We start from the raw sequence: 57671 nt of genomic DNA on the forward strand, positions 1-57671 counted from the left end.
ACGCTTGCAATGCGGGAGCCACCCACAGAGGTCATCCGACGGACGGGTCATCGCTGCGGTGCGGTCCGTCAGACCGGACTTTCGCTGCAACCGCGTCACTGATACGATATTGAGTGTCGGCAGTGCGGGACGAAGTTGCCGTTCAATTTGGCCAATCGAATGTCCGTTTTCCAAGGGTTTGGGACCAAATTCACTTTGAGAAACTATGGTAGAATGTCGAGAGCTGTTCGACGCCCCCTTCTGTATCCATCGCGCCGATGCCTAAGAATGTAGGAGCCTCACGCACGAACTTGACTTGAACGCCAATGCTCTCCGACTCGCTGATTATCCGAGCCTGATCGTTCGATATCTTTGCGAAGACATGTACGTCTGTGCCAATTGTGAAACGTTCACATTCATCCGATATGTCGAACTTGATGTCTTCCCCGTTGAGAGTAATTTCCACGACGCCAAAGCCAGTCAATTCTTCGAAGCGGTTCTGGGCTTCAATGACTGCCGAAAAGAAAAATCCAGCATCTTTGATGAAACCCAACATAACCTTATGGCGTCCGTAGATAGAATCCCGTTCTCCTCTAACGTACATTATACCGCCGCGAGCTTGTACGGTCCAAATTGCATCGGTTTGACCGCCTGTGACTACGCGAAGTTCTTTTAGCCGTAGTTCGCTTACTAGGTCGATCTCTTTCGCATCGGTGGCGGATGACAGTTCCAAGAACTCGGGTGAAACCCTCATGTCACTGACAAAGGACGCGATCTTCGCGGAAAGCTCTTGAGATTTCCCAATGTGTTCTGGCAGTGGGTCCTTGAAGGAAAAGCGATGTACTCCAAATCTGCTGCCCTCCGAAAGAAATCTCAAACGCCCTCCCAAGTAGACCATAGTGGCCGCGCTCATACACCTACCGCTGACACGTTTTCTTAGAACCAAGGGCCTTGACGGGTCGGGCGGCTCCAACAGATATCTGCCCACATCTGTCCAGAGGCCGTACTGCCGAATTTTCCTACCTATTCCAATCCCCGCCTCCAAATTACCGCCTGCGGAATCGATGTAAACGACCATGTGAGGGGGCGGTTCGTGATCATCAAGGAACTTGCTGAACTTGACGTCATCGCCGTGCTCAATAGTTCCAACTGCGTTAATGCAGAAGAAGCCACCGAGCATTTTCTCTAGTTCGTTCTGCGGTTCTGTATAGTGAAAATCCATATCGCCCGCCAAAGTCTGATCAGAATTGAAGAAGGGTAGGTTCAGTAGAGCCATTTGGCTGCTACTTTACATTGAAAACGCGTCGAAGCTGACGTTCGTGCAACACGCAGCATTATGCAAGGTGGGCTCAAACCGGACTTGCGTCGGCGCGGCACGCGAATCTTAGCCTTTCAGGCCTCGGCGCGACCAACCGGATGACCTCTTCCAGCCCGAAGCGGACCCGCTATCCACCGTCTTGGCGCGAAGGTTGCTCACGCAGGTCGGGCGGATAGCCGACATGCGGCACCGCAGCGCGACAACCGCGGCATTCCACACAAGCTGACATTCCGAGATGCGACGATATCACCTAGGCACGCTCCACCGGGGAGGAAGGGAGGTTGGAAGTTTGTGGGGCCCCCAAAGTTAACATCTCACGAAAGCCCTGGTACTTTTCCAGCCCGCAGATCCTCCCAGCTAACCACCAGAATAATTTCAGATCCGCTGCTGTTGCTGGACAGCAGGACTTTCTCGGTCACGTCGTCAACCACCGGGATCCAGGGCATTGGCGGTAGGATGCTCACGGCAATTTCTCCGCCCGCGCCAATGGAGATGCAGGGGTGCTTCTCTCCACGCTTACGGGCAGCCGCAATCTGCTGTTCGAGCCAGTCCCAATCATGGCCAATCGATGCTACGGGTGCCAATGTATGGGCGAGTTGGGGATGCCAACTATCGACGATCCTAGGGATTTCGGTTAGTAGCTTGTCGATCAGGATTACCGGACTCAGTTCATCGACCGCAGCCAAAGCAGCGTCTTTCCCCTCGCTCAAAGGCACCTGCTCGCCAAAGCTTTCTGCGATAGCCTTGGTTGCCGCGCCAGCATCCCGACCATCTCCAGTGGCCTCTACGACAGACCATTTGAGCCAGTCTCGCGCTTTAGCTACTGCCAATTCGCGAAGGGACGCGACCTGCGGATTGTTCTGCCCTGCATCGAATTGAGGATCAAAAATGGGATAAACGTGCCAACCAACGGAAAACGCCGCCTGCATCAACTCTTCCTCTTCGTCGACAAAAGTTCGCGAGATCCAGTCGACAAAGGCAGAGACGGACGCAAAAGCCTCATCTCCGGTTTCGCATCGACGCACGGAGATGGTGGGCGGGGCCTCATCCATGTCTTCGGCTGACATATAGCGCAGTGCTACCTCCTGAAGCATGCCAGCCATATCGACCTCGGCCCAAAATGAACTGGCTTTCAGCAGGCGCTGCTGCTCTGGTTCGGCATCCGCGATCTGAGCGGAAAGCGAACCAAATCGGCCAAGCAGCAATCCCAATCTGAACATGGCGGAAAAGGTCCACTGGCCGTCGATCAGCGGGGGTGCCGACGCAATTTCGTCGAGCAGAAGCACGCCGAGGATCGGATGGCGCCAGTCCATGCCAGGTCTGGCGCAGCTCGTCATGAAATTCCGCATGCGGTCGACATTGCGAACGGCGTCTCGCGCATAATCACCCAACACGCCCCAGAAATCGACCGAGACCGGCATGATGTGGCGATCCAGCGTCAATCCCGGATAACGCCACCGTTCGATGTTTCGGATGTCTTCCCACCCTTGAGACAGCGCCCATTCCGGCGAACCATATCCCTTCAAATACTGGACGGCGGCGCCTCCGTCATTCGAAAGCCACGACCAACATGCCGACAGGTCCCCAGTTCGACCGTTCTCCAGAATGTAATCGGATATGGGGGAGCGGCTATTCTCTAGGAATCCTTCGCTTTGTGCCCTCTTCATGAAACTGAAGGGATTCACGACACCCGCGAGGATCAGATAGGGGGAGACGGCCATTCCGGGATAAAGATGGTTGTAGGCGACCATTGCAAAGCCAGAGCCCCCGGAACGCTCTGCCTCTCGAACCATCAGACCGGCAGCAGTCGAGCACACGGCATGTATATCGTCTTCGTCGAGGTCCGGTGAGGGTGTGAAGGACAGCGTTGCCGTCACGATTCCATCGACCGCCAGTCCCTTCTGACCTATCGCGCTCCAGGCGGTTGGAATATGGACGACCAGTCGAGGGTCTGCTTCGCTTTCCTCGAAGCGCAGGCACAGAACACGGCGACGAGACCAGCTGTTGAGGCCGGTAATGGCGTGATCGAGAAGCGTCGAGAAATTGCGCGATACGATCACCATCATGACATCGTTCGCGCTGGAGAAGGGCGTATGGTTCAGTGTTTCATGCTCATAGGCCATGATCTCTGTCACCGCCTCGCGGGCACTGCCATCCTGATTCTTTATCTCAAACAGAACGAAGCGGGAGGTTTCTCGCGCGCAATAGAGCAGGTCGACAAAGAGGCGTTCCCCTTTCTCGCGGGATATGCTGCGACTGTTCTTGCTGACCAGCTCAAGAGTGTGAAGCTCTCCCAATACGTGCTGCGCGGCCCTCAAATTTCCGAGTCGAGTAATATAGTCGATTGGAAAAGAAGGCTTGAATTCTGGCGACTCATGCCCTTCCAGAGATTCACTGACCTGATCGGCTCCGATGATGAAGTCCGACAATGCGTCCTGTTCAATGACTGCTTCGAGCCAGTCCTGAACCTTCTGTTCCGTGTCGAATTTTGGTGTGTTCACGTCCGCCATCTCTCTCTTAGCATATACAAGTCATCATGTCGGATTGCTTCAGAAAGTGCGACATATCTCTTGGATGGGCAGCGGGGGACATTGAGCGAACTTGGACGTCCATCTTGTCCCGATCCCTCGCGCGGTGGCGGGGTTCAGCTGGTCGAGTGACGGCTTCGGGGAAAGAGGCAATGCAGCAACTGGTGCGGTCGACCGGCAGCAATGGGCTGCCCCTACCATCCAGCGAGACCCTGCGGACTGAACTTTGCAAAGGTCGAAATCTGCGCATTTCTGACCTTGGTGGAAGACGCAGCACGGGTGGATGGGTCTTTCGGTCTCTGAATGGCCGCTTTCGCATTTCCGAGGCGCAGGCCGAGCACCCGCAGCGAAAGTCCGCAATCCGCCCATTCTGTTGAAAAACTAACGTTTGCGAATGCAGAAATGGCACTTACAAATTCGGCGCAAGCGCCTTTCTTGTCAGGCTTTGCGCGTTTGCTGCGATGCAGGAAAGATCTTAGCCAGTTTTCGGAGATTTTGGGCGGTTGCGGCGAGGAGGAATTCGTCATTTGCGCCGCATGGGCCACGTAATCGAAGCCGGCTCAGGCCGAGTATCCGCTTGAGATGGGCGAAGAGCATTTCGACCTTCTTTCTGAGCTTCATCGCGGTCTGGTATTCTTCGGTCTTAGCCAGATCCCTGGCGACCTGACGCGCATCTTCGTGCTCTTCGCGGGTGATCTTGCGCGCATCAGCGTTGGGGCAGCATTTTTGCTTGGACGGGCAGACCTGGCAGACTTCTTTCAAGGCGCGATAGCGGGCTGTGCCCTTGCCCGTCGGTCCCCGGTTCGGATCAGAGTAATTCCGGCGGAACTGCTTGAGCGCGTGACCCTCGGGGCAGATGTATTGATTATTCTCTGCATCCCAGTCGAAATCTGTGCGTGTCCAGGTGCCATCGGGGCGTCCGGCCTTGTCGATCACCGGGATGTAAGGATCGATCTTGCGCTCCACGAGCCAGCCGAGCATTGGGCCTGAACCATAGGCTGTGTCGGCGATCATCCAGTCAGGGACCAAGCCGAACTTTTCTTTCACCCGCGTCAGCATGGTTTTTGTCGATCCAACCTCGGCTTGCCGGATGGAGCGCGTGGGTTCCACATCCAAGATGACACCGTGATCCGTGTCGATGAGATAATTGTCGGAATAGCTAAAGAATGCGTTCGCCAATGTCTCTCGGACCATTGGCGTTCCATTGGCTCACCCTTGCGGGCTGCTGTCCACTGACTGGCGGGATCGGAATGCGAGGTGAACTTGGGTTGGACATCGCTCGCCGCGCCGAAGGCTGCCTCGTCGAGCGTGTCGAGATACTCTCGGACTGCGCGGGGTGCATCTACGGCATCGATGGACGACGCATCCCATTCTTCCTTCGGTGTTGAGTTTTGCTTGTTCGCATCGGCTTCGATCAGACTGGCATCGACTGCCATGCGCTGGCCGCTGACCAGACCTTCTTCGATGCAGCGGGCGACAGTTGTCTCGAACAGGTGTCGCAGGAGTTCGCTCTCACGGAAACGACCATGCCGGTTCTTGGAAAACGTTGAATGATCCGGGACCCGGTCGCTCAGATCGAGGCGGCAGAACCAGCGATAGGCGAGGTTGAGATGCACCTCTTCGCAGAGCCGCCGCTCTGACCGGATGCCGAAACAGTATCCGACCAGCAACATGCGGATCAGTAGTTCAGGATCAACTGACGGGCGGCCCGTGTGACTGTAGAAACCGGCAAGATGGGCGCGGATGCTGCTCAGATCGACGAACCGATCAATCGACCGTAGCAGGTGATCCTGGGGAACATGATCCTCCAGCGAGAACTCATAAAACAGCGCTGCCTGCGCTTCCTGCGCTTCCTGCCTCGGTCCCATCATCGTTCAATCCCTCCCGATGAAAAGAATTGAATCAGCGACTTACCCACCGATCAAGGAATAGTTTTTCAACAAAATAAGCCCAAACCTCCCAAATGCTGCACCAGGCTTTGATGTCCGCATTCGCGCGGTTTCACTATACCAGATTGACCCTATGCGCTTCCCACAATTGCGGCGGCTCTAACTTTTTGGACAAATGCGTGATCACAGCTTCGGGCACGGCATCTGGTCGTTCCCTGTTCTGATGGCGCAATTGATCTGGGTTCTCTTCGAGATAGACAATCTCAACGCATGCACCGTAGTCACGCAGTAGCCGTAGAACCCGTGATCGGTTCTGTCGGGTCACATTGGTAGCGTTCCAAACAAAATCACGCCCGGCCCGCAGGTGCTCTCGCGCCCGTTCGTGCGCAGCCTGAATGACCTGGCCTTGATTGTCACTTGCAGAGACGCCTAGTTCGTCTCGGATCGTATCAAGGCTGACGACAGGATGTTCTGGGCAGTTTTTCCCGATCCAGGTATCCTTCCCCACACCAGGCAAACCTGACATGACGATAACCGTACAAGGGAACGCCTCGTGAGCCTCATAGTGCGGGTCTCGGTCTTCCAACTCAAAAAAGGCAACCCGGCTTTCATCATTGGCGAAGGCAAATTGGTGATCCCAACAGTTGGCCTCTTGGAAGGTCAATGCGGCGAGGCTCACATTCTCCAAGATGGATTGCTGGTCCTCACATTTGCGACCCATGGCGTCGGCCTTGGCATGAAGGCAAAGGTGATCCGGCCTGCACCGCCACGATGTCTCAATAGCCATACGTTGCGGATCAGGCCGTTCGATCAGCCAGAACGGCAGTTGGTGGTGGGCGATGATCCCGCACAGCGCTTCACGCCACGCAAACGGAGACCCCGCATACCACAGCAGTTCCCTTGCAATGGATGCACCAACACGGGAGTGACCACGGGAGGAAATGCGTCCGTCATCCTCATGCTTTGTGACGGCGGGCTTGCCGATATCATGCAAGACGGCGGCCCAGAATAAGTTAGTCCGGTCCACTTCGGGAAGACCTTGCCAGTCTGGGTCCGCCACCAGAGCCTCGACCACCATTCGCGTGTGCGTCCCGACATCGCCCTCAGCATGATGGATTAGGTCCTGCGGGCAGGCGTCGAGAGTGGCAAGTTCCGACCACAGTGGCCAAATCTCACCCCAATCCACCTGCCAAGCTGGGCCGGTTGGAACCAAGGCCAGCAGGTGGTCATGTGTGACGGCATGTTTGATAGGCTTACGCATCGTAGGCCCCCTCCGCACCCAGAGTGGGTGCAAAGATATCGACACCATCGGCCAAGCCGTTCGGCAGGATTGGACGGTCGTGCCAATGCCCGTCAGCGGCTTCAATCGCCTGCAAAAAGTCAGCGCGGACGAACTTGAAGCGGTCCTCCACATGGTCCGCACTTTCTTGCTTTAGATACAGCCCTTCGGCTAGGTCGCTGTCCTCTGTCTGCTGGTCAACCATGTCAGGACGGCTGCCGGACCGCTCTGCTGCAATCAACAGTGCATCACGCCAGTCCGTGGATTTGTAAGGCGAAGGCCGGGTGAGGCTGATCAGTTGATCGACGGACCTGATTTCGCCTGTATGGATGACCGGCACTGGCATGATCGGCAGTCCGGTCAGCAAAGCCCGACGAGCCGCCGTGCTCAGGAACAGGCCGGTGTCTCGGTCCAGCACATCGAACTCCATGAAGTAATGCGGCAGCCGGTCATAGAACACAGTGTGTTTGGCATACATCCATTCGCCATACATAACGAAACGATGGCCCAGCACCGGGTGCAGGGCATGTGCATGGGCCGCAGCCCAGGTCTTGAGCAAAGAGAAGTGACGTTCGCGGCCACCGCCGGTCAGATAGTGCCCACGGCTTTGCAGCAGCAGGTTGCCATCCACGTCAAAAGATACGGCGGAATTGGCTCCGTCGAGCTTTTCTTCAACAATCAGAGGCTGGCCTGAAAGCTCTTTGATTGGTTTGTCATCCGCCACATCGCCCAACTGAAGGCGCGAGCCTTCAATGTGCCGCGTACGCGGGTACTTCTGGATATTCATAACAGTCTCACAATGTATCGATTGGTCGCACAAAAACACCCGGCAGGGTTTGCCAAGGTGTTGGTTTGATTATATGCGCTGCGATTACATCGGACTTCCATGGGGCTCGGGGTTGAGACAGGCAACCCGGTTAACGTTGACAAGAGCAAAAATCAACAGCGGACATTCAAAGCCGCTTTTGAATTGTCCGCTTCGTCCCGCATCAGCGACATTCATACCCGGATTTTGCTGCGCTAGGCTGTGAACGGCCGCTTCGGGGAAGCTGCAAGGCAGCGCTTGGACCTTTGACCAACGGCAGGTCACCTCTGAGAATGTCCAGCGCCTGGACGACATCATCAACTTGATAGTGCGGCCGACCATCCACTATGGGCATGTTCGGGCGCACGCAATACGCCTCAATGATTTCGACAAGCCTCACAGGGAGTTGCTTTGCATCGACTGGCCGTCCAGCTTCAAGCGCGGAACGGATTGTCAACAAGGTGACCAACGTATCCGCATAGGCTTCGTCGGCCTCAGTCAGAGACCGTTGCATCTTCGGTCCCTGTTGTGGCTCAGGTGGGCCAATAAAGCTCTCTTCCTCTCGTCGGATGCCATCAAAGGTCGGGCGATCGCTCATGCTCCCTCCGTCGCCTTCCCTCGGTTGGTGTGCCTGGTCGTCAATATCATTATGTCGATGATCTTGATTTTGACGATCAGGTCAATTCGGGTTCGTATCTGACACAGTGTTCAGTGTGTCAGGCAGGTTTGTGCGTTTTTCAAATTCCTGTAATTCTACCTGTTAGCGGCTCTCGAAATAGTTGAGCGGCATTTTCAGATAGGCGCGCCCATTGCCTTCGGCCTCGGGCAACCGGCCGCCACGGATGTTGACCTGAAGTGCGGCGAGCATCAGCTTCGGCAGCGGCAAAGTGGCATCGCGGGTATCCCGCACGGCGCGGTAGTCTTCTCGCGCGGGGGCGCTTTTCCAATGAATGTTTGCCGCGCGGTGTTCGGCCACGGTAGCTTCGCATTCTACGTTGCGTCCCGGGGCATAGTCATGACCGACAAAGATGCGGGTGCCCTCTGGCAAGGCGAGAATGGCGGAGATGCTGTCATAGAGGGCATCAGAGCTTCCGCCGGGGAAATCGGCGCGTGACGACCCACTGTCTGGCATCATCAGCGTGTCATGGACAAAGGCCGCATCGCCCGCAACATAGGTGATGGAGGCGAGCGTGTGACCAGGCGAGAACATCACCCTGACGGGCACAGTGCCGACCATGAAGGTGTCGCCATCGGCAAAAAGGTGGTCCCATTGGCTCCCGTCGTTCGGGAAATCATCAGGCAGGTTGTAGATTTCCTGCCAGAGCTTCTGGACGCCCACCACTTTTTTACCGATCGCGGTTGGCGCACCTGTCTGCGCTTTGAGCCATTGCGCCGCAGAAAAGTGGTCGGCATGGGGATGTGTGTCGAGAATCCAGACGAGCTCAATCCCGGCGTCGCGCACATAATCCAGCAGCCGTTGGGCATTCGTTGTTGCTGTTGCGCCTGCCATCGGGTCGAAATCGAGGACAGGATCGACGATGGCGCCTTTCATCGTGCCAGGGTCATGAAACACATATTGCCAACTTCCGGTGGCTTGGTCCCAAAAGGGTTTTACAACGGGATTTGTCATGTCAGGTCTCCATAATCAGTTGAGATAGAAGGGAGGACAACACTGCCCTTCAGGAGTTAGCGTGTGCTGGCCTTCATCATCCAGAGTTCTTTTTCGTGCCATTCCAGACGGTCGGTGAGCAGTCCGACAGAGACCTCGTCACCAGCAACACCTGCGGCCTTGATGGCGTCGCGAAGCGTGCCTGCGATGGTGTCGTGTTCTGCGATCAAGGTCGTAATCATGGCTTCGGCTGAGTGCGTAGGCGCGGCTTCGGCTGGGGCGAGCTTCATCAGGTCGACCACGGTTCCTGGCGCATAGGCCCCTTGGATGCGGATGCGTTCGGCGATGTCATCCAGTGCAGCCCAGAGGTTTTGGTATTGTGCCTCGAAAAGCGAGTGCAACAGGCGGAAATTCGGCCCTTCGACATTCCAGTGATAGCCATGCGTCTGCACATAGAGGCGGAAGGTCTGACCCAAAACTGTGTTGAGTGCGTCGATATTGGTTTGGGTAGAAGTGGTCATGTCGAGATTTCCTGTTGCTTTGTGTCTGGGAGACGTCGGGCCAGTGTAGCCCGCCGCAAGTGCTGTGGCGCATTCCCGCTTTAGAGCGCGCGGGTCGAAAAATACCAATCGACTGTGTTGTAGCCTTCGGCTGCACGGGCCTGAGCTGCTTCGGGCGTGGCCGGTGTCGGGACGATCACCTCGTCTCCGGGTTTCCAGTTTTCCGGCATGGCGCATTTGTTTTCGTCAGCGGTCTGCAGTGCGACCAGCAGACGATGGATCTCATCGACGGAGCGGCCCGCGTTCATCGGATAGTAGACCATCGCGCGCAGAACGCCTTGGGGATCGATGATAAAGGTTGCCCGCACGGCGGCGGTGTCGGACGCGCCGGGCTGGATCATCCCGTAGGCTTGGGCAACGGCCATATTCAGATCCGCGATGATCGGGAAACGCACATCAACGCCAAATTTTTCCTTGATGTTCAAGACCCATGCGATGTGGCTGTAGTGGCTGTCGATCGACAGTCCGAGAAGCTCGGTGTTGCGAGCGGCAAAGTCGTCGTGACGATTAGCGAAAGCGATGAATTCCGTGGTGCAGACCGGCGTAAAGTCAGCGGGGTGGGAAAACAAGATCAGCCATTTGCCGCGGTACTCTTCGAGCGTCTTGCGGCCATAGGTAGTAGGCGCGTCGAATGCCGGTGCGGCTTCGTTCAGGCGGGGTCCAGCGGGGCGCTGGGGGGCGGAGATGTCTTGTGTCATTGCTGCTATCCTTCTGGTGATGGTGTTGATGTAGACAGGGATAGCGTCTGGACAATTATAGGTGAAACTGAAAAAAATTATAACAATAATAGAAGGAATCTATAAATGATCACACTGCGCCATATGCGGTTCCTCACAGCCGTGGCCGAGACATTGAATTTCTCGCGTGCGGCGGAGATGTGCTTTGTTACCCAGCCGACCCTGAGCGCAGGGATAAAGGAATTGGAGGAGCGACTCGGCGTCCAGTTGATTGAGCGAACACGGCGCAGCGTTATCATGACACCCGTAGGAGAAGACGTGGTTGTGCGCGGTCGGCAATTGCTGCGTGATGCGGAAGAGATTGAAACTCTTGCCCGCGCCTATCGCAATCCGTTCGAAGGTGATTTGAAACTGGGGTCTATTCCGACCATCGGCCCGTATCTCTTGCCCCGCGCCCTGCCGGAGATTCGTGAGGCGTTTCCCGGGTTGCGACTCTATTTGCGTGAGGAAATGACCGAGAGCCTGATCGAAGGGTTGCAGGCGGGACGGCTCGATCTCGTGTTGATCGCATTGCCGTTCGAGACCGGATCGTTGGAAGTCATGCCCCTGTTCGAGGACGGGTATCAACTGGCGTCGCCTGCCGCTTGGCCTGCACCGCAGGGGGCGGAGGTGCTGATCGAAAGCGGTCAATTGATGTTGTTGGAGAAAGGGCATTGCCTGCAACGCCACGCACTTGAGGCCTATCCCGGTCGCATCCACACGGCGGAGGACAGCTTTGCGGCCACCAGCCTCACGACCTTGATCGCCATGGTGGCGGAAGGGCTCGGGATCACACTTCTGCCAAACCTTGCGGTTCGTGCCGGTGTAGCGGGAGCAGCCGATGTGCAATTGACCCCATTGCCTGACGCCTGTCCGCGACAGGTGGTGCTCGCATGGCGGCCAGGATCGGCACGAAACGCTCTCTTTGAAAAGCTGGGAAAGCTCCTCATTGAGATCTCTCGGGCTTTCTGACGCCGCGCGCACAGGTTATCCGCGAACTGGAAGATCACGAACTCCAGGACTATGCTGCTGTCTTCTTGAAGGCGGCCGGCCAGAAGGATGGTTGTCACGGAGCGTTCACCGGCATGGAGGCAACACTTTGCACCGATTAGAGACCCCAGACATAGTCAACTTGGGGGCTAACCGCCAAAACCTTGACACCAGGCCACGTGACCGTTGAAACGGCGCTCTCGAAAGATCAGAGGTAGGAACCGTCGCGTGCGGCGGGGCAGCGTTCCTTGCGATACAGGTTCGGAACTGTCGGAATAAAATACCCCTGCTTCGATGGGGATTTCGGTAGGTGGAATGCCCCCCGAAACACACAAGGAATCCCGAAGACCCCCCCTGTGGCGGTCGGCGTATAGCCTGACCCAGAGGCAGTGCCATATGTGATATTAACCACATTATGCTGTTTCTGGTAAGATTTCTTGACGCCTACAGTTAATCGGCGATGCGCGAATTGGATTCAATCAACAGAGAGTTGTCCTCTTGTATGGAGAACACGACCGTCATCCGATTGTTCTTCGTGCCATCATACGACCATGTGGTGCGTGCTGCATTCTTCAGCGTCTCTATCGCGCCATCCGGCGCTTTGTAGCCGAGTTGCTCATCAAGATCGGCGTGCAAGTTCTCGATCCCGTCGGCGTTAAGCACGTCTGCGGGGATGGTCACGCGACAATAGACCTCTTCGTCGCTGGCAGATAGTTCAAGTGTGGTGCCGTTCGGGTGGTCATGAAAATCCATGCCGTCCCGGTCTTCCCGTTCGGTCATGCCGGCCCCATACTCGGCCTGCATCCCCGCCATCATCTTGATGCGCAGCCCCAGATCATCGAGGATGCAGGAAGAAAGCAGAAAGCTGGTATAACGATCCCAGCTTGAAAGCGTATCCTGCGCCTTGGCTTCGATGGCGGAAAGTGCAGCAGTGGCCAGAACACTGGCCAGAGCGATCTGTTTCATTGGTCTGACACCTCAATCCGAAACGTGTTGAACATCGAAGGTCATGTAGACCTTGCAGTTTGAAAGGCCGAGCGGGGCAAGCTCCTCACCTCCCATCAGCGCCCCGATGAATAGATCGACGTGGGAGTTGATCTGTGTCGGAGATGTGATCCCCATGCCGACATCGGCAGCAACCTTACCCGGGCCCGAGGTCACCTCGAACAACTCACCTTCGAAGCTGTTCGGCCCTTTCCGTTCCCAAGTGATCTGCTGGCCATCCCCGTTCATGAAATTCAACACAGACGGGTCAAACCGACCGCCCCATGCAAGGCGATGGGTTTCCGACTGCGCATTGATCATGCCCGAGCCACGCAGCATGGCTTCCATCTCAGCCGGACAGTTTGTGAAACTCTGGTCGCGCGAGGTGACCCGCCACAGGCCATCACGTGGCACGATTTCGCCATCCACCGCGTCGGGAAACAGGTTGATGACCCTTTCCTGTGCCTTGTCCTGCGGCGCAAAGACCTCGATGGGTGCCACACCCTCCTGATCAAAGCTCAAGACCAGTTCGTCCGGCGAGTCCCCCGGGAGCAAATGCAGAGGCTCCATTGATCCTGTGCCGCCATAGGCCTGATGCACGGCATCGGGTGCCATGGCGACAAGGGATCCACCGGGGTTGCCTTCGATATAGACGACAGCGACCTGCCCAGGCGTGACCGTTTGACCATAGAGCACGCCCGTATCGGTTTCACTGATTTTGCCAAATCCCTGAGTGCAGCCCTCTCCCGGGGCGCAAAGAAGCACGGGTATCGGACCGTCTGCCAGGGCAGCGACCGGGGCAAGCGCAAGCGTCGTTACTGTGAAAGCTGCCATGCGGCGCATAGAGGTGAGCGACATGATAAAATCCCTTATGCTCAATTCAACGGTTGAATGGTTTGCAAAAGCAAGGTGGCACCCAGCAGGGCCGCAGGCTCATCCGGTGTCAGGTTGCAGACCGGCCCCATTGTCGAAGGCAGGCAGAGCGTCCCTTCCGTCACCTCCGGTGGTGCATTCAAGGAAAGCCGCGCTTCGCTGGCGGTGTCGAAGAAATTGATCCTTACCGGCGCTTCGGGGCCATCGCGATACGGGAAATCCGTACCCCAGCCGGGACGCAGGAAGAAGCTGACGCCTGTCTTGCGGTCCTCAATCAAGCAACCAAGCTGTTCTTCGCAGAGATAGCCCAGATCATCGCCAATCGCGACGTCATCGAAACCGGACGTGGCAGCATCCCCCTCTGGCGAGGCGGGCAGGGCGACTTCGTCGGCCACTGGCATGGCCGTTGCCGCGACGGTTTCTCTGATATCCGGCGACCAGTCGAGCGCATCGGCAGCAACCGTCAGGCCCTGACGGAAAAGCAGCGCGCGCTCGGATGTGTCATCGCGTCCGCTTGGGGGAAATTCCGCAATGTAACGCAGCTCGTAAGTGCCGGGCACATCGGGTGCGGTCAGAGTGATGGCGCGATCTTCGGTGCTATTGCGCAGATACGTGTAGCTGTATTCGGAGTAACCATCGCCGCTATAAAGCCCATCGGTGCCCGGATCGACAAGGTCGATCCAGTCGCGTGGACCGCCCGGACCGGACCAGATCAGCGTAAAATCGACACCGGGGCGCACCCTGTCAGGGGCAAGGAAGCTGATCTGTGCAGCGGTAACTGTGATATTTTCGACGGCCAACTCGGCTGAACTGTAACCCGAACCCTCGACGATGTAGCGCAACGTATAGTCGCCCTCATCCAGCGGCATCTGCATCTCGACCGGCGAGCTTTCCACAAGCGACATGCCGGCCAGCCAAGCATCAAGGTTCGTCTGACTTGCGTGATATAGCCCGAGGAAACCCTTGGGGCCTGCCCAGTCCACTGAAACCATCGCACCTTGCCCAGCCACATCGGGAGCCCTGAGGAAATTGTCGATATCGACAACCGAGATGTTGCGCAGGGCGAGCGTACGCTCGCGCGTGCCATCCGCGATCATCGCCTGTTCCTCTTCGCTCAGCGGCTGAACATAGCGCAAGACGTAGTCACCAAGGTTGGCAGGCATGGTCAGCATCACAGTGTCGCTGTCAGCCACAACAGGTGTCGCGTCAAAGGCATGGGTGCCTGCCCCGTCAAAGGGAACAATGTCGATGTAATCGCCTTCACGCGCAGGGCCGCTCCAACGCACTTCGATCTGCATAGCGCGGCCAGCAATCTCTGGCGCGTCCAGCGTTGCAGGCTGGGCCGGCGGTAGGGCGGCCTCGGCTTGTTGCACTTCCCTGGGGGTAAGGGTCTGGTTCAGCGCGTCGCGCAGGCCGCGCGCGTCGCCTGCATCGAAATACCGCCCCCCCGTTTCCAAAGCGAGGCATTCCAGAGCCGCGGTCTCGGCACCTTGCAAGCCAAATCCGACCACATGGGCGGTGAAATCCACCCCACTTTGTTCCAGCTCACGGCCCAAAGCGCAGGGATCACCCGCACAGGTTTCCAACCCGTCGGTGATCAGGATGACAGTCGCGGCGTCTTCTGTCGAACGCAGGTCCAAGGCAGCACGGCGCACTGCTTCAGTCAGCGGTGTCTTGCCCAGGAAGCGCATGGTATTGGCACGTGACAGCAACTCCGACGCTGTCCCAGGCGTCGGGGCCACCAGCAACTCGATATCCGAACAATCCCCCTTGCGGCGATGCCCGTAGGCGAGCAGGCCAAGACCCCGCTCCGGGGGGAAGTCGACCAGCACTTCGGCGAGTGTCTGGCGGGCAATCTCCAGCTTCGGGCGCCCGTCGATCTGGCCCCACATGGACCCTGATCCGTCCATCACGATAATCGTATTGGCTTGTTCCGCCTGCGCGACCTGTCCCCCCAATACAAGGCCGACGGCCCTGACCCAAAACATTCTCATAGCACTGTTGTCCTCATGTCATTTCATCTTGGCGTGGTCCAGAAGCGCAGCAGGGCCTTGGGCACGATGTCTTTCCACATTGAATACTGAGTGACAGGCGAGAGGTCATACACCACTTGGTGTATGTCTCGGGATTGACGCAAACTTATCGCATTGTAACAGTAAACCACCCCGGCCAGCGACGGAGCGGGACGTCAACACATGTCAAGAAGGTCGGAGAACCACAGGTGGCAGACCTACAAAACAGTAAACCGGATATGCCATCTGATGACCAGGTGCACACGACCGAGCTTGACCTGGACATCGTGTCCGACACGTTCAGGGCATTTGTCGATCAGGCCGCCTTTGACAGCCTCATCGAACGCTGGAACCAGAAACTGAATGCACTGGAGCCGGATGCTACCGTACTGGAACGACATTTTTCCAACGCGTTTTTTAAGCAGATGGACCTTGCCGCGGACTCGCTGGACCGGTTGGACGCGCAGGTTTTCGAAGACCCGCTCGAACGGGTTGTAGCCGAAATCGCCGGACCGGCAGTCGTGATCAGCCCCGATTTGCGCGTGGCCTCCGTGAATGCCGAAGGGGAGCAGTCGTTTGGTGCGTCACAAGGCACATTTTTGTCACTGGATTGCCTATCACCCGAGTCGCGCGTGGATTTCGACACCGTACTGCGGGCGGCCAAGGGACAAGGCAACCTTGGACAGGCAATTGTTCAAATCCTTGACCGTTTCACTGGTGAGCCGGCCTTTCGGGCCGAGGCCTTTCTATTGAAGGCATCCAATCAAGAGAGCCACTACATCGTGATCCGCTCTCTGGAGCTGGACTGGTCACCCGAGGTGTCAGCGACACTGTCTCAAGCTTTCGACCTGACCGACGCCGAAATCGCGGTCGCCCGCCAGTTCTTCGAGAACTGCGACCTTGCAGCGGTCGCTGCGCTGCGTGGGGTTTCTGTGCATACGGTGCGCACCCAGATGAAAACCATCCTGAGCAAGACCGGCGCGACATCCCAAGCTGAACTAGTCCGGCTGTTTTCGATGGTGGCCAGCCGCCAGATGCTTCGGAATCGGGGGCTCTTGACTGAATGGCAAGACCCGCTTGGGCGCGAAAAGATCCTCGTGACCGATTCAGGGCGCAAGATTGCTTGGACATGGATGGGGGCCCTTGATGGGCGCCCCGCCATTTTCCTTCGGGGAATGGCCATGGGGTACCTCCTTCCTGAAAGCGCAGAGAAGTTGCTGAAACACGCGGGGATCACACTGTTCATCCCATCGCGGCCCGGTTACGGCAATTCATCACTGCACGAAGACCTCCCAGTCCTTGAAGACAATCAGGTCATGCTGGAGGAGTTTCTGGTCGGCATGGGTCTGAAAGGCTGCGTCGGCATCGGCCTGTCCGACGGGATCATCCCGCTGTTGGCGCAGCAGGACAAAGACCCGGCTACATTCAACGCATTGATATCCGTCGGGTTCAACGGATGCCTCAACCGGGCTGCGTTCCGCAAACTTCCGGTACCGCAGGCAACGCTGCTGCGCCTTGCCAAAACCGCGCCGCGGTTATTGGACCTTATTGCCAGGATTGGCCAGCGCATGATCGCGCGTTACGGCGTGGATTGGTATCTCGACCGCGCCCACGCATCCACGCCTCTTGACCTGCAGATCTGCCGTGATCCCAGCACGGCGACACTTGTGCGTGACGCGTGTTCGCATCTGGTCGTTCAGGGCACCCGCACTTTTGTTCGGGACATGCAAATGTTTCACGCCCCGGTTGATGGCGCGATCGATCGGTTGGCCATTCCGATGCTGAGCATGGTGCCGACCGAAGATGGGCTATTCGATATCGACGAATACAGGCAACTGGAAGCACGCAATTCCCATGTGTCGGTTCTGCCCGTGCCTGAGAGTGCGGATCTGCTGATCTACCAGCAAACGGATTTCATCATGGATCGGATTATCGAGATTGTGACCACCCATCATCAACCGACTTAGCGCAATGCATTATCCTCTTGCGTCATAATTGCCTCTCACTCACGCAAATTCCTTCGCTAAAACTTCCGCCTGCTGCAGAACCTTTTTCACGGATTCCGCCTGCAGATCCGGCGGGAAACCGTGTTTCTTCAAAATCCTGCGGATACTGACGGGATCGTCCAATCCGGACGAGGTCTGTGGACGAAGCCGAAAATGTCTGCTGCGCAACTCGAAGCGCGCCGGAAAGCGGGGCTCTCCACTGCCAATCTGACACATGCATGCAGCGGGCCCTTCGAACGCCAAACCAGACTGCGAAGATGAGCGTGGCCCGGAGAAGTGATCTCAGACATACAAAAGAAGGAAAATGAGCTTGACCCAGACACCCAATTCGCGAAGCTGACCTTCGCTGCGGGAGCATCATCCCTCGCTTCGATGCCGCGGCATCCGGGGAAAGGTCGGCTTCCCGACTTTCGCCGGGAGAGCTCAAATCATGCTTTAGCGAGATGAGCGCTGCGCAATCTCAATCGCTTTTCGAGATAGCCGGATTGACCTGCCACTGAACTGTCACCCAGTCACGATTTGAGACCGATTGATGTTTACGCCATCTGGCGCGGTTTGAGCAATCGCCCGACGCGCGGAGCTTTCATCTCGCGCAGCGGGGTGGGCGATTGCGGTGATCAGGGTTCGTGCGTGGTCAGTCGGGGTCTGGTAGTCCAAGGCTGAATGCGGGCGTTCTGTGTTGAACTCTGTCGCCCAGGGCGATGTGACGCGGCACGACAGGCTTGCCAAGGCCGCCTTGAACCGGGACTGACCGACGGGACAGGTGGTCCAGTTCGAGGCATCGAATTTCCCGATCCCCGTCGCCCCGGTTGCTCCGGCAAAACAGAGCGCTAGCCCCGGCAGGACCTGCGCCGAGATCGAACCGAAAATGACGATGGCGCCCTTGTTTTTCGCAAGCTCCGCGCGCGCCGTGCCGCCCTTGGCGTCAATATCGGTGATAATCACCTTCACCCCATGCTCACAAAAAGCATTTCGCCACCGCAGCGCCAATTTTTGTGGCACCGCCAGGCACAATCGCGACTTTGTCCTTTAATTCGCGCATCGTGTGTGACGTCAGCACCCATGGGACAGTTTCAAACTGTACCGCGCCGCTGCTCTCGCAGAGTGGCGCGGTCTTTGTGACGAATAAGCGGCAGTCTCACTGTACAAGCTGAGACAGGCTCGAATTGATCAGACTTCCCCCTCAGGGGCGCTCTTTCAGGCGAAACCTTTGGATTTTTCCGCTTTCCGTTTTGGGCAGTTGCTCCACAAAAATCACGGAACGCGGGTATTTGTAGGGCGCAACCGTTGCCTTCACGAAATCCTGCAATTCCTTGATCTTGCTGTCTGTGGCGGGGACGCCCTCCTTGAGAACCACATGCGCCTGAACGATCTGACCGCGCGCCTCATCGGGCACCCCGATCACACCGCATTCCAGAATATCCGGATGCGCCAACAGAGCTGCCTCGACCTCCGGACCTGCGATATTATACCCCGCCGAGACGATCATATCGTCGGACCGTGACGCGAAATGGAAATAGCCGTCTTCGTCCTCGACGAATATGTCACCGGGCAGATTCCAGCCATCACGCACGAATTTTGTCTGACGATCATCGGCGAGGTAACGACAGCCCACCGGGCCGCGCACCGCCAGATGGCCGGGCGTGCCGCGCGGCACGTCGTTCATGTCGTCATCGACAATCTTCGCGATATAGCCGCTGAGCGGGCGTCCGGTGCAGCCTGCACGGGCGTCTTCGAAGCGGTTGGACATATAGATATGTAGCAATTCCGTGCCGCCGATCCCGTCGAGCATCGGTTTGCCGGTCTTCTCCCGCCAGGCCTCGAACACCGGTGCGGGCAGGGTTTCCCCGGCAGAGACCGCGCAGCGCAGGCTCGACAAATCCGCGCCTTCCTCCATCGCCATCAACATCGCGCGATAGGCCGTGGGGGCGGTGAAACAGATCGTGGCGCGGTGCGTTTCGATGATCTCGATCAGCTCATTCGGTCCGGCCTTTTCCAAAAGAACGGCCGAAGCGCCATAGCGCAGCGGAAAGATCGCCAGGCCTCCGAGACCAAAGGTAAAGGCCAGAGGCGGTGAGCCGACAAACACATCGTCGGGCCGCACATCGAGCACCTCCTTGGCATAAGCATCGGCGATGATCAAAAGATCGCGGTGAAAGTGCATCGTGGCTTTGGGCACGCCGGTGGAGCCGGAGGTGAACCCCAACAGCGCGACATCGTCACGCCCAGTCTCGACCCAGTAAAGATCGGTGGGTTTCTTGAGTGCCGCCAGATCGAGGGCCCCGTCCTGACCCGCCGTGCCATCGAAAGACACTACATGTTCGAGCGTCGGACATTCGCCCAGACAGGGTTCGATCTCGTCGAGCATCCGCATGTCGCAGAGCACGAGTTTGACCTCGACCTTCTCGATATATTGTTTCAGTTCCTTTTTGCGCATCATCGGCATGGTGTTGATCACCACGGCCCCGGCCTTGGTCGCGCCGAGCCAACAGGCTACGAGAGCGGGCGTGTTGGAGGACCGGATCAGGATGCGGTTGCCCGGAACGATGCCGTATTCCTCGACCAGAGCGCGGGCGATCTGGTTGGTCCAGTCGGAAAGTTCTCGATAGGTGCGGCTTCGGCCGGTGCCCGAAACGGCGATCCGGTCGCCAAAGCCGCGTTCCACCATGCGGTCGGTCAGTTCGACGGCGGCGTTCAGATGGTCAGGGTAGGGGAATTTCTCCAGAAGATAGACGGGCTGCGCCTCTTCGGGCGGCAGGTTGTCGCGACAAAACGTGTCGACATGTGCGCTTGGTCCAAGCATGGCATTCGTCCTGTGATGGGAAGGGAAAAGCCCGCGGCAGCGCCAAGAGGGAATGCGCCCTCCGCGGGCGGTCGACGGCAAAGCCCGCGGGCTCTGCCGGACCATTCGGATCAGAAGAGTTTCATCAGACGGAGTTCGGCGACCACGTCGTTTTTGAACCCGTCCTCGACGTAGAGATCTGTCGCCAACATGCCCTGCACCTGAACGGTTTGGGACAGGAAGGTGTTGGCATAGAGCCGCACCTGATCGCGGCGCGTTTTCAGCCCGCTGTAGATCCCATCGTAATCCACCTCGCCGCCGAACTGGCCGGAATAGCCGATGGACATCGAGGCAGTCGGCCCGAATTGCTTGCGAAAGGCGACCTGAACCTGAGAGGCCGGATTGCGGGAGACCTCGACACCGGATTCGGTATGATCAAAGCTGAACGCCACATCGGCAATCGCATCGAGATAGAGGCCGTTGCCCAGCCCCTGAATCAACGCCACCTGCGGCGTGAACGTCCAGGCCCCGCTGCCAAAACTCACATCGCCCATCTCATAGGCGCCGGTCGGTGCCGTGAGAAAGGCCGTGACGCCGACCGTGGTGCCCGTCTCCGGATTGGCGGGTTTCACCGGCCAATAGCTGACGCCCAGCGTCAGATCGCCAATCCCGTCAGAGGTGGGCATGTCCGCGCCACCGATCTCGGCGGTGCTGAAGCTGCCGAAGGGCAGCACGGCCTGAAACATGACGGGTTCGCCGCCGATGTCCGTGTAATGCAGCCCGCGCAGCACGGCGACATTGGCGGTGACCTCGGAAGACGGCACATCGGTACCGCCGAAATTCAGCTCGGTGGCCGAGGAATGTTGCAGATACAGCAGGCCGATATCGGTGCCCGGCGGCAGCATGGCATAGTCGCCCGGCGCGACGTCGATGGCGTGGGCCGGCAGGCCGCCGAGGGCAAGGCCGGCGCCCAGTGCGAATTGGGTCAAGTGACGTTTCATGGTGATTTTCCTGTTGTTTGGCGTGTTTTGTCGGTGTTGCGCACGGGGTTCGTGCGGTTAGAAACGCCCCTCTTCGGGGGGCTCTGTGGGGCCCTTCGGGCCGAGACCACGCCAGCTCCGGTCGAGATAGACCAAGGTGTCGGAGGTGGCGGGATGCGAATGTCTGTCGTTGCAGGTGGGGCAGATGCCCTCGCGCAGCTCTGCGGCCACGACGGTGGCGCCGTCGAGCGGCATGGTTTTGTGAATCTCCGCGCGAAACCATGTGCCGATCCGGCGATAGCGTGGCTCCCCGGTCGGCAAGCTTTCCCAGTCGATATCCGGCCCAAACCGATCCGCCCCCGGCGTCGCGCAGAGAGTCGCGAGGTCGATGTCCTCGTAGCGCGGGAAGTGGATGACCATGGTGCCAGCGGCGAGCAGGGCCTCCGCGACGCGGGAATGGCGCGACAGAGACATGCCGACGAGCGGCGGCTCTGCGCTGATCGAAAACAGCGAACTGACGGTCAGGGCGACAGGGCCGTCGGGCGTGTTGGCGGTCAGGATGGCGACCCCGGCGGGATGATGGCGAAAGGCGCTGCGAAACGCGTCGGAAAGCGGGTCTGTCATAAGGTGGTCTTTCATGTCTTGTCCTCACCATCGGGGGCGGCCGTGAACTCCTGTCGGGAGGCTTGCGGCGCGCCCTGTACGAAGGCGGCTAGATCGCGACGCATCGCTTGGCTCAGGCCCTCAAAGGCGCTGTCCGACCAACCGTTCAACATCGGCGCATCCTGCCAATCGGCGCGGTTGCCGAATTGGAACGGCAGATCGAAACAATGGGTGGCGCCGAGATTGTCGCAGCCGCAAAACGCGCCGAAGGTGCGGCGGATGACGGTTTGGCTGCGGGCCTCGGCGGCCTGCGCGATGGCCTCCGAAAATCCTCCGAATTGTGCCCATGTGGCGCGCGAGACGGTTTCCGCCCATGCCGCCGACCAGCTTGCCGGGCAGCGATGGCCCTGCGCGGGCTGTGCCGTCAGATCGCGGCGCAAGAGGTTCAGCCGTTCGGCCTCTGCCTCGGGGTCAAGCGGCGGCAGAAACACCGACATCTCGTCCCATGTGCTGCGAATATAGAGCGCGCCGACGTGCAGCCGCCCACTGGCGTCCGTTTGCGGCCAGACCGGAAGATACATTGGCGCCATGCGGCCCGGTTCAAACCGCGTCTCGCCCAAGGTTTTCGCCCCGGCGCGCAGCTGTGTCTGCCGGTCCGGACCTGCCGCATCCACCTCCTGTGTGAACCCATGCCGGTGCTCTGCGGACCAAGGCGCAATCTCCGGGATGCTCATCAATGCGACTCGCGAAAACAGCCCCTCGGCCCGATCCCATCCCGCCAAGGCCCAAGCATACCACGCCCCGGCGGATTGCCCCGCGAGCGTCACCCGCGCCGGGTCGCCGCCAAAGCCACGGATGTTGTCCCGGACCCAGCGCAGCGCGGTCAGGATGTCCTCCATCGGGCGGTGCATGTGCGGCGTGCTTTTGTCTTGCGATCCGGCATCTTCGCAATGTCCAGCGGGGCCGATGCGATAATTGAGGGTGACGACGATCATCCCTTCTTTCGCCAGCGCCTCGCCACGGTACCACCGCGCCGAGCCGCCGCCGCTGACCCAGGCGCCGCCATGCAGAAACACCAGAACGGGACAGTCTTTTGCCCCGTCCGGGTGCCATATGTTGAGGTAAAACGCCTCATCGCTTTGCGGATTGTCGGCAACCCCCGGCCCCATGATGCGTTCGAGGCGGCTCGGGAGTTGCGGGAAAACCGGCACGTCGGTGAGCTCTGTCACTGCCTGTCGATCTTCTGCGGGCCGAACTGCGGAGCGCGGGTTCCGCGGATCGCTGAGCCTTCCGTAGCGAAGCCCGAGATGCGCGCGCACCACAGATTTGGGGATAGCTTCCCCGATCAGGGCGGCAGAACCGCCCTGTGGGACTGTATTCACCTGTCTGGACATGATCAGACCAGAGGCGTTGGAGGCGTGATGCCCAAGAGGCTCGCCCCGCCAATCTCATAGCACAGCGGGCTGGCGGCGATGGCGTGGCGTGCGCCGGTGTTCACATCGCGCCAGAGACGACCAAGCGGGCTGCGTTCGGCAAAGGTCGCGGTGCCGTGGATCGTTGCCAGATCGTTCATCACCTCGCCGAGATTGGCGGTCGCATGGGCGCCGTAGTTGCGCACGCGGGCGCGATCTTCGGGCGACAATGGCGTGGTGCCCATGGCCGCCGCATCGATCAGATCCGCCGCCGCCTGAAGGCTCATTTCGGCCGCGTCGATCTTGGCCTTGGCCATGCCGATGGCCTGCACGAAAGCGCCGGAGGTGTTTTGCGGATGATAGGTCGAATAGGTGATCGGGCGCTTACCTGCCGCATCGATCACATAGTCGAGCGCCGCTTTTGCCCCCCCGAGCGGACCGGAGATGATTACCGTCGGGAACATCGACACAGGCGTGAGGCGTTGCAGAAAGCTCGCCTCCGGCGACATCTCGTAGCCCGGCCCAAGGACGGAACCGCCATCGGCGATCTGATCGGCGGGGACCACCACGTTTTGGGCAACGAAATTGTTGCTCCCCGTGCCGCGCATCCCGATGGTGTACCATGTGTCCTTGATAGTGAAATCGCTCTTGTGCAACAGGACAAAGCCCGGCGCGGGGTCTGCGCCTTCGGCCTCGATCACCGCGATGGCGCCAATCGCCCATTCGGAGTTGAGGATGTTGGAGCCCCAAGCCCATTCGCCATTCACCCGGTAGCCATCGCTTTCGCGCACCGCCGTGGCGCCGAGATTTGTGATGACGGAGGCCATGCGTTCGTATTTACCCTTGCTAAAGGCCCGTTTCCAGGCGCTTTCGGGAAAGCGCAGCGCCAATTGCGAGGACACCGAAGAGATCACAGAAATCCATGCCGAATTGGGGCAATAGGTGCCGATCACGGTGGTCACATCCAACAGCATCCGCGCGCCGCCCTCAAAACCGCCATAGGCTTTGAGCGCGTTGATGCCAAAGATTCCAATGCTGTCGAGCGCCTGGATCGAGGCGTCGGTCACACGGCGACCGGCATCGGTTTCGGCGGCATTGTCGCGCAGGATCGGGCCGATTCCATGCACCTTGGCGATCAGTTCCTGTGTCAGGCTTTTCGAAGCGGCGGTCATGCGGAAGCCTCCCCAAAGCCGAAGGCGGCGTTCACGGCGGCCATATCCATGATCTCGCGCACGGCGGTGATTTTGCCGTTTTTCACGGTGAAGACGTCGACAAGTTCGACATCGAGGAGATTGCCATTGTGCAATTCGGCACTCTCAGAGAGGTGCAAAAAGCCCATGCCAGCCGCTTCGTCGGCATAAAGCCCCTTAACCGTCATCTTCAGCGTGCCGGGTTTGAACGCCTCGCCCAAACCGCTGAGAAGCTCGCCGAAAAAGCCGTCCCAGCCTTCATAAGTCTTGGCAATTGGGCAGGTCTTGCCGACTACGGTCCAGGTCATGTCTTCCGCCATGACGGTTTTCAAAAGGGCGATGTCTTGAGTGCTATGGCCTTGCCAAAAGGCCTCGATTGTGGATTTTACAGTCATTGTTTTCCCTGTGGTTGGTAAGGATCACAGCTCTCCTGTCCCCCGGCAAGTGCCGGGGGAGGCTGTGTTTTTCGTGTTTGAAAGATCAGGCGATCAGATGAAGCGCACTTCGTGCTCGGCGCCCAGACGCATGACTTCGGCGGGATCGACCAGCCCGTCGATGGCAACCATGTAGTCGTACATCGTTGCGGTCGGGGACACGACGACGAGCGCACGCGCCAAGGCGCCAGAGCGGTTGAAGATCGCGTGCGGAATGCCCCGCGGCAGGGTCACTGTGTCGCCGGTGCTGGCGGTGATCACCTTGCCTTCGGTTTCGAATTCCAATCTGCCTTCGAGCAGGTAGAGGATTTCGTCCTGTAAATCATGCACATGGGTCGGAACGAAACTTTCTGGGCCGAATTCGGCATGCATGAGCATCGAAGTTTCCGAGACGTGCAGCGGCAGGTAGGGCTCGCCGAGAATGGTCCATTTTTGCCCCTTGAAGCTTTCTCCTGCGAAGGTGGCGCCTTTACTGAATTCCATGTGTATTCTCCACTGTTGGTGCATTTGTTTTTGTTGTCACCTGTCGTCCGAGTGGTCAGATGTTATGCGTTTGACCCAGAATGATCCGGTTTTCCCGATCTTTGACCTTCACGTCCCCCAACTCTCTTGACGGCATGTGCGTTTGAATGCGTAGATGCTTTAAGAATGAAGTTTATTCGGGCGGACCGGATATCCGATTTCTGCAGGGAATGTTCAAATCATGCGGGAAAGTGCAAATTTGGAAAATTCAGCGCCAGCGATCCCGATCGCGCGCCACATGTTGTTGCAGACCTCGGACATCGACGAAGCGCGCGAGCGTGTCGGCAAGGTGTTCTGCCCGCATCGTATCGAATTCGTGGGCAATGCGCGCAAGCTCGACTTTCATCAAAGCTTTGCCTCCATCGGTCGGCTGGCGCTCAGCTACGTCAGTTACGGTGCGGAGGTCGAAATTGATGCGGGCGTGCCGGAAGACTGGTTTATGGTGCATACGACGGATCGTGGCCAATGCGGGATGCAGATTGGCGGGCAGGATGTGCTAGCCGATTCCAGAACCGATGCGGTCAGTTCTGCAACTACCGGGCTAAAGATGCGTTGGATGAACAATTGTGGTCAACTCGTGCTCAAAATCGAGCGCCGCGCTTTGGAAGATCATTTATGCCAGTTGTTGAACGATGAACTGCGGACGCCGATCGAGTTTCTGGAAGGAGCTCCGTCCGAAAGTGCTCAGGCTTACCGTCGGATGTTGAATTTCGTGGTGAGTGAAACCGAACACGAAGAGAATTTTTATAATTCCCCGATGGGGCTGAAAAATCTCGAAGGCACCCTGATGACACTCGTTCTCACAGGGTTTCGCAATAACTATTCCGAGGCTTTATTACACTCCGCCCAAGGCGTTGCTCCACGTCACGTGCGTTTGGCAGAAGATTATATCCGTGCCCATGTTGATGAACCGATTTCAATTTCTGATGTGGCCGCTGCGGCTGGCGTGAGCCAGCGAACACTCTTTGATGGATTTCAACGCTTTCGCGATAAAACGCCTATGGCTTTTCTGAAGGCCATACGCATGGAGGCGGTTCGCAAGGAACTTCTGCGCGCGGATGCGATGGCTTCGGGCGTCTCCGTGACCTCGATTGCCGTGAATTGGGGGTTCACCAATCTCGGGCGCTTCGCCGAAAGTTATCGCAGGCGCTATGGTGAATTACCCTCTGTCACATTGCGCCGCTGAGGGAGAGTGAACGGATTTCCTATGCTTGGCTCAGGAACCTGAGGAGCCCTAGTTTCCTAGACACCTGCCTTGTTCAGTTTGCGCCGTCCTGCTTCGAAGTCAACGGGCGACAGCATGCCGTTGTTTGTGTGCTTGCGTTTCGGGTTGCAGAACAGCTCGATGTATTCGAAGATATCGCGCCGAGCTTTTTCGTGGGTTCGGTCGGTTCATCGCTTGGTTTTCTCCCGCTTCAACAGCTGAAAAAAGCTCTCTGCCACCGCGTTATCGTGGCAATTTCCCTGACGACTCATCGAGTGTTCCAATCCGTGCTCTCGTAGAAATGCGGCCCATTCACGGCTGGTAAATTGCGCGCCTTGATCTGAGTGGACCAGTAAACCCGGCTCTGGTTTGCGCTGCCAGATCGCCATAAGCAGGCCTGCACATCCAGCTCAGACGTTTGGCGGGAATGAACTGCCCACCACACGCCGAGAGAACAGATCGATGAATGAACCCTGTCACGCCATTGGTCCTAGTGACAATGGCGAATGCGGAGATGCCAAACGCCTTCCGTCAATTGCAGGATCATATGCTGCGCAAGGACGGCGGCGACCGGGAAATGGTCGACATCCTGTCATTGGTTCTTCAGCACAATGAAGAGGATGTCTTAGGAGCTGTAGAGCTAGCCCTTGAAGCAGGCATGCCCACCAAAACGCACATCCTGAATCTGCTGCACCGATTGATCGACCGCAAGCCGACAGATCACCCCGAGGTCGATCCGCCGGACGCACTGGCATTGCAAACAACGCCCGAGGCCAACGTCGATCGTTATGACGGGCTGAGACGGATTGGGGAGAAACGCCATGCGTCATGACCCGGCCGGAGCCTCTATCGTCATCATCTCAAGCTCTACGGCATGGCAAATGCGATTGAAGACTTGGTCGCCCAGGGCGCGCCCGCATTCGAGGCTGCCACACCAATGTTGTCACAGCTCCTCAAGGCCGAGCTTGCGGAACGCGAAGTGCGGTCCATTGCCTACCACACGAAGGTCGCCCGCTTCCCCGCATACAAGGACCTGACGGGCTTCGACTTTGCATCGAGTGAGATCAACGAAGCGACAGTGCGGCAGCTGCACCGATGCGAGTTTATCGAAGCGGCCGAGAATGTCGTTTTGATCGGCGGTCCCGGAACGGGAAAGAGCCACACAGCCACAGCAATCGGCGTCCAAGCGATTGAGCACCACAGGCGCAAGGTCCGCTTCTTCTCGACCGTAGAATTGGTCAATACGTTGGAACAAGAAAAAGCGCTCGGCAAAGCAGGGAAGATGGCTGAGATGCTGATCAAGGTCGACTTGGTCATCTTGGACGAACTTGGGTATCTGCCGTTCAGTTCGTCCGGAGGCGCGCTTCTCTTCCACCTGCTCAGCAAGCTCTATGAGCGCACCAGTGTGATCATCACCACCAACCTGAGCTTCTCAGAATGGGCGCGTCTTCGCGGATGCAAAGATGACCACCGCTCTCTTGGATCGGCTCACACACCGCTGCCACATCTTGGAGACCGGCAACGACAGCTACCGCTTCAAAGCCAGCGCCAAAGAAGCAAAGAAAACAGGAAAGGAGACCAAAACATTGACCGCGTCATGAACAACGACGCATAACTGAGGGTGGGTTAAATCTCGGTGAAAATACCGGGTCAGTTTCCAGTGACAATCAACACGCTAGAGTTTCAAAGTGCCCGAGCCCGGCGCCGTTTTTTTGAGCAAGCTGAAGATTCTTACGGTTTCGTCGGACATGAGGCTTTCGCCGCGCTTGACCAAATTATAAATACAAGCCAACCTGTTTTTAAAAGAGGGACAGATGACTGTAACGACACGCCGCACCCAAGACCAGCGCAGTACCGAAACCCGCAGACTTCTGCTTGCGGCGACGGTGCATATGTTGATGGATGTCGGCTATGCCAACACCAGCACCTCGGGCATCGCCAAGCGTGCGGGCGTGTCTCGCGGGGCGCAGACGCATCATTATCCCAGCAAGATGGCGCTGATCGTCGCCGCCACCGAAGAGATGTTCGCGAATTTCGCCGCCGGGCTGGAGGCGCTCGCTGCTGAAATGCGGAGCGGTGCGCTGGATTACGACCGGTTTTTCGAGGCGGTCTGGGACGAGGTGCGGCATGGCGACTGGTTCTATTCCTCGCTTGAGATCATCGTTGCGGCGCGTGGCGACGCAGACCTGCGCCAACAGCTCGCACCGCTGATCCTCGATCTGCACGAGCGGCTGGAGGTAATCTGGTCGCAGACCTTCGTGGCGGTGAACCCCGATGTGGTGACCTCGCGGGTGGCGCTGAACTTGGCGATGAATGTGTTTCGCGGCATGGCCGTGCAGGCGGTACTGCGCAGGGATGAGGCCTATTTCCGAGAAATGGTGATGACGCTCAAAACCATGTTGGCGGTGCATATTCGTCCCGCAAGCGGTCCTTTGTGATTTTCTTCCTTACCAGTTTTCGCGCGTGGTGCGCGCATAAAACAAACAATACGGTCGGTTTTTAAGTTGAGGTCGACACATAACAAAGCGGTAAAAAGCCGCAGTCCACACAGAAACGTCCAACAGGAGTAACAGATGAATAAGCTAACGACTTTTCTCACCGCAGCGACCCTTGTCGCGGCTCCCGCCCTTGCTCAAGACGACGCCTGGGAAACCCAGGGGCTTTCGGATGGCGCCATCACCATCGGTGTGATGGGGCCGTTCTCCGGCAATGCGTCGTCCTACAGCAAAGCCCTGATCGGTATGATGGCCTATTACGACAAGGTCAACGAAGAGGGCGGCGTGCATGGCCGCAAACTGGTCGCGGTCCAGGAAGACACCGCCTGCGACAGCGCCAAAGGCCTCGCAGCCGCCAAGAAACTGATCTCCCAGGACGAAGTGTTCATGCTTCAGGGCAACTCCTGCTCCGGCGTGGCGCTCGCGCTGCGTCCTACGATTGAGGAGGCTGGTCTGCCGTGGATCGTCGCCCATGCGGTAAGCGATTCGATCTCCGATCCGCTGGCAGGGAACATCTTTCACGGTGTGCCGACCGGCAGCGCCAACGGGCACGCCATGGCGGCCTTCGTGCTCTCCAAGCCGGACACAAAGAACGTTGCGATCATCGAGCATTCCAACGACTGGGCGCACAGCTATTCCAACCCGGCGCGCGATTATCTGAGAGAGCAAGGCGTCGAGCCGACCGCCGAGCTGACCATGGAGCGCGGCCAGACCGATGCCACCGCGCAGGTGCTGAAGCTGCGCCAGAACAAGCCCGATTTCATCATCGCAGCGCTTTATGAGGCGGAAACCGCGATCTTCCTGCGCGACCTGAAGAAATACGGCATGGGTGACATCCCGGTCATGGGCACCGCTGGTACGGACCTTGAGAACACGCTCAAGCGCACAGGCGATTTCGAGACCGTGCAGAACTATTACGTGATCCACTCCTATGTGGACAATCTCGACGGCGAGAAAATGAAGCCCTGGGCCGATATGATCCACGGATACTACCCGGACGAAGAGCTTTCGACCTTCTCCTTTGTCTCCATCGGGTCTGCCGAGGCGCTCGTCTCCGCACTCGAAGCCGTGGGGCCGGATCTCACCCGCTCGAAACTGATCGCGGCGCTCGAAGAGGTGCGGGACTTTGACACCGGTATCCTGTCCGATCCGATCACCTGGACCCCCGAGGATCACCAAGGTGTGAAAGGCTCTGCCGTGGCCGGTTTCGTGGACGGTGAACCGACCGTTCTCAAAGCCTGGGGCCAGCCCTACTAAAGCGTTTCAGCTCAAACCTGAATCCGGGTTTGAGCTGAAACGCAGTGCAACGTCCAAGCGAAGAAGGCGTTTCGGCTTTACGAGATAGATCAAGTTAAAATCGAAACGCTTTAATTTCCTCCCCGACTGACAGGCTCCGGCGCACTGACGCGCCGGACCTTTTCAAGGAGCAATACCGATGCTGATGCAGCTGACATTGGGCGGATTCGCCCAAGGGGCGATCTATGCCCTCATCGCCCTTTCTCTCACGGTGGTTTACCGCTCGACCACGGTTGTGAACTTTGGCCATGGCGACTTCGTGATGGCAGGGGCCTTTCTTTCCTACGTTCTGGTCGTGCTTGCGGGCATTGCCTTTCTCCCCGCGGCCGTTCTCGCGATGATCGCCATGTTCGTGCTGGGGGTGTTCTTCAGCAAAGGTCTGATCCGACCCATCCGGGGCGGTCCGCACATCGGACTGGCGCTCATGTGTATCTCCGCGGGCTACATCCTGCGTGGGATCGCGCGGATGGTCTGGGGCCGCGAAGTCCTCCCCATGCCGCCTGTTTTCGATATCGAGCCGATCTTTCTCGGCAATCTCGTCGTTACGGGCGATGCGGTCTTTATCATCGGGACGGTCTTTGTCCTCTTGGTGGTCTTCTTTGGCCTTCTCGGCCTGACAGACCTCGGCAAGATGGTGCAGGCGGTTTACCAAAGCCCGCGCGGCGCCCGCCTCATTGGCCTGAACGTCGAACGGTTCAATGATTTTAGCTGGGGTGTCGGGGCCGCGCTTGGGGCACTGGGTGGCATTCTTGTCGCGCCAATCTCGCTCCTGCACCCGGACCTTGGCGCCTCCTTCCTGATCAAAGGCTTTGCCGCGATGACACTCGGGGGCTTCGGTTCTCTGGGCGGCGCGGTTCTGGGCGGTATCCTACTGGGGCTCGCGGAACAATATGCCGGGGCCTACATCGACAGCGCCCTGATCGAGATCACCGCCTATGTCTTCATTGTGCTGGTGCTGTTCATTCGTCCGCATGGCCTCTTTGGCCGCAAAGCTGTGGTGAAGGTGTAAGAACATGAGTACGACCATGCCAACCTCCCGCCAACGCAGCCTCCGCACCTGGGCCTTCTGGGCCGTTCCCGTGCTCTTGCTCCTCACGCCATTGGCGACCAACGCCTATACGCAATTCATCGTCAACGGGATGCTCATCTCGATCCTCGTGACCCTCGGATTCACGCTCGTGATCGGCAACCTCGGCCAGCTCGCCTTTGCCAACACCGCGTTTTTCGGAATCGGCGCCTATGCCTCTGCGATCCTCTCGGCCAAGCTCGGCCTGCCCTGGATCATGACGATCCCTCTGGCGGGTGCGCTCGGGGCGCTCGGCGGCTTTCTCGCCTCTTCCGCAGCCCTTCGCGGCATCCGTTCCTATTATCTCGCGATCATCACGCTCGCGTTCGGCGAGTTGATGCGGTGGGCCTATCTGCACACCAAGCCGCTGACCGGCGGCACCGATGGTCTGCCCCTGCCGCGTGAGACCATGTTTGGCATCTCGCTGAGCGATGACACGCTAAAGTTCTACATCTTCCTCGCGGTGACCGCCGTTCTGGTCAAAGCCACGCTGAACCTCCTGCGCTCTCGTTTTGGCCGCGCCGTCATGGCGGTGCGCGAAAACGAAGTGGCCACGGCCTCTCTCGCCATTCCAACCGCGCGGGTGATCCTCACGACCTTCATCTGGTCCGGCTTCCTCGTGGGCTGTGCAGGCGCGCTGTTCGCCCGCCATGTCGGCCATGTCTTTCCCGAAAGCTTCGGCATGCTGCACCTCATTGCGTCCTTCGCGATGGTGCTGGTCGGGGGCCTCGGGTCTGTCCTCGGCGCGGTGCTCGGAGCAGTGGTCCTGACCGCTTTACCGGAATATCTGCGGGCGTTTCCCGGGATGGAGGAACTGTTCTTCGGTCTCATCGTCGCCGCCGTGCTGGTCGCCATGCCGATGGGGTTGGCAAGCCTCCTGCGCCGCCTCTCGCCCATCTTCGTGGAACGCTATTACAGGGAGGAGTCGTGATGAGCGAACTTCTGCAAGTGAACGGATTGAGCGTCCGATTCTCCGGCCTCACGGCCTTGGACGATGTCACTTTCACCCTTGAGGAAGGCGCGGTACGCGCCGTGATCGGGCCGAACGGAGCGGGCAAGTCCACGCTGTTCAATGCGATCTCTGGCTATGTCACGCCGACCTCCGGTACGGTCCATCTCAAGGGCCAGGAGCTGACCAAGCTCACGCCGCATGAGATCGCCGAACAGGGGGTCCGCCGGACCTTTCAAAACGGTGGGCTGTTCCCGGCGTTGACGGTTCTCGAAAACGTCCTGACCGGGCTCCATGCCCAGATCGAAGGCTCGTTCCTCGACATCCTCTTGGGTCGCTCTAAGGCGCTCAAATCCGAGGCCGAGAACATCCACCGGGCGCGTGAGCTGTTGAAACTCATGTCGATGGATCACATGGCCGACACGCGGGCAGGCGACTTGTCCGGCGGTCAGCAACGGATCGTCGAAATCGTGCGCACCGTGGCCTCCGATCCGCCTGTTCTGTTGCTCGATGAACCTGCCGTGGGTCTGTCTCCCGTCGCCCGTGCGCAGATGATGGAGATCATCCATCGCCTCGCTGGTGAAAAAGGGGTGGGCATCCTGCTCATCGAACACGCGGTGGAACTCGTGATGGCCGCCGCCGACCGCATCCTAGTGATGGCGGCGGGCGCGCGCATCGCCGAAGGAACACCCGATGAAATCCGCGAAGATCGCGCAGTCTTGGAGGCTTACCTTGGACACTCCTGAACCGCTTCTCAAAATCCGTGACCTGCATGTGGGCTACGGCAAAAAACCGATCCTGCGCGGCGCGACCTATGACGTGCTGCCTGGGGAATGCCTCACGCTTTTGGGCGCGAATGGCTCCGGCAAATCGACCTCGCTCAACGCCGTTTGCGGCTTTGTCAAACCGACCTCCGGCTCGGTGTTGTTCGACGGGATCGAGACGGCGGGTCTCTCGCCGCACAAGATCTTTGCTCATGGCATCGCGCAAGTCAGCCAGGCCCGCGATCTCTTCCCCGATCTCACGGTCGAGGACAATCTGCGCTTGGGCGCCATGCGGCGCGGGGGCAAGGAGATCAGCCAGACCCTCCAACTGGTCTATGAGCGCTTTCCGCGTTTGGCCGAGCGCCGCAAACAGCCGACCCGCACCCTTTCGGGCGGCGAACAACAGATGGTCGCCATCGGGCGCGCTCTGATGTCTCGGCCCCGGCTGTTGTTGCTTGATGAACCCTCGGGCGGCCTGTCTCCGCAATTCTGCGAAGAGATCGCCAAGATCATCGACACGCTGAAAGAGGATGGGGTGACCATGTTGATGGTCGAACAAAACCTCAACCTCGCTTTCCGCGCTGCCGACCGCTTTATCGTCCTCAGGGACGGCGAGGTGGTGGACGGCGGCGATGTCCGCGCCATGGCGGGCGACCACGACGCGATTGTGCGCGAAATCTATCTCTGACAAAGGACTTTAAAATGACCACGCTGCATGACGATCTCATCGTCTTCGACGGGCTGATCATCTCGGACTGGGGCCGCCCCGTGTTCGAGGCGATGGCCCAGGGCGGGCTGACCGCAGCCAATTGCACCTGCTCGGTTTGGGAAAACTTCCGTGACACGATGCTGGCCATCGGTGCCTGGAACACCCAGTTCCGCGACAACGCCGACCTGATTGTTAAGGCCAAGACCGTGGCGGACATCCGCCGCGCCAAGGTCGAAGGCAAGGCCGGCATCGTCCTTGGCTTTCAGAACACCACCGCTTTTGAGGACCGTTTGGAAACCATCGAGCTCTTCAAAGAACAGGGCGTCGGCATCGTTCAGATGACCTACAACACCCAGAACCTCGTGGGCTCTGGATGCTATGAGAGCACAGATAGCGGTCTGTCGGATTTCGGCCATGAGGTAGTGGCCGAGATGAACCGCGTCGGCATCCTCTGCGATCTCAGCCATGTGGGGCCGAAGACCTCCGAAGATGTAATTCGCGCATCGAAAAAGCCGGTCGCCTATTCACATTGCCTGCCCGCCGGGCTCAAGGCGCACCCGCGCAACAAATCCGACGACCAGCTCCGTTTTATCGCGGATCACGACGGCTTTGTCGGTGTAACGATGTTCCCGCCCTTTCTGGCGGCTGGCAACGGCGCGACGGTGGACGACTACGTGGCCGCGATCGACTATATCGTGAACCTCGTGGGCGAAGAACGTGTCGGCTTTGGCACCGATTTCACCATGGGATACGGCTCGAAGTTCTTTGAGTACCTGAACCGCGACAAAGGCTATGCCCGCCAGCTCACGGAAATCTGGGAGGTCGAATTCCCCGACGGTCTCGAATCCATTGCCGATTTCCCGAACCTGACCGCCGCTATGGAGCGGGCCGGGTGGTCCGAGATCAAGATTCGCCGCGTGATGGGCGAGAACTGGCTGTCGCTGCTCGACCGCGTTTGGTGATCTCCGGCGCCGGGGCATTGCCCCCGGCGTCTATGGTGTTTGCGGGTCAGGATGTTCCGAAACGCCTCAGCTCAAGATCTGTATCTTACGGGTGGCGTCCGGCGACAGCATGGTCGTCATGATGCGGTTGCGGAACACCTCTACATGGCGGGCGGCGACGCGTTCGGCGCCCTCCGTACCCTGCTCGCGGATGCCGGAGAGTGCAGAATCCTACGCTACGGCGGTTTGATCACTTTTTTGACCACCTGTATTCACCGGTGAGAAAGGTGTGGGCCCAGGATTGCCGAGTTCTCCTGACTGAAAGCGCCTTGGCATCAGACCAAAGTGCGCAGCCACTGGGGGAGAGCGAAATCGGCTATAAAGGTCATTCTTTATGAAATTTTGTATCAATAGACTGTGCCGGCGGGATTCAGCCCCATTGAAAAGAAAAGATTTTTAAGATGTTGATAGGTAATGTCAGATGGAACGCCACAGTTGTGGGACCCGGCATAAAATGACCATTCCGGCACAGATCAAATGACCATCGGCAACCCAAGTTGCCGATGGTTTCTTTTTACTTCAATGACTTAATCCTGTTTTTCTCGTTTGCGCTACTGTCTTTGACGCATGTTCGATGCCGTGCTCCGTGCCCTTGCCGATCTCCGCCCTGTTGCGGACAAAAGGCGGCTGACTGACTACCCGACGGTTGCGGGCGATGCTGGAAGAGGGGTTCAGGGCTGAGGGGCCGATGATCATCGAAGCGCTTGTCAGCAGCGCGGAATATGACGAGCTGGTTCTGTTTAAGGATAAGTAGGCGCTCCTCGCGGGAAGGCGCACAAGAGCTTGGGCCGGCCGCAACAAACGTAGCGCTTTAGGGTGCTTCCTGTGTCCAGGACCGATGACCATAATAGCAAAGATCGGCCTTTGACGGACCTATCGGGCGGCGTTGACGACATGAACTGCGAGCGTGTGAGCGGCAACGTTACATCCGCATTCGGCAACCGCGTATGCCAGACATCCTCGGGCTGGATGTCCACGACGCGCTCCGCCCTCTCGAATTCTGCGGCGCGGGCGCGGGACCAGTCGATTCTGGCCCTGCCCGTCAGCAAGAGTGCCTCGCCTGTGGCAAAATCAGGAATGAACAATCCTGCGCGGCCGCAAACCTCGATGTTGCCAAGTGTGTTGTAGTATCGATTGCCCGCATAATCCGGAAAGGAAAGTGAGCCGTCCGCATTCAGACGCAAGACACCAGGCATGCCCCCGCGATGGGAAACATCCGCACCGTCTTCTGCGTAGGTCGCGATGAAGAAGGTGTCCGCCGAAGAGATAATCCGCTGTGCAGTCACATCGTCGATTGCAACGCGTTTACCTGCGTCAGGCGGAAATGACGTCGCAGGCGGTCGGATATCGCGCGTCCGGATGTATTTCGGGCAGTTGCCATAGCTCTGTTCGACATCAATCGACAGAACGTTCTTTGTTGCGGCAGTGATGACCCCATTCACACGGTTGCGCCGACGGGTCGCAAAGTCCAACCCAAGCACCGCCGCCTTGCTGCCTGGTCGTAGGTCCAGACCCAGCGGGTCGGTAAGCACTGGGTAGGTGTGGGCGATCAGCCGTGTGGGTGTTGCTTGCGCCCCGGTTGGCAGCGGGCAAACAGTCGCCCAAGGCCGGCCCTGCATATCCCGCAGGCCGACAAACAGCGCCGGCAGGCTTTCAAAGAAAGCCTGATGTTGCGGGGGCATCTCCGCCCGGATGGCGCGGGCAGCGCGTTCGCGATACTCTGCCGGAACACCGGTGCGGTCCTGCACTGCGCGTTCGCCCGCGTGGAAAACGTAATCAGGCCGGGTCATGGAGCTGTCCTGCACAGGTCAAAGGCCAAGATCGGACAGGCCCGGATGATCGTCAGGGCGCCGACCGAGTGGCCAGTGAAACTTGCGCTCATCTTCGCGGATCGGATGCTCGTTGATGCTGGCATGACGGTGCGCCATCAAACCGTCTTCGGCGAAGTCCCAGTTCTCGTTGCCATAGGCCCGGAACCATTGCCCGCTGTCATCTCGGTATTCATAGGCATAGCGCACGGCGATGCGGTTGCCGGCAAAGGCCCAAAGCTCCTTGATCAGGCGATAGTCCAGTTCGCGTGCCCATTTGCGGGTCAGAAAGGCCTCGATCTCGGCGCGGCCCACCGGAAATTCGGCGCGGTTGCGCCAGCGGCTGTCCTGCGTATAGGCCAGCGTCACCTTCGCTGGATCACGGGAATTCCAGCCGTCCTCGGCCAGGCGGACCTTTTCCTTGGCACTATCTTCGGTGAATGGGGGGAGCGGGGGGCGGCACATTGGCATGTCCTTTTTCAGTTGAAGGGGGGGAGAGGCAGGCGGCCGGATAGGGCCCGGCCGCACTACCAGAGTCAGGCTGCGATCTCGGTTGAATCGACCACCGGGAAATCGATCTCGGTCTGGGCCAATTCGTTCAGGTAGTTGGTCCAGACGTTCAAAGCGACATGCTGCACAATTTCGATGATCTGGCCGTCGTCATACCCGGCCTCACGGACATCGCGCAGATCCTCTGCGGCGACGCGTCCTCGCGCGCCCACCACCTTGACGGCAAACCGCACGGCGGCATCCGCCTTGGCGTCGTTGGAGCGCCCGGCACGGTTGGCCGCGATCTCGGCCTCGTCGAGTTTGGCGAGGTTCTTGCCAAGGTAAGTATGGGCAGAAAGGCAGTAGTTGCAGCCGTTCGCTTGCGCCACTGCCAAGGCCACCCGTTCGCGGGTTGCGGCGGGCAGACGGCCTTTGCCAAGGGCACCGGACAGGCTGAGGTACCCTTCCAGCGCGGCCGGGCTGACACTGGCAAGACGGAACAGGTTGGGGACCGAGCCAAGCTGTTTTTCGACGGCTTGCAACAGCGGTTGCGATGCGTCAGGCGCGGCTGCGATGTTGATGGGATAGGGAATGCGGGACATGAAAAAGCTCCTTTGCTTGTGGTGTGAGGTAGATTTAGGAGCTTCCATATTTTGGCGATAGATCATAAAAATGAGATAAAGATTCTCAAATTTTGGAAAGCATATGACCGACCGCCTTGAGACCATGTCCATATTTGTGTGCGTCGTGGACGAAGGCAGCCTGACAGCCGGCGCCCGTGCCTTGGCGATGCCAATCGCGACGGTTAGCCGCCGGATTTCCGAACTGGAGGACAAACTTGGGGCCGAGTTGTTGCTGCGGTCCCCACGGGGGTTGACACTTACGGATACCGGCCAAACCTATATCGCGGCCTGCCGCAGGATACTTGAAGAGGTTGCAGAAGCAGAGCGCAACGCCAGCGGTGAATTCACTGCTCCTCGGGGGACGCTGACGATGACCGCCCCCATCGTTTTTGGACGGTTGCACGTACTGCCCGTGGTGACCGCCTTTCTAAAGGGCTTCCCGGATATCGACATACGGTTGGAACTGACGGACCGTCCAGTCAACCTGCACGAGGAACACCTTGATCTGGCGGTCCGCATCGGACCGCTTTCGGACAGTATGTTCATTGCGCGCAAAGTGGGCGAGGTGCGCCGCATTATCTGCGCCAGCCCCGCCTATCTGGCGAAACACGACCCCCCAAAAAATCCCGGCGATCTTGCGAAGCTGGATGCCATTACATTCCAAAGCCTCCTGCCGCCGCAGAACTGGCAATTTGACTCCGAGCAACCGCAGAAAGTCATGCCGATGCGCGCGCGCCTGATTGTGAACACAGCCGAAGCGGCGATTGATGCTGCTATTGACGGGTTGGGTTTCACGCGCGTTCTGTCCTATCAGGCCGCCGAGGCGATCAAGGCCGGGAAGCTGGTGCCGCTTTTGCAGGAATTCGAACCCGCAGCCTGGCCCGTCCATCTTCTCTACGAACCGCGCGCCCTGATCCCTCAAAAACTCCGCGCTTTCCTCGATTTTGCCGGACCGAGGATTGCAACCCACATGGCCTGATCCTCTCCACTCCTGCAGTCACCGCCTTGGCCAATCGGGAAACTTATCTCAACAATGTTTGCAGACACCGTTTAAGGTGACCAAGGCCTGTTGTTGGTAATGGTATAAAAGTCCCGGTTTGGATCAGAGATGCTTGACGATTGGCGCAAAGTTTCCTGACGCAGCCCGCTGTACGCATTCAGAAAATCCGCCGCATGGAGGAAAACATGTAAGATGTTCGGTATTCAGCGTGGGAGGTCAGACAAATTTGCCTTTTACGTCACATCGAGTACGTTCTCAGGCAGCCCTATTCCTCCAGAAAATTTTGCTCAGTGCCCTGTCCAAACCGCACCGCAAGATCGCGCGTCGCCTCTTTTGCCGCGATTACCGAACGGTCATGTCGCGCGTCCTTGAATTCCTGATACTCGATGGCAATTGTTTCGATCTCGGCCGCATCAACACCAAGATAATGTGCGCAGGCGGCGATTGCGGGGTCCAGCGCATTCATGTGCGCACGCGGCTCGCCGGCGTCAAATCCGAACTCGCCGCGCGATGACAGGACGACCAGTTTTTTGCCCTTCAGGATCGGCTGGATTGGGACATCGCCCCGCGCCAGGTCAAAGGAAAACGTCCGCCCGATCCGGGCGATGTGATCAATCCAGCCCTTCAAGGCGGCAGGCATCCCGTAATTGTACATCGGCGCGCCCAGCACTATGATGTCTGCGGCCTCGACCTCGTCAATCAGCCTGTCCGACAAGGCCAGTCGTTCGGCCATCCAATCGTCGCGGGCGTCAAGCGGGGTAAAGGCCGCGTGGATAAATCGGTGGTCAATCGCCGGAACGGGGGCGCGCCCGATGTCGCGGGTGATCACATTGGCATCCGGGTTGGCGGCTAGAAATTCGGAGATGAACAGCGTTGTCAGCATACGGGTCAGCGAGCGGTCTTCCAGCTGTGCGCTGGCGTCGATACGAAGCAAGGTCGTCATAGGTTTCTCCTGTGTAGGGGCCGGCATGGCCCCGTCGCAGCAGGAGGTAGCAGTGGCCAAAACCTTTGGCCAAAGCGAATATTTCAGGCATAAGATGAATGAGATTCACCCTGCGAGACAACGATGCGGAAATTGCCACCTTTACACGCCCTGCGCGCTTTTGAGGCCGCCGCCCGGCATCTGCATTTTGCCGATGCGGCAGAGGAACTGGGCCTGACGCCGACCGCGATCAGCCATCAGGTGCGGCAGTTGGAGGACATTCTGGGAGTGACATTGTTCCACCGCTTTCCCCGGCCTGTGCGTTTGACGGCAGCGGGGGAAAAGCTGTTTCCGGTGCTGCGCCGGGCGCTGGACCAGATTGCAGGCACAATCGACCAACTGGCCATTACCACCGCCGAAACACCACTGCGCCTGTCAGTGACCATGGCTTTTGCCAGCCGCTGGCTGATGGCGCGCTTGCCGCGTCTGGGTGCAGAAACGGGGCTGAAAATCACGGTAGAGGCCGCCGACCTGCCCGCCGATCTGCATGCGTCGGATATCGACATGGCAATTCGCTATGCGGGCCAGCCCGATGACCGGGCGGAATGGCACCGGCTTTTTGACGATGCGATCATTCCGGTCTGTGCGCCGGATCTGGTGAACCTGCCGCTGACACCGGATGGCATCATGGCGCTGCCTTTGCTGGACTACCGTTGGAAATCCGCGTCGCAGAACGCGCCCAGCTGGCAGCGCTGGCACGCCCGTGCCGACGTCAAGGCATCACTGCCCGCTGTGGCCCAGACCTTTTCCGAAGAGATTCACGCGATTGACGCGGCGGTGTCGGGGCAGGGCGCGGTTCTGGCCTCACAACAGCTGGTGGCGGATCTGCTCAACGCCGGTCAGCTCGTGCAGCTCTCCGACATTGCGTTGCCGGGCCTGACCTATTGGGCGGTGTTCCTGTCCACTCATTCGGATCAGGACCGGCTGGCGCAACTGTTGGACTGGATGCGCCAGCAAAGCTGAATCAGGCGGCCGAGACGGTCACCGACAGGCCGCGCGGCACGGCGTCTGCGCCATTGATCGGCAACAGATCCATCGGACAGGCGGAGACCACGGCGATCAGGTCCATCTCGGCGCGAAACATAACCGCGTCACCGGCCCGCGAGACCGGCGGCAGCCAGACCATCTCGCCCCCTGCGCGGGCGGGCGTGTTCATCCACAGGTTGAACGGGCAGGGCACCTGCGGCAAGGCCACGCCAATCGCCGCCAGAGCCATTCGTAGGTTGTCGGTGCAATTGTCATGATACCCCTGATGGCCCAGCTCGTGATACCGGTGAATGTCGCAAGAGGCGACAAGCGTGTCATGCACCCCCTCGGAACTGTCAGAGATCAGCGTCAGGATCGCCCGCCTGCGGTTGGTCACCAGCGCATCACCGGCAGAGGGGCAGAGTTTGCGCAGGTTCGGGCGCATATGCTCCATCGACAGATGCTCGCCGGGGTCGGCGGCGCTGAACGCCCAGAAATCGGCCACCTGACTGCCGTGGCAGTTGGTGACGGTCAGCATCTGCCCTTGTTCCACACGGATGGCGCGGCCCTGACGTGCGGGCACGTCATAGACAATGTCCAGGTGCGGCTGGCCTAGATCGCCCACGGTCTCAAATGCTGAAGGGTTGCTGCCATCAGAGCGGGCGGAGTCGAAGGGAAGGGGGAAATCGCTCATCTTGATACTCCTTGAAAGACGGCAGTGGGATAAGGGGTTGCGGGTTCCACATGCGGAGTCCAAGCTCCGCTGTCGCGCAACTGCCGGACATGTGCGGCGATGTCTTCCAGCGGGGCGAACCAGACATCGGGGCGGGACAGAACGGTCTCCAGCCAGCGATCAACCACGCGCCAGCGCGCCAGCCGCCCGGTCAGAAACGGGTGCCAGATTCCGACCCACAATCCGCCCGCTTCATATTGCGCCTCGAACTCGGCAAAGGAGGCTTCCAGCCCCTGCGCGGGGCTCATCACTGGCATCATATAGCCGATCTCGGCATAATGGGCGAAGGGCGGCCAGTCGTCGCTGCCCCAGTGGACGGGCACTTCGATCAGATCCCCTTTGGCGGCGGACAGGACATAGGGCAGGTCGTCGGCCATCATGGATGAATCATATGTCAGCCCATGGGCGATCGCCAGGTCGATGACCCGTGGCGTGACGTTGTAGGCTGGTGCGCGGTAACCGCGCGGGGTCTGGCCAGTGGCGCGTTTGTGAGCGTCCAGCGTCCGCTCGAACCAATAGGTCTGCTCGGCATCGGACATCTCGGTGGGGTCTTCGTGCAGATAGCCATGCAGCCCGATTTCATGGCCGTCTTTCAGAATCGCCTCAACGGTTTCGGGATAGGTTTCCATCACCCATCCGGGCATGAAAAACGACTGTTTCAATCCCAGCCGGCGATAGGTTTCCAGAATGCGCGGCACCCCGGCGTTGGGGCCATAGCGGCCCATGCTGATGGGGTACAACCGCCGATGGCTGTCGTTCGGACGCGCGATGTGGATCAGGCTGTCGGCATCGACGTCAAAGGTGATGGCACAGGCGCAGCGCGCGCCGTTGGGCCAGGGGATCGGGTTGCGGATCATGGGCAATGTCCTTTCAGGTCAAGGGAGTGTTCCAGCTTGCGGGCGGCCATCAACAGGGCACGGTCACAATCGGGCGCGCCGACCAGTTGCAGGCCGATCCATTGCCCCGCAGCGGTCTGCCCGACAGGTAGCGTGACAGCGGGCAGGTCCAGCAAGCTGGCGGGCATGATCAGGCTCAACGCCTGCTGATTTGTCCGCGCATAGGCTTCGGGATCGGACAGCAAGGGTTCAGCCAGTGGTGCGCCAAAGGGCAGGGTTGGCAAGGCGATGATGACATCAGGGGCCGGCCAGAGTCTGCGCAGATGCGCCGCACTGCTGCGGACCTTTGCCATGGCGTCCGGTGACAGTCTCGCCGCCCTCTGCAACCGCGCGGCCACCAGCGGGTCGACCAGCGCAAAGGCCTCCGACTGTATCAGGTCGTGGTACAATTCGGCGGCATCGGCACCACCGGGCCAGCCCTGCGCGGCAATCAGCTCCATCGCATCCGCCAACAGGCTGCGTGGCCTGTGTACCCCTGGCCGCACGCGGCTTCCACTGCGTTGCGAACCGTATCGGAAACCTCGAAGGTGGCCCGCGCCGTCGCATACTGGTCCAGCCAGATCTGCGGCCTGCTTTCCGGCTCCTCCGCTTCACCGCTCAAGATCGTGTCCAGATCACAAAGATCGCGGGCGGTTCCCGTGATCAGCCCAACGGTGTCATAATCAGGCGCAAGCGGCAGTACGCCGGTCATCGGATAGCGCCCGCGCGTTGGGCGAAAGCCGAACAGCCCGTGAAATGCTGCCGGAACGCGACACGACCCGGCGGTATTGGTCCCCACTGCCAGCCGTACCATGCCATGTGCCACCGATGCCGCCGCCAGGGTCCGGTCCAGCGGCATGGCCATCACGCCGCCGCCTTCAACGCAGTGACCCCCAGCAGCACGCCGTCCTCGGGGTGCCAGGAGGCATAGACCTGTTGCCCCGCCCTTGCCGACAGCCGCTCAAGATCTCGTTGCTGAAGCTGCGCGACAATCCCGGTGCCCGCGGCCGTTTCCAGATGCAGGTTGACGACCGCGCCTGCAAACTCTTCGGACATCAAAGTGCAGGGCACCTCGTTTGTGCCCCAACCGGGTTGGGTGGTCACATTGATCCGGTCTGCACGCACCGCTAGGTCGCATTTGGTTCCCGTTTGAACGCTGGCAGGATCTGCGATTTGCAGCAACCCGTCTGCGCTGTCGATCCCGACCTTGCCCTCTCTGGTGGTCTTCAACATCCCGCTGAACAGGCTGATACCGCCGACAAACTGTGCGACAAAGCGCGACTTGGGGCGCAGGAAGATATCCTGCGGGGTGCCCAGTTGTTCGATCCGGCCCGCATTCATGATGACCACGCGGTCGGCTAAAGAAAAGGCCTCCGAATGGCTGTGCGTCACATAGACAAAGGTGATCCCCAGCTCGCGCTGCAACCGCTTCAGCTCGCCCTGCATGCGGATAGACATATGCGCGTCCAGCGCCGACAGCGGTTCGTCCAGCAGCAGCACCTTGGGCTGCAACACCAGTGACCGCGCCAGCGCCACGCGCTGCCGCTGCCCACCGGACAGCTTGGCCACATTGCGGTCGGCGAACCCTGCAATGCCAAGCCGTTCCAGCCATTCGGCACAGCGCTGTTGCCGTTCGGGGCCAGGCACCTTTTTCATGCGCAGGCCGAATTCGACGTTTTCCCGCACGGTCATATAGGGAAACAGTGCCAGGTTCTGCCAGACAAGCGGCGTCTCACGCTGCCAGACCGGTAGGTCGTTGATCTGCTGACCCTCCAGCCGGATGTCGCCGCGCGTCGGTTCCTCTAGACCGGCCATCATGCGCAATGTCGTCGTTTTGCCGCAGCCCGAGGGGCCCATGATGGCAAGAAACTCGCCGGTATCCACGGTCAAGTCGATGTCCTTGACGGCCTCGAAGGTGCCGTAGGATTTGTTCAGGTTGTGCAATTCCAGAAGCGGTTGGGTCATGGCGACACCTCTTTGTTTTTGTGGGATTTTGTGCTGCGCAACAGCAACATCTGCGCGGCAAAGACCATGCTGAGGGTGGCGGCAAAGGCCAGCGTGCCGATCACGTGGATGGTCGGGTCGACCTGTCCTTGCAGGGTGTTCAGCACGGTGACGGGAACGGTCTGTTCCAACCCGCCGACAAACCAGGCGATGGCATATTCATCAAGCGACACGGCAAAGGCGATCAGCGCCGCCGCCCCGATGGCAGGTGCCGCATGCGGCAGCACGATCAGGCGCAGCGCTTGCCCCGGCGTGGCCCCCAGATTTTGCGCGGCGGTTTCGAATTCCCGCGGCAACTGTTCCAGCCGCAGACGGCAGATCGCCATTGCAAAGGGCGTGGCGACAACCACATGGGCCACGATGATCGAACCCACCGTGCCTGACAGCCCGATCCGCGAGAAGAACGCCAGCATGGCAAGGCTGAGCACCGCAATCGGCACCGTCGGCGTCAGCAGGGCTAAAGCCAGCACCATGCGCTGTCCGAAAAACCGGAACCGGAAGTCGGCATAGGCGGCAGCAAAGCCCAGCGTGGTGGCAACCAGCGCCGTGCTCAGCGCGATGGCCAGGCTGTTTTTCAGCGCCTCCAGCATGCGGGCATCTGCAAAGACCTGTGCGTACCATTTCGTGCTGAACCGCGTGATATCGAGGCTCGGAAACCTGTCGACGCTGAAGGAAAAAACCAGAGCAGACAGGATCGGCGCATAGAGGATCACAAAGACCAGCGTCAGCCCCGCGAACCAGGTCCATGCGGGCAATGCGTGTTTCAGATGGGTGTTCATCTCAGTTTCCTTTCTGGCGATAGGCCCAGGCGACGGTGACCAGAGACGTCAGCATCAAGGCCGCCATCATCAGCAGTGACACCACCGCCGCGCGGGGCCATTGTTGGCCGCCCCTGATCAGGTCGGTCAGTAGGATCGGCAGGGTCTGAAAGACGCCGCCACCCAGATAGGTGGCGCTGACGAATTCGGCATAGCTCAGCAAAAAGGCGAACAGCACGCCAAGGCTCAGACCCGGACGGGCAGCGGGAAGGATGATGTGGCGCAAGACGTGCTGCGGGCGCGCGCCCAGATTGACGGCTGCCGACATCTCGGTGCGGTCGACATTGCCCAGCGCAAGCGTTTGCAGCACCAACACCACCGGCAGCGTCAGGGTGGCGTGGCCCAGAAAAAGCGCCGTGTAGCTGTTCAGCAGACTGGCACCGGACAGACCGACGCTGTGAAACAGTTGCGGCAGCACGCCGCCTTCGCCCAGAAACACCTGCAGGGAATAAATTCTGACCAGATAGCTGGTGAAAAACGGTGCTAGGGCGAGGCCCAAAAAAGTCAGCCGTCTGGCCGGGGTGATCAGAAACGCCATCGCGTAAGAGGCCGGAAAGGCCAGCAGTGACACCAAGGCGGCGCTGATCAGGGACAGCCCGTAGCTGCGCCAGAACGTGGACCACAGAAAATCGAGCGACAGCACATAAGACCAGGCCGACAGCGAAAAGTCGGGGGTCAGACGGTAGTTTTGGACCGACCAGAACGACATGGCGATCAGCAGCAGCATCGGGCCCATAAAGAACAGCGCAAACCAGATCGGTAGCGGGGCGGCCCAAAGGGCAAACCAGGCACGCCGGCGCAGTCGCACCTTTGCGGATAAGACGGACATCGGATTTCCTTTGAATGAAGCGCGGCCCGCCCCGCGCCCGTCAGTGGCGGCGTGAAGACAGACTCTTGAGGGTGTCGCTCAGGCGTTTTTGTAGCGCACCCAGGCGTCGTTCCAGCTTTCCAATGATTGCTGGACGGGCAGGCGGCGCAACTGAATGCGCCCGGCGCGGATTTCATCCAGCGCGTTCGCCCCGCTCAGGCTCATGTTCTGGCGTGCTGCCTCATTCGGGTTGATTTCGTTCAGCATCGCCCAGCCCGCCCGGGTCGGCACCATCGCGGGGTACGCCTTGAGCGTGGCCGTCGCCACCTGCCCGCGCGGGCTGATCATGTAGCGGATGAATTCCCGGGCCAGATCCTGATTGCGGGACCCCTTGCCGATCGACAGCGACTCGGTCCATTGCAGCCCGCCCTGTTCGGGAATGGTGGTGGCAACATTGGCTCCGTCGCGTTGCAAGACACCGGTGATCCAGTCGCCAATCCCCGGCATCGCAGCCACTTCACCCGAGCGCAGGGCAGACAGCGTGCCGCCGTAATCATAAAATCCCCGCACCTGTGGCCGAAGCGTCAGTGCCGTATCCTGCACCTGCTGCCACGCCGCGGCATTCAGATCAAAGGGGGCCGGATTGCCTTCGATCAGACTCATTGTGCCAAAGTTGGGCAGATGCCAGTCGAATTGCCCGACCTTGCTGCGCAGATTTTCCTGCCACATCGCCCTGTAGTTGCGCGCCTCCGAACGGCTGAGCGCGTCCAGATTATGCGACAGACCTAGAAAGCCAAAGTGCAGGAACACCGCGTAAAGCCCGTCATCGTACCAATGGCCCTCGAACTTCTGGAACTCGGGGAAAAAGTCGTCAAACGGATAATCTGCCAGGTCGAGCTGTTCGATGTAATCGGCCTGATACAGCTGCGAGACATATTCAGCGTCGGCCAGGATAACGTCGTAGGTGCCGACCGGAGACTGCGCAAACTGCGCCAGCATCTGGTCCCCGCCGACGTATTCCTTGGCGCGGATGCGGACATTGTGCGCGCGTTCAAACGGGCCAACGACCTCCGGGTCGGCGTGGCCTGCCCATGTCAGCATGGTCAGCTCGCGCACCTCCTGCGCCCTTACAATCGCAGGTGTGGCCAGCACAGCACCCGCAGCCAGACCGCTTTTCAGCAGCGCGCGGCGTGAATATTGAAAATTTGACATATCGTTTTTCTCCCTGTTTTGTGTCTGCCACCTTCTGCGAAACGTCCTGTTTGCTACAAATTCGTTTATCTCAGGGGGTCTTGAGCAAAACTCACGAAGGACAGAGGATGCGACGGCTTCCGCCCCTGAATTCGATCCGTGCCTTTGAAGCGGTTGCGCGCTGCCTCAGCTTTTCGGCTGCAGCCGACGAGCTGGGCGTGACCACGACAGCGGTCAGCCATCAGATCCGGCATCTGGAAAGCTATCTGGGCTTTAAGTTGATCGTGCGAAACCCCCGCGACATCGCGCTGACCCCTGCGGGTGAAGAGATGTTTCCGAAATTGCGCGACGGGTTCGACCTGCTGGCCGAGGCCTTTTCGGTTCTGGATGTGGACATCGAAAAGAACGTCCTGCGCGTCACGACAACCCGCGCCTTTGCCGACAACTGGCTGCTGCCACGGCTGTCGGGTTTTCTGGCCGAGAACCCTAAGATCGAGGTCGAGCTTGTTACCGACGATGCGGTGCGCGATCTGTCTTCGGACCGGCTGGATGTGGCGATCCGTTATGGCCATTGCCCGCGGGACGCGACATCCGGCATTTTGTTTGCAGACACCTACACACCAGTCGGGCGCAACGATGTTATACAGAACAAGTCAGGCGCTTATCCGGTCATCGGGTTTCATTGGAATAACAAAGAGCTGGGCGGTCCGGTCTGGGCGCGTTGGGCGGATGACGCCGCGCAGAGTTTCAAGGTGGCGAGCGTCTTGAAATGCAGCGACGAATCTGCGGCCTTCGAGGCGCTGGATCAAGGGTTAGGGTTGCTGTTGTGCAGTAACATCCTTGTCGCAGACCGGCTTGCCGCAGGGACGCACCAAAGGCTGGGAGAGACGTGTATTGATGGTTTCGAATACTATCTCACGGTCAATCATGTCTCTCGCGCCAAGCTTGCAACAAAGGTTTTTGTGAACTGGCTGCAAAACATTGCACGTGAAACTGACCGGAATGTCGACAGTATTCGCAACCATACTCTTAAAGGTTTTGAATGAATTGGATGGCTTTACTGCGCGACATCAGTGTGTGTCTTGACGTTCCATTTTTAGACGGGCGCCGTGTCGGCCCGGATGCGGCTGACATTTCACCCGTTGATGGATGATCCGTTGTCGCTGTCGGTGCTCCGCAAGGGCCGCTGTCCGAAGTCCGGGTCTAAGACATGGCGGAGCTGATCGACATGCCGCTCATCACGAAGGAGTTGGCACCAGCCTCCGGGAGCTGCTCAACGGCGCGTACCAACGTCTCGAAAGAGTCATATCGTCTCGGTTCGGGATGGCCCACGTCGCGACTGCGGGATCCTTGGTCGTGGTCAATCTCGGCATCACGCTTCAGCCTTGCTTGCCCACGTAAGACGGAATGTTTTGGCGGTAGGATAGAAGAGCAGAGACAAAGAGCATTCTGCGTCACGTTTCAGTTGTTAAAGTTCACACTCTCGCACTTATTTCCGCCTATCTGGTGGTTGCAGCCAGACCTGAAGCACCCCACGCTCGCGGCACGATATTGGTTGCGAAATAGTTGAAGCGGAGGCTTTCGACCTCAGAGGTACGAACCGTCGCGTGCAGCGGGACGGCGTGCCTTTTCCTAGAAGACGCGATCACCAGGTTCAAGGCAGAGGAAAAGATGAACTGTCTCATACGTGTTGCTCAGGGTGCGTTATGAAACATGCATCAGCGATGCGCCTGTTTACCTGCTGGCAAACACGAGTGGCCTCCGCAGTCATTTCATTCATCGAATACGAGGCGAGGAATGGCTGAATAATCTCCACGCTGTCGCCGTTGAAGGCAGCCACGACAGGCTTACTGCGTTCAGCGATGCCGCATGAAGTAAGCGCGAGAGACCCAAGACGTGAAAAAACGGCTTTTTCATGATGTAATTCCTTGATCGTTCAAGGGCGTCGCGTCGCCGAAAATGCCATTCAGCTTGTTGATGATTTCCGGAATGTAGACAGGAAGAGCTCCGGAGCAGCAGCCCCACCGGCACCGACCGGCTTCAAGATGCCGTCATCTTTGGCGGTCTTGCCGCTATCCTTTCCACCTTCGTCAGTTTCGCGGGTTTTGATGTCATATCCGGTCAGGGGAATGCCCGGAGGTCGACATTCTCGGGCGGAACTCCGTTCAGTCGGTTTTCAAGGAGCTTGGCAAATGCTGCGAAGTTTTCGAGGTCTGGGGAACAGATATTCCCTACATCAAGACCCGGGAAGGGATCTCGTGTCTGGCGGTCGTGATCGACTTGTTCTCGCGACGTATTGTCGGATGGGCGATGCAGAGCCGACAACCAACAGACCTCATATTGCAGGCGTTGCTCATGGCTGTTTGGCGGCTCAAGCCAACGCGCAAAGTCTTAGTGCCTTCTGATCGGGGTTCACGGTTCACCAGCATAGATTGGGCATCATTTCTCAGGCAGCACAATCTTGAACACAGTATGAGGAGGCGCGGAAACTGCCATGACAACGCGGTTGCTGAACGCTTCTTCACCCTGTTGAAACGCGAACGCATTCGCCTCAGGACATACGAAACCAGAGAAGACACAAGATCAGGCGGGTTTGACTGCATCGAGATGTTCTACAATCCAAAGCGCAAACCCGCCAGGAATGGGATGTTGTCGTTTGCAGCCTTTGAAAGGCAACAGCAACGGAAGCTGTAACGCGTCGAATAAACTCGGGGCTATTCAGGATCGGTGAGAACTGCGGATCATCCACTCACTCCGCAGGAGGGCGTATTGCATGGTATTTTCGTAGATTGGATTACCTGCGGGGTCATTGATGAATGAGATATATTCGACAAAGAGACCCTCCTGCCGCATTCCCAGCCGTTCGCAAAGGCGCTGCGAGGAGAGATTGTGATCTTCAACATAGGCGTAGACGCGGCGTGCTTCCGCTGTGTCGAACACATGCGCAAAGAGTGCGCGCGCGGCCTCCGTCGCATAGCCTTTCCCTGAGAACGCCGGGTTGAAGTTCCACCCGACCGAGATCGTATCCTCTTCGGCATGCGCGAAAAGATCGCCAATAAGCGTATCGGTCTCCTTGAGGCAGACGGCGATCTGTTCATTATCTTGGCTGCGCTTTCTCACCTCGGCCAAAGCGGCATCCATATCCGACAGTTTGAGAGACAGAAAACAGTTGGAAACGGGCGAGCGCAGATAAGCGTAGAGGGCCTCCGCGTCGCTCTCTCTGAAATTCCTGAGAATAAGGCGTTCTGTTTTGATGGGTTGCATATCTCGTTGCCTTTCCAAGATTTTATGGGGTTTTCTGACGATCAATGATGCGATGTCACAGGCAATCTACGGTCCGGTGCAATGATGATGAAGACCACGACCGCCAGCGTCGCGATCACAATGGCCGAGGTGGTCAGCAGCACCGAATGGGTCTGGCTGAAGGCGGTCTTGCCGGCCTCGATCAGTGCCGCGGCTTGTTCGGGGCCCAGTTGGTTTGCCACGATGTAAGTATCACCGATTGTCTGGGCGGCCTGTGCAGCCAAGGCAGATGGCAGGGTGTCGGGCAGCTCTATCGCGCGGCTGAACACGCCCGACATGAACATCCCGAAGAAGGCAATCCCCAGACCGGTTCCCAGTTCATATCCGGTTGCCTCCAACGCCCCGGCGGCGCCGCCTTTGCTGGCCTCGATTGCACCCATGATCGCGATGGACGAGGCGGTTAGCCCAATGCTGAGCGTCAGCCCAAGGACGGCAAGTGCCAACGGCACCAGAGCGCCTGGCTGGTGGAAATCGCTTTGCGCCAGAAACAGCAGCGCCGCCCCCGAGATCAACAGTGACAGGCTGGCAACGCGGCGCAAGCCGAAACGATTGGACAGGTAACCTGCGACCGGCCCGCCTAGGGCAGCCGCGGCCATGATCGGGATCATGAACAGGCCAGCCTGCAGTGGGGTCTTTGTCAGCACATATTGCAGTTCTTGTGCCAGGGTCAGTTCGACCCCGGCTAATGCGCCCGAGGCAACAATCGCCATCATCAGACCAGCGACAATGGTGGGATGGGACAGTAGAGAAAGGTCCAACATGGGCGCAGTCGCGCGCAATTGCTTGCGCGCAAATAGCGTCAGAATTGCAATGCCGAAAGTGAGTACAAGGACGACGACCGGCAGGGGCTGCTTGGCGCCGAAACCGGCCTTGATCGCGTAGACGACCGATATCATGCCGACAATCAGCAACAGCGCCTGACCGATGGGCCATTTGCCCGGCGTGGTCTGTTCGATGCGGGGCAACAACAGCCAGCACGTCGGGGCCACGATCAGCATGACCGGCACGTTGATCAAGAAGACAGACCCCCACCAGAACTGTTCCAGCAGGGCCCCGCCGATCAGCGGCCCGACAGCGGCTCCTGCCGCGCCGACCGTGCCCCAGAGTCCAAGCGCCATAGCGCGCTCGCCTTCCTCTTCGAAGGTCTTGCGGATCAGGCCCAGAACGCAAGGCATGATCATTGATCCCCCCAGCGCAAGGAAGACCCGCGCGGCAATCAGGGCGGTTGCACTTTGGGCGAAGGCTGCCCAGGTCGAGGCGGCGGCGAAGAGGGTCAGCCCGGTCAGTAGGATCCGGCGATTGCCGACCCGGTCGGACAGCGTACCCATCGGCACCAGTAATCCGGCCATCAGCAGGGGGTAGATGTCGATGATCCACAAGACCTCGGTCCCCGAGGCGTTCAGTGTCAGAGTCAGGCTGGGCACCGCGACATGCAGGATCGTCATGTCCAGCACCACGGGCAGAAAGGCCAGCATGACCGCCAGCAACACAAGCCAGCGTTTCGGATCGGGGGCATGGGCAGGCATGTTTCACCTCAGGATTCGGTTGCATCCGTCGATATAAATACATACGTATGGATTTCAATGGGGATGTGAACGGATCAGGGGACAGATGGGTAGGACACCGACAATCAGTCGCGACAGGTTGCTAGATCTGGCAGACGAGATCGTGCGCAGTGGGGGCGGCGCGGCGTTGACCATTGGCGCATTGGCGCAGGCGGCCGGTATCTCGAAAGGCGGCGTGCAATATTCTTTCGCCAGCAAGGACGCGCTTGTACGCGGCCTGATCGACCGCTGGACCATACAGTTCGAATCCCTGCTGGGTGATGTGGAGGCGACTGATCCGATCAGTTTCGTCCAGCGCTATATCGCGGCGACCCGCGCGTCGCAGCAGGCGATGAATGCGAAGATGGCGGCGCTTTTGGTCAGCTATCTGGAGGACCCGGCCAATTTGCAGGAAACACGTGACTGGTATCGGAGCATCTTCGCGCGCCTTGCCGAGGCGACCCCTGACGCGCAGGCTGCGCGTGTGGCCTTTCTGGCCGTCGAGGGCCTTTTCCTAATGCGGATCAATGGGATTGACGAAGATGGAGTCTGGACGGGCCTGCTGGACGATGTCGAGGCAATCCTGCTGCGCCTGACGAAATGACAGCCACAGAGTTCGGCAAATCAGCCGCGACAGACCCCGTCGCTGTCTGCAAGGCCGCGCCAACCGGCCAGTGGGGCAGGCGGCCTTGAAGGTAGAACTCCGAATCCATGAGCGCAAGATATTATGGCTGGTTCACCCGGACGATCCAAGATGGTGATAAGAGCGGCAGTTGTTGGCTCGGATAAGGCAATTGTTTTGAACGTGGCACCTGCACATCGGCGTGATGCATGTGTTGAGGCTTGCAGTACGCGTCATACCCTGACGTTTTCCATGGCTGTTGGGAAGGGGATGGCACAGATCACATGTCGGAAGAGGTCGCCCACAACGCTTCAAACAATTGCCGCTGCATTGCCGCGAACTCTACGCTTTCAATGATCATGCCATAGTTTTCGCGCATGGATGAGATGAGGCAGACTTTGTCGTCATAGATAAATGTGGTCATCGACAAGAGAACGTTCCCGGGCGCGAAGCGGAGGTGGCGTAGGTCGTTTGGGTCGGAAGGCCAAATGGAGGCCACGTCTTTCGTGCGGGATCTGATCACCCGTAGCCAAATCCCCTTCTCTATCCGAGAGGCGATAAATTGCTCCATTTCCTCAAGTCCCGGAACGTCGCGCAGCTCATCCATGGACAAAATCCCCATCAACGTCGGCTGTGCCCCTTTGATGGTCAATGTGTCTTTCAGCGCGATTAAAATACCGTCCCGCCCCTCGTAATACCGGATGCGCGGTTTGCCTTTCGCGCGATTGTAGAGCGATCGCAATTCCGGCATGACGTCGCTGAGCATCTGTTTGCGGGCTTCTATCCGCTCCAGCAACACAGATGGATCTTCGGCGACGACAATGCGCTTGTTGCCACTTTTTACGATGGCAACGAGGCCCTCCTCCTCCAAACGGGAAAGCGCGTCATATGCCGTGGTGCGCACCAATCCCGCCCGTGTCGCGACATCAGAAATTGGCGCCTCGCCCAACTCGATCGCTGCCACATATAACCGATAGAGCGTGCCACTAATGCCGAGCTTCGACAGTTTGCTTTGAAAGTCATACATCAGGCACTCCTCAATCCTCTAAGTCTATAAAATAATGTGGCTTCATATCGCATACAAGGGAATCTTTCCTGTCGAAATTACTCGACATGTTGTGAGAGATTCTTGTCGAAAATGATCGACATAATTTTAAGTTCGTAAAAATATTGCACAATAAGTGAGCAATAATATCATGATTTGGCGATATATACGCCAATTTTCCCGGTTATTTCCGAATTTCATGTGTGGAATTGACACGAAGCCTCAAAATTAGCACAAAATATGAGTGTCTATAATTATCGACTAAATGAGGTGACGGATGACTTTCAAAGCGGCAGTGATTCAGGCAGGGGCTGTGCCATTCGATATCGAGGCAAGCCTGTCCAAAGCGGAGGCGTTGATTGCCCAGGCTGGAGCGCAGGGCTGTCACCTTGCCGTCTTCCCCGAAGCTTATATTTCGGCCTATCCCAAAGAGCAGACCTACGACATCTCTGTCGGCGTCCGGACCCAGGCGGGCCGCGAAGAGTTCCGTCGCTATGCCGACAGCGCCATTGAAATCCCCAGCGCCGAGACGGATCGTTTGGGGCAGGCGGCAGCCGCAGCCGGGCTTCATCTCGTCATGGGGGTCATCGAACGCGATGTGGGCACGCTCTATTGTACGGTCGTCTTCTTTGGTCCCGACGGGCAGCTTTTGGGCAAGCATCGCAAATTGATGCCGACGGGTGCAGAGCGTCTTGTTTGGGGCTTTGGCGATGGCTCGACCTTGCCCACGTTTGATACCGAAATCGGCAAACTCGGCGCGGTGATCTGTTGGGAAAATTATATGCCGATGATGCGCATGGCCATGTATGGGCAGGGCATCAACCTGTATTGCGCCCCCACCGCCGATGATCGCGACAGCTGGCAAGCCACGATGAAACACATCGCCCTCGAAGGGCGTACCTTTGTGTTTTCAAGCTGCCAAGTGCTTTGGGAAAAAGATTTCCCTGAGGATTATGCGTTCAACCGCACCGACCCCGAGCGCATCATGATGCGGGGCGGCAGCGTGATCCTTGACCCCTTGGGCAATGTCCTTGCCGGGCCGTTGTTTGACGAAGAGGGCATCCTTGTCGCGGAGATCGACCTTGACGCTGTGACACGGGCCAAACTCGATTTTGACGCCGCAGGGCACTACGCGCGCCCGGACGTTTTCGAACTGCGGGTGAATACGACAGCCCGCGCGCCTGTCACCTATTCCAAAGCTGATGGGTGAGGGGTCGATGATGCAGCGCCTGTCCACCTTTATAATCCAAACGCTCGACCTGCTCTCGGGGGGCGCATTCGCCGCCGCCCTGTTGATCAACGCCGCCAATGTTGCGGGGCGTTACCTGTTTCACAGCCCGATCTTTTGGGCCGAGGAGGTCACAACCCTACTCATCATCTGGTCGGTCTGCCTGATGTCATATCGGCTGACCTTGCGCGGGGAAAACCTGTCCGCTGAAATTCTCAAACCGCTGCTGCCGCACTCCGCACAGCGATGGGTCGCGTTTGGCCTTGCCGCTGCCGGTACGGCCCTGTGCGGATATTTCGCCTTTAACGCATACCTCGTTGTCGAACTGGTCGCCCGCTTTTCACAAGTGACCAATGTGGCCGAAATCCCCAAGCAATATGTCAATGGCTCTATCCTCGCCGCCTTCGTGCTGGCGTGCCTTGGCGGCATGACGCGCAGCCTCTCGCTTCTCGTCTCAGACAAACTCCTTAACGCCTCTGACCCGGTTGAGGTCCAAGAAGCACTGGCAGGTTCCAAATGACACTTATTGCTATCCTCGGCGGCTTGCCGTTGCTTTTGTTGATCGTGGGTCTGCCAATCTATTTGGTCCTGCTCACCACCGCGAGCGTCGCAATCATGACACAGATGAGCGTACCCGCCACGATGGTGCCGCAAATCATGTTCGGCGGTCTTGATAAATTCGCGCTGCTCTCCGTGCCGTTCTTTATCTTCGCAGGCGAAATCATGTCGCGCGGCGGCGTTTCGCGCCGTATTGTCAATTGCATCTTGATGCTCTGCGGTGGATTGAAATCCGCCCGACCGATGACCGCCATCGGAGCGAGCGAGTTTTTCGGGGCGGTCTCCGGGTCAAGCCCCGCGACTGTCGCAGCCATCGGCCGACTGATGTATCCAAGCCTGCGCGAAGGGGGATATAGCGAGAAATTTTCGCTTGGCCTCATCACCTCTGCGGGCGGCATCGCCAGTGTCATGCCACCAAGCATCTTGATGATTCTCTATGCGGCATCGTCTGAGCAATCCGTCACCGCGCTCTTTGCCGCGGGGATCGTGCCCGCTTTGTTGCTCGGCCTTGTGATTGCCGGATACATCCTTTGGGTGTCGCGCAAAATGACCCCCTCCACCGCCAACAAACCGCAAAAAGGCGAGGCGCTTTCGCTCTTTCTTGCTGCTCTGCCTGCGCTTGGTACACCTGTGGTCATCCTTGGCGGCATCTATTCGGGTATATTCTCACCGACGGAGTCGGCGGGCATGGCTGGCGTCTACGGGGTCTTGGTCGCACGGTTCTTTTATCGCGAAATCACTTGGCGCGAAATTTGGAGCGTCGTGCTCAGCTCCGCCCATCTGACCGCGCAAATCCTGCTCGTCGTCGCGGCCTCCGGCGTATTCTCATGGGTGCTCACGACCAGCGGCGTCCCACAAACACTCGTCAATTTTGTCGAAGCCGCATCGAGTGAACCCTGGGTGGTGTTGCTGACCATCAACGTGTTCTTGTTGATCGTCGGCTGTCTGATGGACCCGGTTTCCGCGATCGTTCTCTTGACGCCGATGCTGGTGCCTGTGGTCACGCATCTTGATGTGAACCTCGTCCACTTTGGCGTCATCATGGCCGTGAACCTGAGCATCGGGATGTTCACACCGCCCTTCGGCCTGAACATTTTCACCTCTCACGCCCTGTTCGGCGTTCCGATTTCGCGCATCAGCGCCGGGTTGGTGCCTTTTATCATCCTGCAAACGCTGGCGCTGCTTCTGATCACCTACGTGCCAGCGATCTCCCTCCCCCAACTCTTGTTTTGACCTGACACACCCTCCCTAACCTCAACATGAATGGAGCTCTCCTATGTCAATTTTTCGTCCCAACCGTCGCAATATGGTCAAAGCCGCAAGCGCATGCCTCTTGCTCGCTACCCTCGGGGCCACACCTGCCCTTGCACAAGAGTTCACAATGAAACTTGCCACGGCCACAGTGAATGACGTGCAAACCGAAGCCATCAAACGCTTTGCCGCACGGGTCGAAGCGCGCTCCGAAGGCCGGATCAAAACCGAGCTTTATCCCGCCGCACAGCTTGGCTCGAACGCCCGTATGATCGAGGGCCTGCAATTCGGCACCGTCGAGTTCTACACCGGCCCCGCCGCCTATCTCGTTGGCGTCGACTCGCGCTTTCAGGTCACCGACCTGCCCGCAATTTTTGAAGACGCCCGCCACGCCCAACGGGTGTTCAGCGATCCGACATTCCGAGAGACATTTCTCAATCTCGGCACCGACAAGGGCCTCGTTGGTCTCGGCACCTATATCTACGGCAACACCGCCTTTGCGACCGCCTTTCCCGGCGATACGGTTGAGGCCTTCAACGGCAAAAAACTCCGCGTGCTCGCCTCAAAGGTCGAGCGTAAAGGCGTGGAACTCATGGGCGCGACCGCTGTCCCGATTGACTTCAGCGAAGTCGCGACGGCCTTGCAGCAAGGCACCGTCGATGGGATGAAAAGCTCCCCGCCTGCGTTCACGTCGCTCAAACTTTACGACATCGTCAAACACATCACCGCCACCGAAGATGGCGTGATGGGCGAAGTCATGATGGTCAGCAAAATCTGGTGGGACACTTTGCCGGAAGACCTGCAAACCATGCTGCGCGAGGAGGCCACCGCGCTCGAGCCGGAACTCTACGACTATGTTCTGGAAGAT

52 protein-coding genes and 6 pseudogenes (1 of these 58 running past the window's edge) are annotated in these 57671 nt (G+C 58.7%); 21 read left to right on the forward strand and 37 right to left on the reverse strand.

The genetic code is table 11. The annotated features are described in order from the left end of the window. Positions 1-190: 190 nt before the first annotated feature. The 9 genes and pseudogenes from B30_RS10055 to B30_RS10095 all read right to left on the reverse strand — a co-directional run bounded on the left by B30_RS10055 (position 191) and on the right by B30_RS10095 (position 10665). Entirely contained in the window at positions 191-1255 is a 1065-nt protein-coding gene (locus B30_RS10055) for a hypothetical protein (protein ID WP_009571942.1), read from the reverse strand. A 356-nt stretch (positions 1256-1611) separates the two neighbouring features. Further along, positions 1612-3807, reverse strand: coding sequence for a hypothetical protein (locus B30_RS10060; protein ID WP_009571943.1), 2196 nt, complete (start codon positions 3805-3807; stop codon positions 1612-1614). Between the two features lie 456 nt (positions 3808-4263). Then, a pseudogene (locus tag B30_RS10065) lies at positions 4264-5696 on the reverse strand (transposase). 133 nt (positions 5697-5829) lie between these two features. Then, complete coding sequence (locus tag B30_RS10070; RefSeq protein ID WP_009571949.1) at positions 5830-6975, reverse strand: AAA family ATPase; 1146 nt, start codon at positions 6973-6975, stop codon at positions 5830-5832. Further along, positions 6968-7780, reverse strand: coding sequence for an RNA ligase family protein (locus tag B30_RS10075; RefSeq protein WP_009571951.1), 813 nt, complete (start codon positions 7778-7780; stop codon positions 6968-6970). The genes B30_RS10070 and B30_RS10075 overlap by 8 nt, the downstream gene beginning before the upstream one ends. Before the next feature lie 202 nt (positions 7781-7982). Further along, a complete protein-coding gene (locus B30_RS10080) occupies positions 7983-8396 on the reverse strand; it encodes a hypothetical protein (protein ID WP_009571953.1) in 414 nt (137 codons plus the stop codon). A gap of 162 nt (positions 8397-8558) precedes the next feature. Next, the gene (locus B30_RS10085; RefSeq protein WP_009571955.1) at positions 8559-9428 is read right to left on the reverse strand and encodes an MBL fold metallo-hydrolase; all 870 of its coding nucleotides are present in this window, start codon (positions 9426-9428) and stop codon (positions 8559-8561) included. Between the two features lie 56 nt (positions 9429-9484). Further along, the gene (locus B30_RS10090; protein WP_009571957.1) at positions 9485-9928 is read right to left on the reverse strand and encodes a Dps family protein; all 444 of its coding nucleotides are present in this window, start codon (positions 9926-9928) and stop codon (positions 9485-9487) included. 80 nt (positions 9929-10008) lie between these two features. Beyond that, positions 10009-10665 (reverse strand): peroxiredoxin, encoded by a 657-nt coding sequence (locus tag B30_RS10095; RefSeq protein ID WP_009571959.1) that lies wholly within the window; start codon positions 10663-10665, stop codon positions 10009-10011. Positions 10666-10770: 105 nt separating this feature from the next. Between B30_RS10095 and B30_RS10100 the strand changes: the two genes are divergently transcribed. Further along, positions 10771-11655, forward strand: a complete 885-nt coding sequence (locus B30_RS10100) for a hydrogen peroxide-inducible genes activator (protein WP_009571961.1) — start codon at positions 10771-10773, stop codon at positions 11653-11655. A 468-nt stretch (positions 11656-12123) separates the two neighbouring features. On the opposite strand, the gene B30_RS10105 is transcribed toward B30_RS10100, so the two are convergent. From B30_RS10105 to B30_RS10115, 3 genes are read right to left on the reverse strand one after another with little or no spacing between them, the layout of a single operon-like run. Further along, a complete protein-coding gene (locus tag B30_RS10105) occupies positions 12124-12639 on the reverse strand; it encodes a hypothetical protein (RefSeq protein WP_009571962.1) in 516 nt (171 codons plus the stop codon). A gap of 12 nt (positions 12640-12651) precedes the next feature. Next, a complete protein-coding gene (locus B30_RS10110; RefSeq protein WP_009571964.1) occupies positions 12652-13515 on the reverse strand; it encodes a hypothetical protein in 864 nt (287 codons plus the stop codon). A gap of 17 nt (positions 13516-13532) precedes the next feature. Further along, a complete protein-coding gene (locus B30_RS10115; protein WP_100220087.1) occupies positions 13533-15524 on the reverse strand; it encodes a vWA domain-containing protein in 1992 nt (663 codons plus the stop codon). 227 nt (positions 15525-15751) lie between these two features. Between B30_RS10115 and B30_RS10120 the strand changes: the two genes are divergently transcribed. Beyond that, positions 15752-17509 carry a helix-turn-helix transcriptional regulator gene (locus B30_RS10120; RefSeq protein ID WP_040402246.1) on the forward strand — a complete coding sequence of 586 codons (1758 nt, stop codon included), beginning with the start codon at positions 15752-15754 and terminating at the stop codon, positions 17507-17509. Between the two features lie 39 nt (positions 17510-17548). Here the strand turns inward: B30_RS10120 and B30_RS22165 are convergent, their stop codons facing one another. The 9 genes and pseudogenes from B30_RS22165 to B30_RS10165 all read right to left on the reverse strand — a co-directional run bounded on the left by B30_RS22165 (position 17549) and on the right by B30_RS10165 (position 25432). Further along, a complete protein-coding gene (locus B30_RS22165) occupies positions 17549-17671 on the reverse strand; it encodes a type I restriction enzyme endonuclease domain-containing protein (RefSeq protein ID WP_157789806.1) in 123 nt (40 codons plus the stop codon). Positions 17672-18052: 381 nt separating this feature from the next. Continuing rightward, positions 18053-18256 (reverse strand): annotated as a pseudogene (locus B30_RS21960) (integrase core domain-containing protein); the annotation flags it as partial. A 475-nt stretch (positions 18257-18731) separates the two neighbouring features. Then, positions 18732-20351, reverse strand: coding sequence for an AMP-binding protein (locus B30_RS10135; protein WP_009571970.1), 1620 nt, complete (start codon positions 20349-20351; stop codon positions 18732-18734). 110 nt (positions 20352-20461) lie between these two features. After that, positions 20462-21331 (reverse strand): transporter, encoded by an 870-nt coding sequence (locus B30_RS10140; protein WP_009571971.1) that lies wholly within the window; start codon positions 21329-21331, stop codon positions 20462-20464. A 57-nt stretch (positions 21332-21388) separates the two neighbouring features. Then, positions 21389-21949, reverse strand: coding sequence for a flavin reductase family protein (locus B30_RS10145; RefSeq protein ID WP_009571972.1), 561 nt, complete (start codon positions 21947-21949; stop codon positions 21389-21391). Beyond that, positions 21946-23142 carry a carboxylesterase family protein gene (locus tag B30_RS21375; RefSeq protein WP_009571973.1) on the reverse strand — a complete coding sequence of 399 codons (1197 nt, stop codon included), beginning with the start codon at positions 23140-23142 and terminating at the stop codon, positions 21946-21948. The genes B30_RS10145 and B30_RS21375 overlap by 4 nt, the downstream gene beginning before the upstream one ends. Positions 23143-23309: 167 nt before the next feature. Beyond that, entirely contained in the window at positions 23310-24497 is a 1188-nt protein-coding gene (locus B30_RS10155) for an acyl-CoA dehydrogenase (protein WP_009571974.1), read from the reverse strand. Further along, positions 24494-24910 carry a nuclear transport factor 2 family protein gene (locus B30_RS10160; RefSeq protein WP_009571975.1) on the reverse strand — a complete coding sequence of 139 codons (417 nt, stop codon included), beginning with the start codon at positions 24908-24910 and terminating at the stop codon, positions 24494-24496. Before B30_RS10160 ends, B30_RS10155 begins: the two co-directional genes overlap by 4 nt. A gap of 93 nt (positions 24911-25003) precedes the next feature. Beyond that, positions 25004-25432: a cupin domain-containing protein gene (locus B30_RS10165; RefSeq protein ID WP_009571976.1), complete on the reverse strand. Its 429-nt coding sequence runs from the start codon at positions 25430-25432 to the stop codon at positions 25004-25006. Positions 25433-25652: 220 nt separating this feature from the next. On the opposite strand from B30_RS10165, the gene B30_RS10170 reads away from it, so the two are divergent. Next, positions 25653-26657 carry a helix-turn-helix domain-containing protein gene (locus B30_RS10170; RefSeq protein WP_009571977.1) on the forward strand — a complete coding sequence of 335 codons (1005 nt, stop codon included), beginning with the start codon at positions 25653-25655 and terminating at the stop codon, positions 26655-26657. Positions 26658-26713: 56 nt separating this feature from the next. Here the strand turns inward: B30_RS10170 and B30_RS22515 are convergent. Beyond that, positions 26714-27139, reverse strand: a pseudogene (locus B30_RS22515) (DDE-type integrase/transposase/recombinase); the annotation flags it as partial. Positions 27140-27186: 47 nt separating this feature from the next. Here B30_RS22515 and B30_RS10175 point away from each other — a divergent pair. The 9 genes and pseudogenes from B30_RS10175 to B30_RS10215 form a co-directional block, all read left to right on the forward strand. Further along, positions 27187-27507, forward strand: a pseudogene (locus tag B30_RS10175) (IS21 family transposase); the annotation flags it as partial. Then, positions 27497-28276 (forward strand): annotated as a pseudogene (gene istB, locus B30_RS10180) (IS21-like element helper ATPase IstB). The pseudogenes B30_RS10175 and istB, both read left to right, overlap by 11 nt. A gap of 213 nt (positions 28277-28489) precedes the next feature. Beyond that, positions 28490-29113 (forward strand): TetR/AcrR family transcriptional regulator, encoded by a 624-nt coding sequence (locus B30_RS10185; protein WP_009571980.1) that lies wholly within the window; start codon positions 28490-28492, stop codon positions 29111-29113. Between the two features lie 135 nt (positions 29114-29248). Further along, a complete protein-coding gene (locus tag B30_RS10190; RefSeq protein ID WP_009571981.1) occupies positions 29249-30427 on the forward strand; it encodes an ABC transporter substrate-binding protein in 1179 nt (392 codons plus the stop codon). A 178-nt stretch (positions 30428-30605) separates the two neighbouring features. Then, on the forward strand, positions 30606-31475 hold the full coding sequence (locus B30_RS10195) for a branched-chain amino acid ABC transporter permease (protein ID WP_009571982.1): 870 nt from the start codon (positions 30606-30608) through the stop codon (positions 31473-31475). A 4-nt stretch (positions 31476-31479) separates the two neighbouring features. Continuing rightward, positions 31480-32463 carry a branched-chain amino acid ABC transporter permease gene (locus B30_RS10200; protein WP_009571983.1) on the forward strand — a complete coding sequence of 328 codons (984 nt, stop codon included), beginning with the start codon at positions 31480-31482 and terminating at the stop codon, positions 32461-32463. After that, on the forward strand, positions 32463-33227 hold the full coding sequence (locus tag B30_RS10205) for an ABC transporter ATP-binding protein (protein ID WP_009571984.1): 765 nt from the start codon (positions 32463-32465) through the stop codon (positions 33225-33227). The genes B30_RS10200 and B30_RS10205 overlap by 1 nt, the downstream gene beginning before the upstream one ends. After that, complete coding sequence (locus B30_RS10210; protein WP_040402295.1) at positions 33214-33933, forward strand: ABC transporter ATP-binding protein; 720 nt, start codon at positions 33214-33216, stop codon at positions 33931-33933. The genes B30_RS10205 and B30_RS10210 overlap by 14 nt, the downstream gene beginning before the upstream one ends. 14 nt (positions 33934-33947) lie before the next feature. Then, a complete protein-coding gene (locus tag B30_RS10215) occupies positions 33948-34916 on the forward strand; it encodes a dipeptidase (RefSeq protein WP_009571986.1) in 969 nt (322 codons plus the stop codon). A 779-nt stretch (positions 34917-35695) separates the two neighbouring features. Here the strand turns inward: B30_RS10215 and B30_RS10220 are convergent. The 3 genes from B30_RS10220 to B30_RS10230 all read right to left on the reverse strand — a co-directional run bounded on the left by B30_RS10220 (position 35696) and on the right by B30_RS10230 (position 37854). Beyond that, entirely contained in the window at positions 35696-36745 is a 1050-nt protein-coding gene (locus B30_RS10220) for a pyridoxamine 5'-phosphate oxidase family protein (protein WP_009571987.1), read from the reverse strand. Between the two features lie 18 nt (positions 36746-36763). Further along, the gene (locus B30_RS10225; RefSeq protein WP_009571988.1) at positions 36764-37228 is read right to left on the reverse strand and encodes a nuclear transport factor 2 family protein; all 465 of its coding nucleotides are present in this window, start codon (positions 37226-37228) and stop codon (positions 36764-36766) included. Positions 37229-37299: 71 nt separating this feature from the next. Beyond that, positions 37300-37854, reverse strand: a complete 555-nt coding sequence (locus B30_RS10230; RefSeq protein WP_009571989.1) for a carboxymuconolactone decarboxylase family protein — start codon at positions 37852-37854, stop codon at positions 37300-37302. Positions 37855-37957: 103 nt separating this feature from the next. On the opposite strand from B30_RS10230, the gene B30_RS10235 reads away from it, so the two are divergent. Continuing rightward, positions 37958-38854, forward strand: a complete 897-nt coding sequence (locus tag B30_RS10235) for a LysR family transcriptional regulator (RefSeq protein ID WP_009571990.1) — start codon at positions 37958-37960, stop codon at positions 38852-38854. Between the two features lie 286 nt (positions 38855-39140). Here B30_RS10235 and B30_RS10240 read toward each other — a convergent pair whose 3' ends face one another. Continuing rightward, positions 39141-39818 carry an FMN-dependent NADH-azoreductase gene (locus B30_RS10240; protein WP_009571991.1) on the reverse strand — a complete coding sequence of 226 codons (678 nt, stop codon included), beginning with the start codon at positions 39816-39818 and terminating at the stop codon, positions 39141-39143. A gap of 123 nt (positions 39819-39941) precedes the next feature. Between B30_RS10240 and B30_RS10245 the strand changes: the two genes are divergently transcribed. Beyond that, positions 39942-40820 carry a LysR family transcriptional regulator gene (locus B30_RS10245; RefSeq protein WP_009571992.1) on the forward strand — a complete coding sequence of 293 codons (879 nt, stop codon included), beginning with the start codon at positions 39942-39944 and terminating at the stop codon, positions 40818-40820. A 1-nt stretch (position 40821) separates the two neighbouring features. Here B30_RS10245 and B30_RS10250 read toward each other — a convergent pair whose 3' ends face one another. The 8 genes from B30_RS10250 to B30_RS10285 all read right to left on the reverse strand — a co-directional run bounded on the left by B30_RS10250 (position 40822) and on the right by B30_RS10285 (position 47273). Further along, on the reverse strand, positions 40822-41517 hold the full coding sequence (locus tag B30_RS10250) for a DUF1989 domain-containing protein (protein WP_009571993.1): 696 nt from the start codon (positions 41515-41517) through the stop codon (positions 40822-40824). Then, positions 41514-42413 carry a polysaccharide deacetylase family protein gene (locus B30_RS10255; protein WP_009571994.1) on the reverse strand — a complete coding sequence of 300 codons (900 nt, stop codon included), beginning with the start codon at positions 42411-42413 and terminating at the stop codon, positions 41514-41516. The genes B30_RS10250 and B30_RS10255 overlap by 4 nt, the downstream gene beginning before the upstream one ends. After that, entirely contained in the window at positions 42410-42892 is a 483-nt protein-coding gene (locus tag B30_RS10260; RefSeq protein ID WP_009571995.1) for an amidase family protein, read from the reverse strand. Before B30_RS10260 ends, B30_RS10255 begins: the two co-directional genes overlap by 4 nt. Continuing rightward, positions 42883-43296 (reverse strand): amidase family protein, encoded by a 414-nt coding sequence (locus B30_RS10265; protein ID WP_009571996.1) that lies wholly within the window; start codon positions 43294-43296, stop codon positions 42883-42885. Before B30_RS10265 ends, B30_RS10260 begins: the two co-directional genes overlap by 10 nt. Next, entirely contained in the window at positions 43296-44396 is a 1101-nt protein-coding gene (locus B30_RS10270; RefSeq protein WP_009571997.1) for an ABC transporter ATP-binding protein, read from the reverse strand. Before B30_RS10270 ends, B30_RS10265 begins: the two co-directional genes overlap by 1 nt. Further along, on the reverse strand, positions 44393-45214 hold the full coding sequence (locus B30_RS10275; RefSeq protein ID WP_009571998.1) for an ABC transporter permease: 822 nt from the start codon (positions 45212-45214) through the stop codon (positions 44393-44395). Before B30_RS10275 ends, B30_RS10270 begins: the two co-directional genes overlap by 4 nt. Position 45215: 1 nt before the next feature. Further along, complete coding sequence (locus B30_RS10280) at positions 45216-46082, reverse strand: ABC transporter permease (RefSeq protein WP_009571999.1); 867 nt, start codon at positions 46080-46082, stop codon at positions 45216-45218. Positions 46083-46160: 78 nt separating this feature from the next. Then, positions 46161-47273, reverse strand: coding sequence for a polyamine ABC transporter substrate-binding protein (locus tag B30_RS10285; protein WP_009572000.1), 1113 nt, complete (start codon positions 47271-47273; stop codon positions 46161-46163). On the opposite strand from B30_RS10285, the gene B30_RS10290 reads away from it, so the two are divergent. Both B30_RS10290 and B30_RS10295 read left to right on the forward strand, forming a co-directional pair. Continuing rightward, the gene (locus B30_RS10290; RefSeq protein ID WP_232616917.1) at positions 47252-48298 is read left to right on the forward strand and encodes a LysR family transcriptional regulator; all 1047 of its coding nucleotides are present in this window, start codon (positions 47252-47254) and stop codon (positions 48296-48298) included. The two genes, B30_RS10285 and B30_RS10290, sit on opposite strands and share 22 nt — an antisense overlap. Before the next feature lie 1165 nt (positions 48299-49463). Next, positions 49464-49946, forward strand: a pseudogene (locus tag B30_RS10295) (IS3 family transposase); the annotation flags it as partial. 24 nt (positions 49947-49970) lie between these two features. Here B30_RS10295 and B30_RS10300 read toward each other — a convergent pair. Continuing rightward, on the reverse strand, positions 49971-50516 hold the full coding sequence (locus B30_RS10300) for a GNAT family N-acetyltransferase (protein WP_009572003.1): 546 nt from the start codon (positions 50514-50516) through the stop codon (positions 49971-49973). A gap of 41 nt (positions 50517-50557) precedes the next feature. Beyond that, positions 50558-52081: an MFS transporter gene (locus tag B30_RS10305; protein WP_009572004.1), complete on the reverse strand. Its 1524-nt coding sequence runs from the start codon at positions 52079-52081 to the stop codon at positions 50558-50560. 85 nt (positions 52082-52166) lie between these two features. On the opposite strand from B30_RS10305, the gene B30_RS10310 reads away from it, so the two are divergent. Then, the gene (locus B30_RS10310; protein ID WP_009572005.1) at positions 52167-52703 is read left to right on the forward strand and encodes a TetR/AcrR family transcriptional regulator; all 537 of its coding nucleotides are present in this window, start codon (positions 52167-52169) and stop codon (positions 52701-52703) included. Between the two features lie 298 nt (positions 52704-53001). Here B30_RS10310 and B30_RS10315 read toward each other — a convergent pair whose 3' ends face one another. Next, a complete protein-coding gene (locus B30_RS10315; RefSeq protein ID WP_009572006.1) occupies positions 53002-53748 on the reverse strand; it encodes a TrmB family transcriptional regulator in 747 nt (248 codons plus the stop codon). A gap of 295 nt (positions 53749-54043) precedes the next feature. Here B30_RS10315 and B30_RS10320 point away from each other — a divergent pair, with 295 nt between their 5' ends. The 4 genes in view from B30_RS10320 to B30_RS10335 are tightly spaced (at most 43 nt apart) and all read left to right on the forward strand, a layout consistent with a single transcriptional unit that may run on beyond the window. Further along, entirely contained in the window at positions 54044-54976 is a 933-nt protein-coding gene (locus B30_RS10320; RefSeq protein WP_009572007.1) for a carbon-nitrogen hydrolase family protein, read from the forward strand. Between the two features lie 10 nt (positions 54977-54986). Further along, positions 54987-55514, forward strand: a complete 528-nt coding sequence (locus B30_RS10325) for a TRAP transporter small permease (protein WP_040402303.1) — start codon at positions 54987-54989, stop codon at positions 55512-55514. Continuing rightward, positions 55511-56785: a TRAP transporter large permease gene (locus B30_RS10330; protein WP_009572009.1), complete on the forward strand. Its 1275-nt coding sequence runs from the start codon at positions 55511-55513 to the stop codon at positions 56783-56785. The genes B30_RS10325 and B30_RS10330 overlap by 4 nt, the downstream gene beginning before the upstream one ends. 43 nt (positions 56786-56828) lie before the next feature. Then, positions 56829-57671, forward strand: partial view of a TRAP transporter substrate-binding protein gene (locus B30_RS10335; RefSeq protein ID WP_009572010.1) — the 5' portion only. The gene runs 186 nt beyond the window's last position; the window shows 843 of its 1029 coding nt (coding positions 1-843); it begins with the start codon at positions 56829-56831; its stop codon lies off the right edge, out of view.

The organism is Celeribacter baekdonensis B30 (assembly GCF_000299875.1).
In the GTDB taxonomy this organism is placed as follows: domain Bacteria; phylum Pseudomonadota; class Alphaproteobacteria; order Rhodobacterales; family Rhodobacteraceae; genus Celeribacter; species Celeribacter baekdonensis_A.

Bases quoted from the DNA above. Each gene is read 5' to 3' on its own strand.
- B30_RS10055 (WP_009571942.1), bottom strand. From the start codon at position 1,255: ATGGCTCTACTGAACCTACCCTTCTTCAATTCTGATCAGACTTTGGCG.
- B30_RS10060 (WP_009571943.1), bottom strand. From the start codon at position 3,807: ATGGCGGACGTGAACACACCAAAATTCGACACGGAACAGAAGGTTCAG.
- B30_RS10070 (WP_009571949.1), bottom strand. From the start codon at position 6,975: ATGCGTAAGCCTATCAAACATGCCGTCACACATGACCACCTGCTGGCC.
- B30_RS10075 (WP_009571951.1), bottom strand. From the start codon at position 7,780: ATGAATATCCAGAAGTACCCGCGTACGCGGCACATTGAAGGCTCGCGC.
- B30_RS10080 (WP_009571953.1), bottom strand. From the start codon at position 8,396: ATGAGCGATCGCCCGACCTTTGATGGCATCCGACGAGAGGAAGAGAGC.
- B30_RS10085 (WP_009571955.1), bottom strand. From the start codon at position 9,428: ATGACAAATCCCGTTGTAAAACCCTTTTGGGACCAAGCCACCGGAAGT.
- B30_RS10090 (WP_009571957.1), bottom strand. From the start codon at position 9,928: ATGACCACTTCTACCCAAACCAATATCGACGCACTCAACACAGTTTTG.
- B30_RS10095 (WP_009571959.1), bottom strand. From the start codon at position 10,665: ATGACACAAGACATCTCCGCCCCCCAGCGCCCCGCTGGACCCCGCCTG.
- B30_RS10100 (WP_009571961.1), top strand. From the start codon at position 10,771: ATGATCACACTGCGCCATATGCGGTTCCTCACAGCCGTGGCCGAGACA.
- B30_RS10105 (WP_009571962.1), bottom strand. From the start codon at position 12,639: ATGAAACAGATCGCTCTGGCCAGTGTTCTGGCCACTGCTGCACTTTCC.
- B30_RS10110 (WP_009571964.1), bottom strand. From the start codon at position 13,515: ATGTCGCTCACCTCTATGCGCCGCATGGCAGCTTTCACAGTAACGACG.
- B30_RS10115 (WP_100220087.1), bottom strand. From the start codon at position 15,524: ATGAGAATGTTTTGGGTCAGGGCCGTCGGCCTTGTATTGGGGGGACAG.
- B30_RS10135 (WP_009571970.1), bottom strand. From the start codon at position 20,351: ATGCTTGGACCAAGCGCACATGTCGACACGTTTTGTCGCGACAACCTG.
- B30_RS10140 (WP_009571971.1), bottom strand. From the start codon at position 21,331: ATGAAACGTCACTTGACCCAATTCGCACTGGGCGCCGGCCTTGCCCTC.
- B30_RS10145 (WP_009571972.1), bottom strand. From the start codon at position 21,949: ATGAAAGACCACCTTATGACAGACCCGCTTTCCGACGCGTTTCGCAGC.
- B30_RS10155 (WP_009571974.1), bottom strand. From the start codon at position 24,497: ATGACCGCCGCTTCGAAAAGCCTGACACAGGAACTGATCGCCAAGGTG.
- B30_RS10160 (WP_009571975.1), bottom strand. From the start codon at position 24,910: ATGACTGTAAAATCCACAATCGAGGCCTTTTGGCAAGGCCATAGCACT.
- B30_RS10165 (WP_009571976.1), bottom strand. From the start codon at position 25,432: ATGGAATTCAGTAAAGGCGCCACCTTCGCAGGAGAAAGCTTCAAGGGG.
- B30_RS10170 (WP_009571977.1), top strand. From the start codon at position 25,653: ATGCGGGAAAGTGCAAATTTGGAAAATTCAGCGCCAGCGATCCCGATC.
- B30_RS10185 (WP_009571980.1), top strand. From the start codon at position 28,490: ATGACTGTAACGACACGCCGCACCCAAGACCAGCGCAGTACCGAAACC.
- B30_RS10190 (WP_009571981.1), top strand. From the start codon at position 29,249: ATGAATAAGCTAACGACTTTTCTCACCGCAGCGACCCTTGTCGCGGCT.
- B30_RS10195 (WP_009571982.1), top strand. From the start codon at position 30,606: ATGCTGATGCAGCTGACATTGGGCGGATTCGCCCAAGGGGCGATCTAT.
- B30_RS10200 (WP_009571983.1), top strand. From the start codon at position 31,480: ATGAGTACGACCATGCCAACCTCCCGCCAACGCAGCCTCCGCACCTGG.
- B30_RS10205 (WP_009571984.1), top strand. From the start codon at position 32,463: ATGAGCGAACTTCTGCAAGTGAACGGATTGAGCGTCCGATTCTCCGGC.
- B30_RS10215 (WP_009571986.1), top strand. From the start codon at position 33,948: ATGACCACGCTGCATGACGATCTCATCGTCTTCGACGGGCTGATCATC.
- B30_RS10220 (WP_009571987.1), bottom strand. From the start codon at position 36,745: ATGACCCGGCCTGATTACGTTTTCCACGCGGGCGAACGCGCAGTGCAG.
- B30_RS10225 (WP_009571988.1), bottom strand. From the start codon at position 37,228: ATGTGCCGCCCCCCGCTCCCCCCATTCACCGAAGATAGTGCCAAGGAA.
- B30_RS10230 (WP_009571989.1), bottom strand. From the start codon at position 37,854: ATGTCCCGCATTCCCTATCCCATCAACATCGCAGCCGCGCCTGACGCA.
- B30_RS10235 (WP_009571990.1), top strand. From the start codon at position 37,958: ATGACCGACCGCCTTGAGACCATGTCCATATTTGTGTGCGTCGTGGAC.
- B30_RS10240 (WP_009571991.1), bottom strand. From the start codon at position 39,818: ATGACGACCTTGCTTCGTATCGACGCCAGCGCACAGCTGGAAGACCGC.
- B30_RS10245 (WP_009571992.1), top strand. From the start codon at position 39,942: ATGCGGAAATTGCCACCTTTACACGCCCTGCGCGCTTTTGAGGCCGCC.
- B30_RS10250 (WP_009571993.1), bottom strand. From the start codon at position 41,517: ATGAGCGATTTCCCCCTTCCCTTCGACTCCGCCCGCTCTGATGGCAGC.
- B30_RS10255 (WP_009571994.1), bottom strand. From the start codon at position 42,413: ATGATCCGCAACCCGATCCCCTGGCCCAACGGCGCGCGCTGCGCCTGT.
- B30_RS10260 (WP_009571995.1), bottom strand. From the start codon at position 42,892: ATGGAGCTGATTGCCGCGCAGGGCTGGCCCGGTGGTGCCGATGCCGCC.
- B30_RS10265 (WP_009571996.1), bottom strand. From the start codon at position 43,296: ATGGCCATGCCGCTGGACCGGACCCTGGCGGCGGCATCGGTGGCACAT.
- B30_RS10270 (WP_009571997.1), bottom strand. From the start codon at position 44,396: ATGACCCAACCGCTTCTGGAATTGCACAACCTGAACAAATCCTACGGC.
- B30_RS10275 (WP_009571998.1), bottom strand. From the start codon at position 45,214: ATGAACACCCATCTGAAACACGCATTGCCCGCATGGACCTGGTTCGCG.
- B30_RS10280 (WP_009571999.1), bottom strand. From the start codon at position 46,082: ATGTCCGTCTTATCCGCAAAGGTGCGACTGCGCCGGCGTGCCTGGTTT.
- B30_RS10285 (WP_009572000.1), bottom strand. From the start codon at position 47,273: ATGTCAAATTTTCAATATTCACGCCGCGCGCTGCTGAAAAGCGGTCTG.
- B30_RS10300 (WP_009572003.1), bottom strand. From the start codon at position 50,516: ATGCAACCCATCAAAACAGAACGCCTTATTCTCAGGAATTTCAGAGAG.
- B30_RS10305 (WP_009572004.1), bottom strand. From the start codon at position 52,081: ATGCCTGCCCATGCCCCCGATCCGAAACGCTGGCTTGTGTTGCTGGCG.
- B30_RS10310 (WP_009572005.1), top strand. From the start codon at position 52,167: ATGGGTAGGACACCGACAATCAGTCGCGACAGGTTGCTAGATCTGGCA.
- B30_RS10315 (WP_009572006.1), bottom strand. From the start codon at position 53,748: ATGTATGACTTTCAAAGCAAACTGTCGAAGCTCGGCATTAGTGGCACG.
- B30_RS10320 (WP_009572007.1), top strand. From the start codon at position 54,044: ATGACTTTCAAAGCGGCAGTGATTCAGGCAGGGGCTGTGCCATTCGAT.
- B30_RS10325 (WP_040402303.1), top strand. From the start codon at position 54,987: ATGCAGCGCCTGTCCACCTTTATAATCCAAACGCTCGACCTGCTCTCG.
- B30_RS10330 (WP_009572009.1), top strand. From the start codon at position 55,511: ATGACACTTATTGCTATCCTCGGCGGCTTGCCGTTGCTTTTGTTGATC.